Genomic DNA, 56,545 nt, shown 5'->3' with positions numbered 1-56,545 from the left:
GGCCTTGGTCATCTGCACCACGGCGGCCTTGCTCATGCAGTAGGCACCGATCTGCGGCATGACCTTGAGCGCCGCCACCGAGGCGATGTTGATGATGCGCCCGCCGATGTAGGTGCCCGGCGCCGAGCCCTTGGCGCGCGCCAGCATGCGCTTGCCCACCTCTTGCGCGACGAAGAAGGAGCCCTTCACGTTGGTGTCGAAGATGTAGTTGTAGTCGTCGGGGGTGACGTCCTGCAGGCGCTGGGTGGTGCTGACGCCCGAGTTGTTGACCAGGATGTCAATGGGGCCCACTTCGGTTTCGGCGCGCGCCACGGCAGCCTTGATGCTGCCGATCTCGGTCACGTCGAGTTCTACCACGTGCGCATCGCCGCCCTCGCCTTCGATGCGGGCGCGCAGTTCCTTGAGCTTTTCGACCCGGCGGCTGGCCAGCACCACCGCGGCGCCGGCGCGTGCCAGCGTTTTTGCGAACTGCGCGCCCAGCCCGCTGGAAGCGCCGGTAACGAAAGCCACGCGGCCCGAAAGATCGATGCTGTAAGCCATGAAAAGCGGTCCTGTTGAGTCGTTGCCGAGTCGCCGAGGTGACGCCCTGCACTCCACATAAAATGTTTCGCGCCCTCGAAGCGTCCGAGCCTCAAATCATTATCGACGACACCCACATGACCCACGACGAAATCCTCGCCCAGTTCGGCCCCCGCGAATCCATGGAATATGACGTGGTGGTCGTCGGCGGCGGCCCGGCCGGCCTCTCTACCGCCATCCGGCTCAAGCAGCTGGCCGCGCAGCACGAAAAGGAAATTTCGGTGGTGGTGCTCGAAAAGGGCTCCGAGCCCGGGGCACACATTCTCTCGGGCGCCATCATGGACCCGCGCGCGCTGAACGAGCTGCTGCCCGATTGGAAGGAGCAAGGCGCTCCGCTGAACCAGCCCGTCACCGACGACGCGATGGTGTTCCTGGGCGAAAAATCGGGCCTGCGCACGCCTGCTGCCTTTCTGCCGGCCTGCTTCCAGAACCACGGCAACTACATCATCAGCCTGGGAGCCTTCACCAAGTGGCTGGCGCAGCAGGCCGAAAACCTGGGTGTCGAGATCTTCCCGGGCTTTCCGGCGGCCGAGGTGCTCTACAACGAGAACGGCTCGGTGCGCGGCGTGGCCACCGGCAACATGGGCGTGGGCAAGGACGGCGAGCCGACCGAGAACTTCCAGCTGGGCATGGAGCTGCTGGGCAAGTACACGGTGTTTGCCGAAGGCGCGCGCGGCCACCTGGGCCGCCAGCTGATCGCCAGGTTCAAGCTCGACGAAGGCCGGGACCCGCAGACCTACGGCCTGGGCGTGAAGGAAGTGTGGGAGATCGACCCCAAGCGCCATCAGCCGGGCTTTGTGCTGCACACCGCCGGCTGGCCGATGAAGAGCGACACGTATGGCGGCGCGTTCCTCTATCACATGGAAGACAACAAGATTTCCATGGGCTTCATCACGGGCCTGGACTACAGCAACCCGTACCTGAGCCCGTTCGAGGAAATGCAGCGCTGGAAGCTGCACCCCAACATTCGCTGGTACCTTGAAGGCGACGAGGCCAAGGGCATCAAGCCGGCCAAGCGCATCGGGTATGGCGCGCGCGCCATCACGGCGGGCGGGCTGATGTCGCTGCCCAAGACGGTTTTCCCGGGCGGCGCGCTGGTCGGCTGCGAGGCGGGCTACCTGAACGTGAGCCGCATCAAGGGCAGCCATGCCGCCATCAAGACGGGCATGCTGGCCGCCGAAGCCGCTTTCGACGCGGTGCAGGCCGGTCGCCAGCACGACGAGCTCACGGCCTACCCGGCCGCGTTCGAGAAGAGCTGGCTCTACACGGAGCTGAAGAAGGCACGCAACTTCAAGGCCTGGTTCAAGAAGGGGCTGGGCATTGCCACGCTCATGAACGGCATCGAACAATGGCTGCTGAAGGGCAACATTCCGTGGACCCTGCACCGCAACAAGCCCGACCACATGTATCTCAAGCCGGCGGCGGAGTGCAAGCCCATCGTCTACCCGAAGCCGGACGGCAAGCTCACGTTCGACCGGTTGTCGAGCGTGTTCATCAGCAACACCAATCACGAGGAGCAGCAGCCGGCCCACCTGACGCTCAAGGATGCATCGGTTCCGGTGAACATCAACCTCTCGAAGTTCGCGGGTCCTGAAAGCCGCTACTGCCCGGCTGGCGTGTACGAGTTCGTGGGCACCGACGACGGCAAGCAGCGCCTGCAGATCAATGCGCAGAACTGCGTGCACTGCAAGACTTGCGACATCAAGGACCCGACGCAAAACATCGTGTGGGTCACGCCTGAGGGGGGTGGCGGGCCTAACTACGTGGGGATGTAATACAGGCTCTTGCTGACGCTGTTGTTCAGGGCGTGTGCAAAGGCCACCGGGTACTCCCCTCCGCGAATGTCCCCCGGGGCTGCGCCCCTCCTCCTTTTACCGGGACTTCTCGCGCGGTCAAGCACGGGTGGTTCGGGTCGGCTCTTCTGCCAAGCCGTATCGCTTGCGAGGCATTGAGGATCGAGGCGCAACGCAACGAGGAACAGACTGCACATCTACCGACGGTCTTGTTGCACTGGCACGTGGCCGTGCGGACCCAGATACGAACCGCTCAGCGGGGCTCCATTCATTTCTCGTGATGCCTACTGCAACCGACATCACCAAGGAGGAGTCGAGCTTGCCCGCTGCCGGTCTGACCTGTTCATTGCATCTTCGAACTCACGTCTGGCAAACAAATAAACAACAACAAAGGGTATTCGAACGGATGGAGCTACGTCGCCACCACCGCGGCGATGGCGCCTGGTGGCTTGGTACTGACGTGGTGCGCATCGAAGGCCCGGCCCCGTGCGAACACGGCCCACAGAATGCGCGCGTTCTTGTTGGCCAACGCCACCACGGCCTTCTGCCAGCCGCAGCGCTCACGCAAGGCCTGCCCCCAGCGCGAGATCGGATCGTCGCGCCTGTGCGCCGTCAGCACCATCGACTTGGCCCCCTGGATCAGCAGCGTGCGCAGGTACGCGTCGCCGCGCTTGGTGATGCGCCCCAGGTTGGTCTTGCCCCCGCTGGAGTTCTGTCGGGGCGTCAGGCCCAGCCAGGCGCCGAACTGCGCACCGTTCTTGAATTGCTTGAAGTCGCCCACGGTCGCCACCACCGCGGAGGCCGTGACCGGTCCCACGCCCAGCAACTGCTCGGCCTGGCGCACCTGCTCGCTGGCCTTGCCGTGCGCGGCAATGCGCTCGTCGCACCAGCGCAGGTGCGCATCGAGTTCCTGCCACTGCGCATAGGCCCTGTGCAGCGCCAGCCGGGCGAGGCCGCCGAGTTCATTGCCAGCGTCTTCCATCGCATCGGGAAGAACCTGGCGCAGCGCCTCTGGGCTTTGGGCGAACACCAGTCCGAACTCCGCCAGCAGGCCCCGAATGCGGTTGATGCAGGCGGTGCGGTCTGCCTTGACGCCCTCGCGCAGGCGGTGAATGCACAGCATGCTTTGCTGCTCCACGCTCTTGACGGGCACGAAGTGCATGTGCGGGCGCGAGGCGGCCTCGCAGATGGCGGCGGCATCGTTGGCGTCGTTCTTGCCGCTCTTGCCTTGCAGGCGATAGGGCACGACGTGCGCGGCGGCGATGATGCGGGCATCCAGCCCCAGCGCGAGCAGCTTGCGCGCCCAGCAATGCGCACTGGAGCTGGCCTCCATGGCGACCAGGCAGCCCGCGGGCAGTTGCGCGCACCAGGCCAGGAATTTAGTGCGCGGCAATGCGCGCCCCGTGACGCGCACGCCGGCAGCGTCAACCGCAAAGACCTGGATCACGTGCTTTGCCAGATCGATGCCGACTCGGGTAATCTCGTTCATGGGACTTCTCCTTCCAAAGGTTTCAGATTGACTTCGCAAACCAATCTTGGCACTCGATGCCGTGACCAGGAAGCGAGAAGTCCCTTCGCATTCATTTCGCTGCGCAAGGCACCCGATGCCCTGTGCACCTGGGCACGTCCGTGGTGTACCGCTGATCAACGACTGCTCTGTGCAACGCACCCGCTGGCGGGGTGCCTTGCGCAGCGAAACAAAGGAGGAGGCCGCAGGCCGGGGGACATTCGCGGAGAAAGGTACCCCGTCGGCGGGTGCGCACCCCCGCCACCAAAGCGCGCAATTCAGCGCTGACCTTCGCCCCACCCGCCCCCGCCAGGCGTCTCGACCACGAACACGTCCCCAGGTGCCATCTGCACCTGCCCGATGTGGTCCAGCATCTCGACAGAGCCGTCGGCCCGCTCCACGCGGTTGATGCCCACCGCGCCGGCTTCGCCACCCGCTCCGCCGAATGCTCCGTAGAGCCGGCCATTGCTGAGGATCGATGCCGTCATCGGCGCCAGGAAGCGCACGCGCCGCACGCCGCCGTCGCCGCCTCGCCAGCGCCCTGCACCGCCTGAACCGGCGCGCAGGCGATAGCTGTCGAGCCGCACCGGGTAGCGGAACTCCAGCACCTCGGGGTCGGTGAGCCGCGAGTTGGTCATGTGGGTCTGCACCACGCTCGTGCCGTCGAAGCCGGGGCCGGCGCCAGAGCCGCCCGAAATGGTTTCGTAATACTGGTGCTCGCCGTCGCCGAAGGTGAAGTTGTTCATGGTGCACTGGCTTGCCGCCATGACGCCGAGCGCACCGTAGAGCGCGTTGGTTACGCAGCTCGAGGTTTCGACATTGCCCGCCACCACCGCGGCCGGCGGCAGCGGGTTAAGCATGCACCCGCTCGGCACGATCACTTCGATGGGCTTGAGGCAGCCAGCGTTGAGCGGAATGTCGTCGTCTACCAGCGTGCGGAACACATAGAGCACGGCCGCCATGGTGATGGCGCGCGGGGCGTTGAAGTTGTTGGGCAGTTGCCCGCTGGTGCCGGTGAAGTCGACCTTGGCCGAGCGGCGCACGGCATCGACTGTGACGCACACGCAAATCTGCGCGCCGTTATCCAGCGGCAGCGTGAACTCGCCGTTCTTCAGCGCGGTGATGACACGGCGCACCGATTCTTCGGCGTTGTCCTGCACATGGCCCATGTAGGCGGCGACGGTCTCGCGGCCGAACTGCGCCACCATGGCCTGCAGCTCCTGCACGCCCTTCTCGTTGGCGGCGATCTGCGCGCGCAGGTCGGCGAGGTTCTGCTCGATGTTGCGCGACGGATGAGGCCCGCTTCCCAGCAGCGCGCGAAGCTCGGCTTCGCGCAGGCGGCCGCCCTCTACCAGCTTGAAGTTGTCGATCAGCACGCCTTCGTCTTCGATGCTCCTGGAGAATGGCGGCATCGAGCCGGGCGTGATGCCGCCCACGTCGGCGTGGTGGCCGCGCGAGGCGACGTAGAACGAAGGCCGCGCATCGGCTGCTTCCAGGTACACGGGCGTGACCACCGTGATGTCCGGAAGGTGCGTGCCGCCGTGATACGGGTCGTTCAGCACGAAGACGTCGCCGGGCTTCATGCCGGGGTTGCCGTCGATCACGGTCTTGATCGATTCGCTCATCGAGCCCAGGTGCACCGGCATGTGCGGCGCATTGGCGATGAGGTTGCCCTGCACGTCGAACAGCGCGCAAGAAAAGTCGAGCCGCTCCTTGATGTTGACCGAATAGGCGGTGTTCTGCAGCCGCAGGCCCATCTGCTCGGCAATGTTCATGAAGAGGTTGTTGAACACCTCGAGCATCACCGGGTCGGCGCTGGTGCCCATGGCCTGGGTGGCCACGCGCGGCCGCGCGCGGTGCAGCTCGATGCCGGCGGCGGTGGCGCGCGCCTGCCAGCCGGGCTCGACCACCGTGGTGGCGTTGCGGCCCGCGAGGATGGCGGGGCCATCGATGGACGCGCCGGGCTGGAGGGCCGCCTCGTCGAACAGCGCGGCATCGCGCCAGCCGGCGGCTTCTTCGTCGGCCTCGCAGTACATGCGCACTGCCGCCAGCGGATCGGGTGCGTATGAAGCTGCATCGGCCAGGGCGGCCGGCTGTGCGCGGCGCTCGCCGGCACCTACGGCTTCGACCGTCACGGCCTCGATGACGAGTGCCCGTTCCGCCATCAGGAAGGCGAAGCGGCGTCGATAGCCGGCCTCGAACTCCTCACGCATCGCGGCGATGGCGTCGTCAGCCGAACCCTCCATGGGCAGCGCGCACGCCAGCGCCGTGTCGGTGCCGTGGTAGCGAAGCTGCACGCGGTGCATCGCGGCAATGGCTGCATCCGCCACCCCTTGCTCGCGCAGTTCTGCCTTGGCCTGCGCCGCCAGCGAGGACGCCGCCTCGCGTGCCGCCGCCAGCCCCTGCGCATCGAGCTGGCGCTCCAGTGCCAGCTCGCGCATGGCCAGCTGGTCAGCCAGCCCCATGCCGAAGGCCGAGAGCACGCCCGCCAGCGGATGCAGGTAGACGCTGCGCATTCCCAATGCATCGGCCACCAGGCACGCATGCTGCCCGCCGGCACCGCCGAAGCACTGCAGCGTGTACTGCGTGACGTCGTAGCCGCGCGCCACCGAAATGCGCTTGATGGCATTGGCCATGCTGGCCACGGCGATGCGCAGTGCGCCGCTCGCCACCTCTTCCGCGCTCACGGCGCGGCCCGTGGCCTCCGACATGCGGCGCGCCATCGCGTCGAAGCCGCTCCTTGCCGCTGCCAGGTCGAGCGGCTCATCGGCGCTGGACCCGAACACATGCGGGAAGTGCGAAGGCTGGATCTTGCCGAGCAGCACGTTCGCGTCGGTGGTGGTGAGCGGTCCGCCGCGCCGGTAGCTGGCTGGCCCGGGGTTGGCGCCGGCCGACTCCGGCCCTACGCGCAGCCGCGCGCCGTCGAAGGCGATGACCGAGCCGCCGCCCGCTGCCACCGTGTGAATGCTCATCATCGGCGCGCGCATGCGCACGCCGGCCACCTGAGTTTCGAACGAGCGCTCGAACTCGCCGGCATAGTGCGATACGTCGGTGGAAGTGCCGCCCATGTCGAAGCCGATCACGCGCGCATGGCCGGCATCGAGCGCGGTTCGCACCATGCCGACGATGCCGCCCGCGGGGCCCGAAAGAATCGCGTCCTTGCCCTGGAAACGGTCGGCCTGCGTGAGCCCGCCCGAGCTCTGCATGAAGAACAGCGGCACGCCCGGCATCTGCCGCGACACCTGCTCCACGTAGCGCCGGAGAATTGGGCTCAGATAGGCATCGACCACCGTGGTGTCGCCTCGCGGCACCAGCTTCATGAGCGGGCTGGTCTTGTGCGATACCGACACCTGCGCGAAGCCGATGCCGCGCGCAATGCGCTCGGCCGCCGCTTCGTGCGCGGTGAACCGCCAGCCGTGCATGAAGACGATGGCGCAGGCGCGCAGGCCGGCATCGAAGGCTTCCTGCAGTGCCGAACACAGTGCTTCTTCGTCCAGCGGCTGGGCGATGCCGCCGTGTGCGTCCATGCGCTCGTTCGCCTCGATCACGCGCTGGTAGAGCAGCTCGGGCAGCACGATGCGGCGGTCGAACAAGCGCGGCCGCGCCTGCGTGGCGATGCGCAGCGCATCGCGAAAACCCGCCGTGGTGACCAGCACCGTGGGCTCGCCCTTGCGCTCCAGCAGCGCGTTGGTGGCCACCGTGGTGCCCATCTTCACGCACTCGACGCGCTCGGGCGTGACAGCCTCACCGCGCGCGAGCTTCAGCAGGCGGCGGATGCCTTCGACGGCGGCGTCCTCGTACTGCTCGGGGTTCTCGGACAGCAGCTTGAGCGTGTGCAGGCCGCCCTCGGGATCGCGGCCGACCAGGTCGGTGAATGTGCCGCCGCGGTCAATCCAGAACTGCCAGCGTGACGGAAGAAGGGAATGCGTGGTCATGAGAGAAAGGGTCTTCGCAGGAGAAAGAGAAAAGTGCTTCGGATCAGTTCTGACGCAGATCGCGTCCGCGCGTCTCCGGAAGACACAGCGCCACGATTACCACCATGGCGTACGCCACCGCGGCGCAGATGCCGATGGAGGTACCGAGCGAAAGATGCATGCGGTCGCTCAGCACGCCCACCAGGGCCGGAAAGGTGGCGCCGATGCCGCGCCCGAAGTTGTAGCAAAAACCTTGCCCCGAGCCGCGCAGTTCATTGGGAAACAGCTCGGACAGGAAGGCGCCCGCGCCGCTGAAAATTCCGGACATGAAGAAACCGAGCGGAAAGCCGAGCAGCAGCATCAGGCCGTCGGTAATGGGCAGCAGCGTGTACGCATAGACCAGCGACCCCGCCCCGATGGCGAACAGGATGAAAGCGCGGCGGCGGCCCAGGCGGTCCGAGAGATAGGCACCGCACAGGTAGCCGATGAAGGCGCCGACGATGAACATGAACTGGTAGCCGCCCGAACCCAGCACCGTGAGATGGCGTTCGTTCTTCAAAAAGGTCGGCAGCCAGACGCCGATGGCGTAGTAGCCACCCTGCATGCCCGTGAACAGCAGGCTCGCGAGCACGGTGGTGCCCAGCATGCCCGGCTTGAAGATCGCGAGAAAGTTGCCGCTGCGCTCGCCGCGTTCGACGGCCGCGCGGCTTTGCACATAGATCTCCGGGTCGCGGATCGAGCGGCGGATGAACACGATCAGCACCGCCGGCAGCAGCCCCAGCATGAACATCACGCGCCACGAATACTCCGGCGGCAAGAACGAGAACAGCGCCATCGACACCAGCACCGCCGCGCCCCACCCTACCGCCCAACTGCTCTGCACAAGCCCCACCGCCTTGCCCCGGTAGGCCGGCCGGATCATCTCGGCAATGAGCACCGAGCCCACCGCCCATTCGCCGCCAAAGCCCAGGCCCTGTAGCGTGCGCGCAATCAGCAGCTGCTCAGGCGTTTGCGCCAGGCCGCAGGCAAACGTGAAGATTGCGAACACCAGGATGGTGAGCTGCAAAATGCGCACGCGGCCGTACCTGTCGGCCAGGATGCCGGCGCCCCAGCCACCGATGGCGGAAGCCACCAGCGTGGCCGTGCCGATCAGGCCCATCTCGGTCTTGCTCATGCCCCACAGCGACAGCAGGATGGGCGTGACCAGCGGCAGCGTGTAGTAGTCGAATGCATCGACCGCATACCCGCTGAACGAAGCGGTGAGCGTGCGCTTTTCGTTCGGGTTGAGCGTGCGCAGCCAGCTGCCTTCGGCTTGTGCGTCGTCGCCTGTCTGCGCGGCGTCGAGGGTGGTCTTCATCGGTTGTCTCCAGGTATGAAATTTGGGGAAAAGAACGGTGGCCTAGAACGCGGCCAGGCGGTGGTGCAGCAGGTCGGTCACGAGCATCGAGCCCGGCGCATGGGTGATGGCGAACGGCAGCCTGGCGGCGGCCAGAGCGGCCTGCGGCGTGACGCCGCAGGCCCAGAACACGGGCAGTTCGTCGGGCATGACCTCGACCGCATCGCCGTAGTCGGGATCGGCAATCGAGCGGATGCCGATCAGCGCCGGATCGCCGATGTGCACCGGCGCGCCGTGCACGGCCAGAAAGCGCGAGGTGATCTGCACCGCACGGATCGCATCGGCCGCGCGCAGCGGGCGCATCGACACCACCATCGGCCCATGGAAAGGACCGGCCGGCACGGTGGCCACCGAGGTGCGGAACATCGCCACGTTGCGGCCTTGCTCTACATGCCGCAGCACAATGCCTTCGGCCATCAGCGCATGCTCGAAGGTGAAGGAGCAACCGATGACGAAGCTCACCATGTCGTCGCTCCACAGGGCGCGCACGTCGGCGGGCTCATCCACCAGCTCGCCGTTTCGCCACACGCGGTAGCGCGGCAGGTCGGTGCGGATGTCGATGTCTTCGCCGAGCGCGGGCAACGCCGGGTCACCGGCTTCCGACACACCGAGCAGCGGACACGGCTTCGGGTTGGCCTGGCAGAAACGCAGGAAGTCGGCGGCGTGCGCCTTGGGCAGGATCACCAGGTTGCCCTGCACATGGGCACTGGCCAGTCCGCTGGTGTGGCCGGCCAGTGCGCCGCTGCGGCAGGCCTGGCGCACGGCCAGCGCGCTGCTCGCCGCGCCGGATTGTTCTACGAAGGATTGGCGGTTCGACATTTGGCGTTTTCGATGCCCGACGCATCGCTGTGGTGTGATGCGCCGGATTGTGGGAATCCGCGCTCACGAACGCCAACGCAAAGTTTCTCGCTCAGCTCATCGATTTTTTCGATGACTCCATGCGGTGCGAGGCATGCACCACGGCGGAGCCGAGCGCGGCCTCCGGCAGCGGCGACGACGGATCGTCGCGGTAGCTCGCGTAGATGGGCAGCGGCTCCAGCGTCACGTCGCAGGGCAGCACGCGCAGCGGCAAACGCCGCGCCAGCGGCTCGACCACCGCGCGCGGCAGCGCGGCCACACCGAAGCCCGCCTCCACCAGCTGCGCCATCGCCGAGATCGAAGAGATCGCATGCACGCGCGGCGGCGGGCTGCCGGCCTCGCGGAACAGCTCGAGCAGCGCCACGTGCGGCTGCGATCCGCGCTGAAAGGTCAACAGGTCGAGCGAGAGCAGGTCCGGCAGGCGGTAGCGCCGCTTCAGGTGCAGCTCGCGGTGCCCGACGAAGCACATGGGCATCGGCGGCACGGCGCGGGTGCGCACGCCGTCGCCGGCCGCGGGCAGCGCGGCAAACACCAGGTCCTGCTTGCCGCGCTGCAGCTGGTCGACCAGCACCGGCGTGGTTTCGACGGTGAGCTCCAGTTCGAAGTCCGGATGCGTCGCCTGCATGTGCTTGAGCCAGCCGGTGAGCCAGCTGTGCACCACCGATTCGATGGCGCCCACGCGCAGCACGGCCTCGCGCACGGCGCCCGAGCCCATCTCGGCCTTGATGTGCATCTGCATTTCGAGCAGCTTCTGCGCGAAGGCATGAAAGCGCTGCCCCGCTACCGTGAGGCGGAACTGCTTGTCGCGCCGGTCGAGCAGCAGCACGCCCAGCTCACGCTCGAGTGCCGCAATGCGGCTGGAAAGCGCCGATTGGGTGAGGTGCAGCTTCTCGGCCGCACGGGTGACGCTCTTTAGCGCCACGGCCCAGTGAAAGGCTTCAACGAATCGCAGGTTCATCGTTTTCCGATCGTCCGGTTTCTTGTTTGCGCGAGCCGCGAGTGTCGCCTGTAGCGGGTGCTCCGCTGCGCCATGCTCGTTGCCGTGGGCACCGGGCAGCTCGTGGTGCTTGCCAGCTCGCTCGCGGTGTTCGGCGATTCACCCGAGCAGCCGCTGCCGCCGGTGATCGAAGGCCACACCCTGCCGACGCCGCAAACCAGCTACGGCATTGCCTGACGAAACACCCGTGGCCATTGCATCGCCGGCCCGCACCCTCGAACGCATCATCCGCGCCGCGGGGGCAAGCGATGCCGAATGGGGCCCGCGCACGGCGCTGAACCTGCCCTCGCTTTCCACCACTGTGGGCGAAATGGCCGCCGCGCTCGAACGCGTGGCCGGCAAGGCGGCCACCGCCCTGCTCGACCGCACACCCGACCCAGGCATCCGGCGCATCGTGAAAACCTGGCCCGGACGCATCGAAACCGCCCGCGCCAAACGGCTGGGACTCTCGGCGGACGCCGATTTCGAAGTAGTTATTCGTGATTACGTCCGTGAAAATCCCGACGCGGTGAAGCTCCCTGTTACGGCATAGTCGGCGGTTGCCCGCGGAGTTTGCTTTTTTCGCTTTTTCTTCGCGCCTTCTTTTCTCTGGAGACAACACAATGAAATTGACCCGACTGGCCGCCGGCCTGGTTCTGGGCATGGGCATGGCGTGCGCCGCCTTCGCGCAGACCACCATGAAAATCAGTATTTCGACCGCGCAGAACTCGCACCAGGGTGTTGCGATCGACGTCTTTGCCAAGGAAGTCGAAAAGCGCACCGGTGGCCGCTACAAGGTCCAGACCTTCTACAACGGTTCATTGGGCGGTGAGCGCGAGTCGATCGAAGCCGTGCAGCTCGGTACGCAAGAGCTGGCTTTCTCCTCGACCGGCCCGGTGCCCAATTTTGTGCCCGAGACAAAAATCCTCGACGTGCCCTTCCTGTTCCGCGACAAGGCCCATGCGCGCGCCGTGCTCGACGGCCCCATTGGCCAGGATCTGCTGACCAAGTTCGACGCCAAGGGTTTCAAGGCGCTGGCATGGGCCGAGAACGGCTTCCGCCACATGACCAACAGCAAGCGCGACGTGAAGGCGCCGGAAGACCTCAAGGGCCTGAAGATGCGCACCATGGAAAACCCGGTGCACATTGCGGCCTACAAGACCTTCGGCATCGTCACCACGCCGATGGCCTTCCCCGAAGTGTTCACCGCCCTGCAGCAGGGCACTGTCGACGGCCAGGAAAACCCGCTGTCGGTGATCATCTCGGCCAAGTTCGACCAGGTGCAAAAGCACCTTTCGCTCACCGGCCACGTCTACTCGCCGTGCATCTTCGTGATGAACAAGGCAACCTTCGACAAGCTCAGCGCGGCTGACAAGCAGGCCTTCCTCGACGCTGCGAAAGAAGGCACCAAGGCCAATCGCGCACGCGTGGACGAAGACGACGCCAAGGGCGTGGCCGACTTGCGCGCCAAGGGCATGACGGTGATCGACAACATCGACAAGACCAAGTTCGTCACCGCGCTGGGGCCGGTGAATGCCCAGTTCGAAAAGGACTTCGGCAAGGCCAACCTCGACAAGATCCGCGAGTTCAAGTGATTTTCATGATGCTATCTTTTGGATAGCATCGGGCGCCCGCTCAGTTCCGTCTGGCGGGCTTTTTTGTTTTCAACATCACGACTGCAGATGAAAGAAAAATTTCTCGGCATCGAGCGCTGGACCACCGGCTTCTCGATGATTGCCGCCTGCGTGATGCTGGTCATCGCCTCCGGCTTGGGCGTGTTCCAGATCATCACGCGCTTTGTGCTCGAGCAGCCCGCCGAATGGAGCGAGATCCTGATCCGCATGAGCCTGATCTGGATGGTGTTCCTTGGCATTCCAATGGCCTTTCGCCAGGGCGCGATGGTGAGCGTGGACGTGCTCTACCGCTGGAGCCCGCCGCGCGTCAAGCGCGTGCTCGACGCCGTGGTCAGCATCGCGGCATTGGCGTTGATGCTGGTCATTCTGTGGTGGGGCTGGGACTACGCGATGCGCGGCCGCGTGCAGTCGATGGCCGGGCTCGAAAGCGTTTCGATGATGTGGTCGTACCTGGCGCTGCCGGTCGGTTCCGTTTTCTGCCTTTTCGGCATCGTTGGTAATTTTCTCGATCCCAAGCGGCTCGAACTGGAGACCGCGCAATGACCCCCGTGATGGTTGCAACGATGGTGCTGTGTTTTGCACTGTCGGTTTCAGTGGCGGTGTCCATCGGGCTCGCATCGATCCTGGGCATCCAGGTGGCCAACGTCAACATGCTCATCTCCGTGAAGGAGATGTTCAATTCGATCAACAAGTTTCCGCTGGCGGCCATTCCGTTCTTCATCCTGGCCGGCAACCTGATGGAAACCGGCGGCATCTCGCGCCGGCTGGTCGAATTTGCCAAGAGCATCGTGGGCGGCGTGCAGGGCGGCCTGCCCATGACCTGCGTGCTCACCTGCATGATCTTCGCGGCGGTGTCGGGCTCGTCGGTCGCCACCACCTTCGCCATCGGCGCCATCCTGATTCCGGCGCTCATCAAGCACGGCTATCCCACCGCGTATGCGGCCGCGCTGCAGGCCACCAGTGCTGAGCTGGGCGTGATCATCCCCCCCTCCATCCCGATGATTCTGTACGGCGTGAGCGCCGAAGTGTCGATCGGCGAGCTGTTCATTGCGGGTTTCGGCCCCGGCATTCTCATCAGCCTGGCGCTGATGCTGTTCGTCTGGGTGTACTGCAAGTGGAAGGGCTGGGGCAAGAACGACGGCGACGGCCGCATGTCCTTCGGCAAGGCGACCTGGCAGGCCGGCTGGGCGCTGCTGATGCCGGTGATCATCCTGGGCGGCATCTACGGCGGCATCTTCACGCCGACGGAGGCTTCGGCGGTCGCGGTGTTCTATGCGCTGGTGGTCGGCATGGTGATCTACCGGGAGATCAAGCTCCAGGATCTTTACGTCATCCTGCGCAAGTCGGTGCTGTCGTCGGCGGTGATCATGTTCATCATTGCCAATGCGGGCCTGTTCGCCTTCCTGATCACGCGTGCGGGCGTGCCCGACGCCATCGGCCACTGGCTGCAGGAGGTACTGAAGTCGCCCACCATGTTCCTCTTGGGTGTGAACGCTGCGCTGTTCATCATCGGCATGTTCATCGAGACCAGCGCGGCCATCATCGTGCTCGCGCCCATCCTGGCGCCGGTGGCGGTGCACTTCGGTGTCGACCCGGTGCATTTCGGTCTGATCATGGTGGTGAACCTCGCGCTCGGCATGATCACGCCGCCCTTCGGCGTGAACCTGTTCGCGGCTTGCACCGTGGCGCGCATCTCGCTCGACCGGATCGTGAAATACCTGATTCCTTTCGTGCTGGTGATCCTGGCCTGCCTGATGGTGATTACCTACGTGCCGTGGATATCGCTCGCGCTGCGCGACCTGGTGTACGCCAAGTAGCAGGCGACGGATAAAAAGCAGAGAGAAACGGGCAGCCTTCGCGGGCTGCCTTTTTTTATGCGGCAAATGCCCCTGTAAGGCAAACGTTTCACAAAGATGTCACCAGCCGCAACGATGCTGCAGCCTTCGATTCCGAAAGCTGTGGCGCCATGTTTCCCTCCAAGACCGACAAGGCACGCGACGAACTGCAAGGCGGGCAGCGCACGCTGAGCCAGCGCGAGCGCGCATTGCTGCTGATGGCCGACGGCCGGCGTTCGCTGACCGACTTCAGCCCGCTGTTCGCGAGCCGCGACGAAGCCGAAAAGACGGTGCGGGCGCTGATGAACCGCGGGTACCTGCACGACGCGCAGGCCGCCGAGCCCAAAGCCGCCCCACCAGCTTCGGCCAGCCCGATACACACGCCGCTTCCGACTCCTGCGGCGGAGCCCATCCGCGTAGAGACTTCGACCGACAACTTCGACGGCAAGCGCTCCCTGGCCACCACGCGCATGTTCCTGTTCGACATTTGCGAGCGCATGTTCGTGCGGCGCGATCCCAAGTTTGCGCTGCAGATGCGCGATGCGCTGCGCGAAGCCCGCGACCGCGACGCCATGCTGACGATTGCCGCACTGATGCTCAACGAAGTCGAGAAAGCCGCAGGCGCCGAGCGGGCCGAATCGCTGCGCGAGCGTATCGAAAGGTTGCTGCCGCCCGCTTCGCAAACCGTGCACTGAGGCCTTCCGCGATCCACTACACTTCAAAGGGTCAGGAGAGAGCTTCGCCACGCGGGGCCGCCGAAGGCGCAGGGGTTCCCCGAACGCTCAGGCAAAAGGACTGACAAGGCGCTGGCGCATGCCGGCGTTTCCTTGCTGGAGAGAGGCCCCTGCATTTTGACGATGCGGCGGCCCACCGAAGGAGCAAACCCCGATCGTGGGGCGAATCTCTCAGGTAAAGCGGACAGCAGGGGTGGCCCATGGCTCGCGCCATGGAATTCGACTGCCCCTTTGGAGTGCCCCGTGGCCGCTTCCGCTTCATCATCCGACGCCCCATTGCTCAAGACGCCCCTGCACGACCTGCATGTGGAACTGGGTGCCCGCATGGTGCCTTTTGCCGGCTATTCCATGCCGGTGCAATACCCCGCCGGCCTGATGGCCGAGCACAAGCACACGCGCGACGCGGCCGGCCTGTTCGACATTTCCCACATGGGCCAGTTGCGCCTGGTGGGGCCCGATGCCGCCGCCGCATTCGAAACCCTGATGCCCGTCGACGTGATCGACCTCGCCCCCGGCAAGCAGCGCTATGGGCTGCTGCTGAACGACGAAGGCGGCATCCTCGACGACCTGATGTTCTTCAACGAGGGGCACGGCTCGATCTTCGTGATCGTGAACGGCGCCTGCAAGGTGGCCGACCTCGCCCACATCCAGCAGAAGATCGGCGCGCGCTGCGACGTGCAGCCCATGCCCGACCACGCGCTGCTCGCGCTGCAAGGCCCCCAGGCCGCCGCGGCGCTGGCCCGCTTGTCTCCGGGCATCGAGCGCTTTGTGTTCATGACCGGCGGCGCGGTGCAGATCGGCGGCATTCCGGCCTTTGCCACGCGCAGCGGCTACACGGGCGAAGACGGCTTCGAGATTTCGGTGGCCGGCAAGGATGCCGACGCCCTCGCCCGCCTGCTGCTGGCGCAGCCCGAAGTCAAGCCCATTGGCTTGGGCGCCCGCAATTCGCTGCGGCTGGAAGCCGGGCTCTGCCTGTACGGCAACGACATCGACACCACCACCACGCCCGTCGAGGCCTCGCTCAACTGGGCGATCCAGAAGGTGCGCCGCGCGGGCGGTGCGCGCGAAGGCGGTTTTCCGGGTGCGGCCAAGGTGCTGGCGCAATTGGCCGCCGCCACAGCCGGCGCCGCGGGCCGCACGGACCACGACACCCTGAGGCGCAAGCGCGTCGGCCTTGTGGCGCTGGAACGCATTCCAGTGCGCGACGGCACATTGCTGCAATCTTTCGAAGGCCAGGACATCGGCATCGTGACCAGCGGCCTGCTCGGTCCGACGGCCGACCGCCCCGTTGCCATGGGCTACGTGGCTACCGCGTTTTCGGAGCCAGGCACGCGCGTGCAGGCCATCGTGCGCGGCAAGCCGGTGCCGATGGAAGTCTCGACCCTGCCCTTTGTGCCGGCCCGCTACTACCGCGGCTAGGCTCTGCGCTACCCGAATCAGTCATTTTTTCCACGAGGAGTTTTTCACCATGAGCATCAAGTACACCAAGGACCACGAGTGGGTCTCGGCCGAAGGCGACGCGGCCACCGTTGGCATTACCGTTCACGCGCAGGACGCGCTGGGCGACGTGGTCTTTGTCGATCTGCCCGAAGTGGGCAAGACCTTTGCACAAGGTGAAGTGGCCGGGGTCGTCGAATCGGTCAAGGCCGCGGCCGACGTGTTCATGCCCGTGTCGGGCGAGATCACCGAAGTGAACGAAGCGCTGCGCGCCGACCCCTCGCTCGCCAACACCGACCCGCTGGCCGCCGGCTGGTTCTTCAAGGTCAAGCTCAGCGAGCCGTCGCAACTCGATGCGCTGCTCGACGCCGCCAGCTACGACAAGTTCGCGGCCGAATCCTGATCCGCCGGGTTCTTCAGCCGCCCTTCCTCATTCCCCGAGCCTTTACCGCCATGCCGATTCCCGCCCAGCCTTCCCTGCAACAACTAGAGAATGCCGAAGAATTTCTCGCCCGCCACATCGGCATCGATGCGGAAGACGAGGCGCGCATGCTGCCGGTGATCGGCTCGGAAACGCGGGCGGAGCTCATCGACGGCATCGTGCCCGCGGCCATCCGCCGCGCCCGGCCGATGCGGCTGCCCGCGCCGGTGACCGAGGCGGACGCACTGGCCGAACTGAAGGCCATCGCGGCGAAGAACAAGGTGTTCAAGAGCTTCATCGGCCAGGGCTACTACGGCACGCACACGCCGGGCGTCATCTTGCGCAACGTGCTCGAGAACCCCGCCTGGTACACCGCCTACACGCCCTACCAGGCCGAGATTTCGCAGGGCCGCATGGAAGCCCTGCTCAACTTCCAGACCATGGTGTGCGACCTGACGGGCATGGCCATCGCCAACGCCTCGATGCTCGACGAAGCCACAGCCGCCGCCGAGGCAATGACGCTGGCCAAGCGCAGCGTGAAGAGCAAGAGCAACGTGTTCCTGGTGTCGGGCGACTGCCATCCGCAGACCATTGAGGTCATCAAGACGCGCGCCGCGCCGCTGGGCATCGAGGTGAAGGTGAGCACCGTGGCGGAGACGCTGCCGCACCTGATGGCGAGCTGCGAATTCTTCGGCGTGCTCGCGCAGTACCCCGCCACCACCGGCCACGTGCACGACCTGCGCCCGCTCGCGGGCCATGCACACCAGTGCGACGCCGCCTTCTGCGTGGCCGCCGACCTGCTCGCGCTCACCCTGCTCGCGCCCCCGGGCGAATGGGACGCCGACATCGTCTGCGGCACCACGCAGCGCTTCGGCATGCCGCTGTGCAACGGCGGCCCGCACGCCGCCTACCTGGCCTGCCGCGACGAGTTCAAGCGTTCGCTGCCTGGCCGGCTCGTCGGCGTGAGCGTCGACACGCACGGCCAGCCCGCCTACCGCCTTGCGCTGCAAACGCGCGAGCAGCACATTCGCCGTGAGAAGGCCACTTCGAACATCTGCACCGCGCAGGTGCTGCCGGCCGTTGTGGCCAGCATGTACGCCGTGTACCACGGGCCCGACGGCCTGACGCGCATCGCGCAGCGCGTGGCGGCGCTCACCGCCATCCTTGCGCAGGGCCTGGCGCAAATGGGCCGCGAGCCGGTCAACACCACGGCTTTCGATTCGCTGACCATCCGCACGGGCGACGACACGCCGAAGATCATCGAGCGCGCCACCGCAGCGGGCGTCAACCTGCGCCAGCGGCTGCAGCAGCACCTGGGCATTTCGCTCGACGAAACCACCACGCGTGCCGACATCGAAACGCTCTGGGCCCTGTTCGTGCCCGCGGGCATGCCGATGCCGCGTTTCGACGACCTGGCCAACACCGCGCCGCGCCTGCCCGAAGATCTGCGCCGCACCAGCGCCTTTCTGACGCACCCGGTGTTCAACACACACAAGAGCGAGACGGCCATGCTGCGCTACATCCGCAGCCTGTCGGACAAGGACCTGGCGCTCGACCGCAGCATGATCCCGCTCGGCAGCTGCACGATGAAGCTCAATGCGACCAGCGAGATGATCCCCATCACCTGGCCCGAGTTCGCGAACATCCATCCCTTTGCGCCCGCCGAGCAGCAGCAAGGCTATGCGCAGCTCGACGCGCAGCTGCGCGCATGGCTCTGCGAAGCCACCGGCTACGCGGGCATCAGCCTGCAGCCCAATGCCGGCTCGCAGGGCGAGTACGCGGGCCTGCTGGCGATCAAGTCCTTCCATGAGGCCAAGGGCCAGGGCCATCGCAACATCTGCCTGATTCCTTCGTCGGCCCACGGCACCAACCCCGCCAGCGCGCAGATGGTCGGCCTGCAGGTGGTGGTGACGGCCTGCGACGCGCAGGGCAATGTCGACATGGACGACCTGAAGCGCGCCTGCGAGAAGCACAGCGACAAGCTCGCGGCCGTGATGATCACCTACCCGAGCACGCACGGCGTGTTCGAAACCCGCGTGAAGGAGCTCTGCGAACTGGTGCACGAGCACGGCGGCCGCGTGTATGTCGATGGCGCCAACATGAACGCGCTGGTCGGCGTGGCCGCGCCGGGCGAATTCGGCGGCGACGTGAGCCACCTGAATCTGCACAAGACCTTCTGCATTCCGCACGGCGGCGGCGGGCCGGGCGTGGGCCCGGTGTGCGTGGTCGAAGACCTGGTGCCGTACCTGCCCGGCCATGCGACGGCCGGCATCGCATCGAACGGTGTAGGCGCCGTTTCCGCGGCGCCGCTGGGCAATGCGGCCGTGCTGCCGATCAGCTGGATGTACTGCCGCATGATGGGCGCCAAAGGGCTGCAGGCCGCAACCGAAACCGCCATCTTGAGCGCCAACTACATCAGCGCGCGCCTGAAGGACCACTACCCCACGCTGTACGCAAGCCCCAACGGCCACGTGGCGCACGAGTGCATCCTGGACCTGCGCCCGCTCAAGGACACCAGCGGCGTGACCGCGGAAGACGTGGCCAAGCGCCTGATCGACTACGGTTTTCACGCGCCGACGCTGAGCTTTCCGGTGCCGGGCACGCTGATGGTCGAGCCCACCGAAAGCGAGCCGCTGGCCGAACTCGACCGCTTCGTCGACGCGATGATCGCCATTCGCGGTGAGATCCGCCGCGTCGAAGAAGGCGTCTGGCCCAAGGACGACAACCCGCTGAAGCACGCGCCCCACACCGCCGCGAGCCTGCTCGGCACGGAATGGTCGCACCCCTACTCGCGTGAGCTCGGCGCGTTTCCGCTGGCCGAACTCAAGCAGGCCAAGTACTGGCCGCCCATCGGCCGGGTCGACAACGTGTACGGTGACCGCAACCTGTTCTGCAGCTGCGTGCCCGTGGGCGAATACCAGGAAACCGAAGAGGCCTGATCAGGGGGCCTTCTTTCTAGCCTTCGCGCTGATACATCGCCCACTTCACGGTGAGGATGTCCGCCGCGATCTTCGCGGCGTTCACGCCCGCGTAAGGAACGGACGGATCGAATTCGAAGGCTTCCTGGTAGCGCTTGATGTGCGCGTAGTCCCGGTCGAAGGTCATCGGCCCCATGAGGTCGGCGGGGTCGGTGCCGGCGGGCAATGCCAGAAACTTCTCGGGATCGGTGGCACTCTGGTAGAGGTCGACGCTCATCAGGTTCATACGGTTGTCCTCGAAAACTTGAGGACAAATCATCCACGGCATCCGTGGGGTGCGCAATCGGCCCGCGCCTACATGGCGCGCGATCGGCGCGCGATCAGCGTGCGCCTACGGCGCGATGGGTCAGCGCTGCTTCTTCTTCCCCATGTCGCCGGTGGCAATCTGCTCGCGAAAGCCGCGCAGGCTGGCCTTGAGCTTGCGCTCGTTCTCCAGCCCCACCCGCACCATGATCTTCTGGCCGGACGAGAGCGATTCGAGCTGCGGATCGGCGTATTCATAGCGCACCCAGGGCCGCTGCGACGACACGTTGCCCTTGACCTCGACGAGCCGGACCTGCACCGGGCCGGCGGGTTCGGGCGCCTGGAGCAGGTGGTCGATCACGGCAATGAGCCGGTCGTTGAAGTAGCGGCCGGGATAGCCAAGCTCTTCATACGCTTTCTGAAAGAGCGGATAGAGGCGCGCATACGTCTTGGCGGCCTTGGCCGGGTCGACCGACCCCGCAAGCAGCACGATGGGGTTGTAGCGCGCCGCGTTGTTGGCGGCGATGGTCTGGGCCTCGCCCTTGCCTTCGGTGGCAAAGCGCTGCTTGGTGGGCTGCACCGGCCATGCGCTCGCGGGGGCCTGCTCGCGCGACAGGTTGTCGATGGTCGCCACGAAGCGGCGCACCACGCCGTCGAACTGCACGAATTCCGCCACGTTCTGGCTGCCCAGCAGATCGACCAGCGCCGACATCACGCGCGTGTCGGAATCGGCGACCGTAGGCAGGCCCGAGGCGGGCAGCGCGATCGCATCGATGGGGTTCTTGGGCTCCAGCGATTCAGGCAACGGGGCTGGCGGCGGTGCGGGCGCGGGCCCGTCGTTCGGCGCGGTGGCCACGGGCGCCGGCTCGAATGATTGCGGCTGCGGCTGTTGCTGCTGGTACCAACGCCAGCCCAGGAAAGCGGCCGCGATCGCGAGCAGGCCGATGACGATGAAGGTGCCGGCCGAGCTCTCGCGGCGCGGCCTGAATTCGGAGGTGTCGCTGTCGGACATGTCGGCAATATTCCTTTTGCGAGGATTGCAGTGGGAGGCGAACGGCTATGGTGCACCAGTTCTGCGGCCCTCCCCGGTGTCATCCCTCGTCATCCCGTAACGCACTGTGACGCGCCGGCCTAGCGAAAAAAGGCCTCTATGGCCGCGGCTGGGGCGTACCCGCTGAGGTGCTGAGCGCCTGAAGCCACGCCAGCGTGCCTTGCAGTTCGGCCGGTCGAATCTCATGCCCGCCGGGAAAGTCCGCACCCGACAACGCCAGCGGCAAGCCGCGCGCCAGTTCGCGCGTGGCTTGCGCCGCGCTTGGCGCAATCACGTTGTCGGCGCTGCCATGGCTCACCCACAGGGCCTTGCCCTCGAAGGCCTCCGGCGGCGCAATATGCGGCACCACCTGCGGCAGCAGGCGGCTGTGCCACACCATCGCGGCACGCACCTTCGCAGGCTGCGTCAGCAGCAGCGAAAGCGCCATGATGCCGCCCTGGCTGAAACCGCCGACCACCACGCGCTCCGGCGGCACGCCGAGCTGCTGCGATGCCGAGGCGATCATTTCGCCGACGAGAAAGCGGCTTTCGCGCTCCTGCTCTTCATCGATGTGCCGCTCGCCGCCGGGCAGCACCTGGAATTCGAACCACGCATACGCGTCCGGCGACAGCACATAGGGCGCGCGCAGGCTCAGCACATGAAACTGCGGCGGCATGAGCCGCGCGAGGCCGAACAGGTCTTGCTCGTTGCTGCCAACGCCGTGCATCAGCACCAGCAGCCACGGTTCGCGCACGCTGGGGTTGGAAGGCTGCTCGAGAAACTTGAAGGGCAGATGCAGTTGCGGCATGGGTCTGGCGGACGTTCAGGCGGTAAGGTGAAAGCCCTGCGCCAGCGCACGGGTGATCTCGGCGGACGGGAGCTCGCGGCAGCCCATCGCGTTCTGCCCCGACCACAGCGGTGAAAAATCGCCGCGGCCCTGTGCCTCGGCCTTGGCGCGCAGCGGTGCAATGGCTGACGTGGCAAGCGGAAACTCGGGCGCCACCGCGGCGATCGGCCCCAGGTCGCGCATCAGGCGGTTCATGATGCCGCGCGCCGGGCGGCCGGTGAAGAGGTTGGTTAGCGCGGTATGGCGCGCTGCATCGCTCTTCAGCGCCGCGCGGTGCAAGGCGCTGGTGAAGGCTTCGGGCGCGAGCATGTAGGCGGTGCCCACCTGCACGCCGGCGGCGCCCAGCGCCATGGCGGCGGCCACACCCTTCGCATCGGCAATGCCGCCGGCCGCGATGACCGGCACGCGAACCGCGCGCACCACTTGCGGCAGCAATGCAAAGGTGCCGAGCTGCGCCGTGAGGTCGTGCGAGAGAAAGTGCCCGCGATGGCCGCCCGCCTCGAGCCCCTGGGCAATGATGGCATCGACACCCTGCGCCTCCAGCCACAGCGCCTCGGCGACCGTGGTGGCCGAGGCGAGGATCTTCGAACCCCATCCGCGCACTTGCGCCAGCAGCGGCTCGGGCGGCAGCCCGAAATGAAAGCTCACCACCGGCGGACGGAACTCGGCCAGCACCTCGGCCACTTCGGTGCTGAACGGGTTGCGGCCCGGGCCCGTGGGAATGGAAGCCGCATCGATGGCGTGCTCGCGGTAATACGGCGCCAGCGCGTTGCGCCATGTCGCCTCGCGTTCGGCGCTTGGCTGCGGCGATACGTGGCAGAAGAAGTTGACGTTGTAGGGCTTGCCGGTGCCCGCGCGGATGGCGGCTATTTCGGTGCGGATGGCATCGTTGCCCAGCATGGCGCACGGCAGCGAGCCGAGGCCGCCCTCGTTGCTGACCGCAATGGCCATTGCGCTGCCTTGAATGCCCGCCATGGGCGCCTGGATCAACGGGAGTTCGATACCTAGAAGTTGCTGCAGCGTGGTCATGCGGAATTCCTTGTGTTTCGTGCCCAGGCCATTGTCCAACGACTGGAAAACGCCTGCTGCCAAAGGCATGATCGACCGCCGTCCCGACCAGGCGCGGTGAAGCAGCGGCCCCGGCATCCTAGAAAAGGATGATCCACTCGCCGCGTATGTACCGGTACTGGTAGCTGGGCCCCGAAAAGGTGGTGCTGCGGCTGTAGCCGGCATTGAAGCGAAACACCTGCGATCCCCTCACGGGGCTCTGCAGGCTCGCGTCCAGCAATCTCGTGGGCTGGCTCAGGTCGTGGTTGATCTTCTCGTTGCCCAGGCCGGCCGTTACCGCGGCGGTCCAGCCCTGGAAACGCTGCCGCCAGCTGATCGCCAGCATCGATTCGCTGTAGCTCTTCGGATTGAAGTAGGCCCTGTCGACATCCTCGTGGGTGCTGCGGTACGTGCGGTAGCGCGCTTGCAGGGTCAGCCCCAGGTCGAGCGAGGGTTGGTAAATGAAGCGGATGCGCCCGTGGTCCCGACGATTTCCGTCGGAGAAGTACTGCTGCGCCAGCAGCCCCACCAGCGTGACATGGCTTCCCAAGCCTTGGTCGACCGCAACGCCGAGAAACGAAAAGTCGATTCCGCGGTCGAGGGACTTCGGTGTTTCAACCCAGTCGCGCGTGACGAGAAACTCCACCGCCGTGCTTTTTGTCGGCGCTATGCGGTAGCTGCCATCGAGCGTCAACAGCGTATGGCCGCCCTGCTCGAACACGCCGGCCTCCATCTGTCCGCCATTGGCCGTTCTGGTTTCGATTGAACGCGCGAGGAAAGAGACCTTTTTTCCGGCCCTTCGCCAGCTGTCTTGCTGGTACTTGTAGTCGCCGAGCCGGAACCCGAGGTAGCGGTCGGCGTTTTCAAAAGCGGGAAAAAACTCGACCGATACCCGGCGGGATTCGAAGTTGTCGCTGTCGCTGGTCAGCAGGGCTTCCGTCCCGAAAGCCATGCCGGACGTTTTTTTCTCGGCCGCTTCTTCCTGCGCGTGGCAGGAGGCACTCAACACCATGAGGCCTGAAATGGCGGCCGCTGCATATGCCGGCGCCCTGGTCATTTGGTGCCCCAGGCTTTGGGCTTTCTGAACAGTTCGTCCAGATAGCCGAGCACGCTGGCGGGTTGCAAAAGCAAGCTGTACAGCAGCACGTAGACAAAAAACCCTTGAATATTCTTTCGCACGACCAGGCCGGTTTTCTTGAACATCCGGCGCTCGATCGAGAACATCAGGAAACTCAGCGCAAATGCCGCCGGTATCAGCGCCAAAGTCATGGGCCCCACGATCCAGTAATAGCCGAACAAGGCAAATATTATTCCGGGAATGAAGCCGATGGTGAATGCCAGGTCCAGCCACGGGAACAACAGGTTCCAGTGAATGAAAAAGGTCGACAGCCGCATCTTGAAAAGAATGCGGGGGTGTTTGACAAAGGCTTCCGTCATGCCCCGGGCCCAACGCTGGCGCTGCTTGACCAGCTGCTTGAGCGTGCTGGGCACATTGGTGAAGAGGCACGCGTCCTCGCAGTGCCCCACCCTGTACCCGGCATTCAATAGCGCCCATGTGAGCACGATGTCTTCTCCGACGCACTCAGGCCACCCGCCAACCTCGGTCAGCGCGGCTCGGTCGTAGACGGAAAATGCGCCTTGTGCAACCAAGGTCCCCTGGAACAGCGACTGCACGCGCTTGACTGCGGAAATACCGTGAAAGTAGTCCCATTCCTGGCAACGGGTGATCCAGTTCTGCCGCGAGTTTCGAACCAGGATTTTTCCCGCGACGGCGCGCGTATTGGGCGGGTCGGCGCGATAGCGCTCGACAATGCTGGTGAGCGCGCCGCGGTACAAAAAGGAATCCGCATCGACGGTCACGACCAGATCGTGCAGAACCTCCTTGAACCCGATATTCAGGGCGCGTGCCTTGCCACCATTCTTTTTCAGGTCGACAAAGCTGAGCCAGCTATATCGCTCCAAGGCGCGCTGGACCACCTGCGCAGTGCCATCCGCCGACCCGTCATTGATCACGATGACCTGCAACCCGCCCGGGTACTTCTGCTGATCAATGCTGACCAGCGTCTCTTCGATGGAGGCTTCCTCGTTGTACGCGGCAATCAATATGGATAGCGGCGGATAGACCGACAGCGGGCGATGCGGCGGCCGTTTATCCAGAATGAGGCTGATCGCCATGAACGCATTCATGAACCCCGGAATAATGGCAATGCCATACACCAGGAAAATAGCGAAAGCGGTCCCTACATAGCTTTTCAGATCGGCCAGCCACGGGCCGGCGGCCCAAATGGAAAAACCCATCCACGCGATCGCCCCGATCAACGCGATCAAAAATTTGGCTGACACCGGCAGATAAATTGCCGAACGCTTCGCCTCTCGGCCATCTACTTTCATGTGCATCCTCAGGGGTCACAAGAATGTAACGCCGCAGCAATGCATTGAACAGTTTGTTTACATTTTCTGATGCACGTTAACAACTGCGAGAAACCCGGCGGCCGACCTCTTGCGGCGGCGCAGCACGGTCATGCGGTGTGCTCTGAAGCGGACCTGTCTTTGGACTGCCGAAACAGGATGACAAGCCCGGAGATCAGGAAGTACCCAGCGCCGACCGCCGCATAACCGCCAAAGGTCTGCACGGCAGGCGCAGCGCTGCCTTGCTGTGCCACAAAAAATCCTCCGGCCAGTGCAGACTGCGCCCCGCTCAACATCATCACCCACTGCCCTCGATCGCCTTTGCGACGACGGATGGCCGTCGCCAGCTGAAGCAGCCCTGCAACGATGGCCCAGCCCCCGAAGAACGCCAAAATGATCTGGAGCTTGAGCGCGAGCGAGGCCACCACGGCAGCTGTGACCAGTCCGCTTATCCAGGCATTCAGGATCTGGGTGGGATTGGCCTTTGCGCCCCCGGTCATCCGCGCATCCTGCAGGTTTGCGAGCGCATCCCAGGCGGGATAGACGATCAGCAGGCCGCTTGCAAGCGTGGGAGATTCCTTCGCCAGGGTGAACGCCAACGCAACCCATGCGAACGAAAAGGCGGCGCGGATGAAGTAGAGCTTGCGCAGCCACGCGGCTCGCTGGAGAGGAGATTGGTTGGCATTGAGCATGGCATTGGCGGTGAGACCGCAAGATCAGGTTGAAAGTCGGAGCCCCTTCAGCGGGGCCGTTGCAGGAGATTCTGTTTCGACGGCACCAGGCGTGCTATCGGTCGAATGACCGACAGGCCCGCAAGAAAAGCAACTGTGCGATGCTGGGCTTTTGTCTCAGCCATTTCATGTCCGACGACACAACCATTGCCGTTTTCGACGCGGTTCGCGCGCTTGCTTTCATTGGCGACCTGAGCATGGGCCAGCCGACGGACCATTCGCTGCGAACCGCCTACCTCGCCGGACTGATCGCGACGCAGGTCCGCTGCGACCCATCGCAGGTCGAGGCCGCCCGGCACGTCGCGCTGCTGCGCTGGTCGGGGTGCACGGCCAATGCCCAGGAGTTCGCGGACTTCATGGAAGACGACGTGCAAGGTCGAAGCGCCCTTCTTGCATCGCAAAAGCCTCGGAGGGCGCAGCAGCAGCCTCGCAGCGTGCCCATTCCCGACGGCCTGCTCGCCATGGCCAATATCCATTGCGAAATCGCCGGCGACATAGCAAGCACGCTCGGCTTGAGCGCCGACACCGAAGCGGCGCTGCGCACCATCTTCGAAACCTACGACGGCGGCGGCGTGCCCGGCCTTCTGCAAGGCAACGACGTGCCGCTTGCGACGTATGTGGTGGCCCTGGCGAGCGACATCGAGATTTTCAGTCGCCTCTACGGACTCGACGAAGCGCTCGCGCTGGCCCGCGGACGCGCGGACAGCGTGTATCCGGGCTTCCTTGTCGAGGCCAGCGCACCACGTGTCTCGACGTGGATGAAAGCGATGGACAGCGCTCCCCCACCATGGACCGACGTTGCCGACCAGCCAGTTTCGATGCTCCGGCGTGTCGGGCTGGAGCTCGTGGGCGACGTGATCGATCTCAAGCTTCCGTGGATGACGGGTTACTCGCGTCGCGTGGCTCAGCTGGCGCGCGACTGCAGCGTGCGTGCCGGCTTGGACGAGGTCTCATGCCACCGCACGTACAAGGCCGGATTGATCCACGGCATTGGCCGGGCATCGGTGCCCAACGCCATCTGGAACGCGCCTGAACCGCTGCCTGCCTCGTCCCTGGAACGCCTGCGGCTCGTGCCGTACTGGACTTCCCGCGCCGCCGGGCAAATCGATGGGCTCGCGCTCGAAGCAGAAATCGCATCCTTCGCCTTCGAACGGCGCGATGGCTCGGGCCATTTCCGCGGCCGGTCGGGCGCGGCGATGCCGCAGGAAGGGCAAATCGTCGCCGCAGCAGAGCTGTGGGTTTCTCTTCGAACCCGCCGTCCATGGCGAGCGGCATTCACCGAAGCCGAGGCGCTCGAGCGCATGAAAGAAGAAGCCGAAGCGGGCCGCTTCGACCAGGAAGTCGTCGCTGCCTTGCTCGCCAGCGCCCTGTCGCCTGCGCCGGCCAAGCCCGTGGCCGCTGCGGCGCGCGGCGAGCAGTCTCTGTCGGAGCGCGAGCTGGAGGTTTTGCGCTGCATCAGCCGCGGCGACAACACCAAGCAGGTTGCTCGTGCGCTGGGCATCAGCCCGCGCACGGTGCGAACGCATGTCGAACGCCTGTTCCTCAAGCTCGAGTGCTCGACGCGAGCGGCGGCGACGCTGAAGGCGGCGACCAGAGGGCTTATCTGACCGGACTTGGGGCAGCCTGCGACGCGGCAATCGCCTCCTTCACGAAGTCGCCATACTTGCGCAACGGATGCCCGATAGCGGCCTGCAGGCGATCCGCTGCGCCCGCCGCACCGTGCATGCCGAACTTCTGAATTCCGGCCATCATCAGGCGCATGTCGTAGGCAAGCCCGGACGGCCCCTGCCCTGCCATCTGCGCTTCGAACGCGGCCACGTCATCGCCGCCGTAAGCCACTTCGCGGCCTAGTGCGGCGCTCCAGATCTTGGCCACCGACTCTCCTGTCAGCAACTCGGGCCCGACCAGTTCCAGCGTCGTGCGCGGCAGCGGCGCGGGCGCCCCGTCGCGGCGCAGCAGTTCGGCGACCGCGGCATCCGCAATGTCTCGCGCATCGATCATCGCGACGCCGGTGGAGCCTATCGGCATCGGGTAGACGCCGTACCCCTGGATCACCTGCTGGACCATGCGCTCGTTCTGCATGAAGTAGGCGGGCCGAAGAATGGTCGCGGGAATGTCGAGGCTTTCGATCATTCGCTCGACGGTGTGCTTGCCGGTGAAGTGCGGCACGTTGGTGAACTTGTCCGCATGGATGACCGACAGGTAGACGACGCGCTCGATGCCGGCCTCGCGCGCCAGGTTCAGCGCGACCAGGGCTTGCGTCACTTCGTCCGGAGTGACGGCGTTCAGCAGAAACAGTGTGCGCACCGACGACAATGCCGCGCGCAATGAGGGCACGTCGGTCAGGTCGCCGACGACCTCCTTGACGCCTGTCGGAAAGCTTTGCTTTCCGGGTGTGCGAACGAATGCGCTGACTTGGGCGCCGGCGCTGGCCAGGCCTTGGACGACGAGGGAACCGATGGTGCCGGTGGCACCGGTGACGAGAATGCTCATGAAAATCTCCAGGGGTTGAGGTAATGAAGCGAGGTAAAGGGAGCAAGGGGCCGATCAGCGCGAGAAGTCCGCGACCACCTTGCCGATGCGAGAGTCGGTGCGGTTGCGTTCAATGGCCGTGGGGATGTCGGCGAAGCCCACGACCTCACCGAGCTTCGAGGCCAGCGTGCCTTCGGCGATCTCCGCCGCCAGCCGTTCCAGCAGGGCGGTGTCCGGCTTGTTCATGAACCACAGTCCGCGGCGGCCGGGCGGCGTGCGTGCAAGGATGTCGGGCGACGAGATGCCGACGATCGCGCCCTCCTTCTTCAGCACCTGCCAGGAGCGGTCGAGCACCTCGCCGCCGACATAGTCGAGCACGAGGTCGATGTCCCGCGCGATCGACTCGAAGCGTTGGGCCCGGTAGTCGATGACGTGGTCCGCGCCCAGGCTGCGAACGTGGTGGAGGTGCGCGGCCGACGCGGTTGCGAAGACTTCGGCGCCCGCCCGCTTGGCGTACTGCACGGCATAGCCGCCCAGCCCTCCCGCTGCACCGTGGATCAGGATCCGCTAGCCTGCGCCGATCGGGCCTGCGTGGTGCAAGCTCTGCCAGGCTGCAACGGCCGCGACTGGAATGGCGGCCGCATGAACGTCGTCCAGGCCGTGCGGCGTGCGTACCAGGTTCGCCTCGTCGACCGCCACGAAGTCGGCATAGGCACCGAGCCCGCCAAGTGGCCCCATGACGCGGTCGCCCACATGAAAGCGCGAGGCGCCGGGACCGACCGCCTCGACGACACCCGCCAGCTCGATACCCAGCACGGCGGGCAGCTGCAGCGGAAAAGCCTGCTGGACCAGCCCGTCACGAACTTTCCAGTCGATGCCATTCACGCCGGCGGCCCGAACGCGAACCAGAACCGGGCCCTGCCCTGCCAAGGGCCTCGTAATTTCGGCGACCTCTGCGGCACCGCCATAGGCCCGGATCAGCACAGCACGTTGAGTGGTGGTCATTTCAATTCCTCATTTCGAAGTTGCGATGAGGAGAAGATAGGCCGTTGCATCGATAAAACGAAGACCCGAAAATAAAGACACCTCGTCTCAATTTCGAAACACTATGGACCTGAACGCACTGAGCGACTTCGCGCTCGTCGCAACGAACGGCGGCCTCGGAAAAGCAAGCCGCGCCAGCGGCAGATCGAAGGCCACGCTGTCCCGGCGCATTGCGGACCTGGAAGAGCAGCTCGGCGTGCGGCTCATCGAGCGCAGCGCCCGCGGGCTCAAGCTCACGGAAGCTGGACAGTTGTTGATGGACCGCACCGAAGGGCCGATGCACGAGGTGGCCGACGCGATGACTTCCGCACGCGAAGGCTTGTCGGTACCGCGCGGACGCTTGCGCATCGCCTCGCCGGTGCTGTTCTCCCAGCTTGCGATGGGCCGCATTTCGGCCGGGTTCTGCGCGGCCTACCCCGAGGTGACGTGCGAGGTGGTGGCGGACGATCGGCTGGTCGACCTCATCGAAGAGCAATTCGACGCCGCGATCCGCATCAATCCGAGCCCCGACAGCAGCCTGGTGGGCCGGTGCTTCGCCAAGGACCGGCTGGTGGTGGTGGCCGCGCCTTCCGTGCCGGCGCCAAAGCCAGGCAAGGTCAGCGCCGTTCCCGGCATCGTTTCAACCAACTTTCAAGGCGGGAACTGGACGCTCGACGACGGGCGCCTTGTGATCGAGCCGATTCCGAGGCTGAGGCTTTCCTCGTTCCTGATGATCCGCGATGCGGCGGTCGCGGGCGCAGGCGCCGCCCTCATGCCGCAGTCCATCGCATGGAGCCAGCTGACGCGCGGAGAGCTGGTTCAGTGGGGCGTGGTGTCGGGTCCGGAGGTGGCGCTCTGGGTGCTGCATACATCCAGGCGGCTTCCCGCGCCGAAGGTGCGCGCGTTCGTCGACTTCATGTGCGAGCAATATCCGCAGGAATCGCTCGTGCTGAACGGCTAGGAGACCGGTCGGCTCGCGGCGCGGCGCGAGGCCGGCTGCTTCTGCCGCGACACCATTCCCAGGATCGTCTCGAGCAGTTCCTCCTTGGCCTGCGATGCGGAAATCTCGTCCATGGCTGCCGCATACGACAGGGCTTCGGCCGCTCCCAGCATGGCGCGCAGTCCGGCCACGCCGATGTCCTTGCCGGGGGCAAACGGTGCCAGCAGCGCGCGGCACTTCTGCAGAAAGGCCGCTTCCGATTCGCGCTTGAGGCTCTCGAGTTCAGGCGAGCCCGCCAGCGCGGCGCTCACGCCGGGCAACTCGCGCCCCTGCGCGAGCACGCAATCGACATACGAGCCGGCAATCACGGATGCCCGTCCGGCGAGGGTCGGTTCGCTGTTCTCGATCGCGGCATCGATCAGCGCGTTCTGCTGCATGTCGAACTCGCCGTAGAGCGCGGCCAGCAGGCCATTGCGGGTCGCGAAATGGTCATACACCACCGGCTTGGCGATGCCCGCCTGCTCCGCGAGCGATCCGAGAGTCAAGGCGTCGGTGCCCGATTCGCGCACGATGCGCCACGCCACTTCGATGAGCTGGCGGTAGCGGTCCTGCCGCGAGAGGCGGCGGCGCTTGGGCTCATCGGCATCCGTTGATGTGGCGCGTGCCTCTTTAACCCCGTGCTTGGGCATGGTTATGTACCAAAGGTAGGTTATTCAATATACTAAACGTAGGTTGCTACTGTAGCAGCCCTCTTCAACCTCAAGAAGCACGAAAGGAATGTCACGCATGCATGCGCTCATCGTTGTCGCCCACCCCAATCCGGAATCGCTCACCCACCACGTCGGGCGCAAGCTCGCGGAAGGCGTCGCCTTGGCCGACGACGGCCACACGGCGGAAATTGCCGACCTTGCAGCAGAGGGTTTCGACCCGCGCTTTTCCGCGGGCGACCATGCCGCCCACAGGAAGCAGGCGCCGCCCGACACCGACGTGACGCGTGAACAGCAAAGAATCGACCGCGCCGACGCGCTTGTGCTGGTGTATCCGGTGTACTGGTGGTCCTTCCCGGGGCTGCTCAAGGGCTGGATCGACCGCGTATTCGCGAACGGATGGGCCTACGACGAGCGCGACGGCAAGCTCGTCAAGCGCCTCGGCCACTTGCCGGTGCACCTCGTCGCCATTGGCGGCGCCGACCCTGGAACCTACGACCGGCATGGCTACTTCGATGCGATGAAGACGCAGATCGACCATGGCATCTTCGGCTACTGCGGCGCACGCGTGGTGACGTCGGAGTTCCTGCTCGAATCCGACCGGCCGGACCGCACCGTTCAACTGGAAGCCGCGCGCGACCTGGGGCGCGGGCTTTTCTCGGCCGTTGCCGCTTGAGCTGAAAGCCAGGGAGTCCTGGCCATCGCATCAGGCTTCAGGAAGCTTCGCAATCACCTTGATCTCGAACTTGAAGCCATAGAGCCACGTCACGCCTATGCCGGTGAGCGTCGGGTGCGGCGCACTGCCCCAGTACTCCGGCACCACTTTCCAGATCTTTTCGAAATTCGCTTCGGGGTCGACGACGAAGACGGTCGCATCGACCACGTCGTCGAACGTACAGCCCGCGGCCGCCAGGATGGCGTTGAGGTTCTCGAAGGCAAGCCGTACCTGCGCCTCCAGGTCGGGTTCCGGCGAGCCGTCGGGGCGGCTGCCTACCTGGCCTGAAACGAACAGGAAGCCGTTGGACCGGACGGCCGGCGAATAGCGGTTCTTTTCATAGAGCGCCTGGTGCCCGGGCGGAAAAACGACGTCGCGTTGAGCCATGGATTGCTTTCTCTTTTCTCGAATGAGCCGTCGCCGGCCCGTCATCACGATCAAGCGACTTTAGGGATCCGGGCTCATCGGATAAACAGGCAAAGCCAACAATCATTGTTTGGCAAACTCAAACAATCTTCGAACCAGCAGGAACAGACATGGACCGCTTCGATGCGATGCACGCATTCGCGCGCGTGGTGGAAGCAGGCAGCTTTACCAAAGCGGCCGACACGCTGAACATGAGCAAGACCACCGTGACGCAGCTGGTGCAGCAGTTGGAAGCAAGGCTGCGCGTGAAGCTGCTCAACCGCACCACGCGCAAGCTCAGCGTCACGGCCGATGGTGCCGCCTACTACGAGCGCGTGGTGCGCCTGCTGGCCGACATGGACGACGCGGAAACCAGCCTCTCGAGCGCCTCGGCGTTGCCGCGCGGCCACTTGCGGGTGGACGTTCCAAGCCCGCTGGCCCGCATGATCCTGGTGCCGGCACTGCCGGCGTTCCATGCCCGCTACCCCGACATCCAGCTCGACATGGGCGTGAGCGACCGCATGGTGGATGTGATCGGCGACAACGTGGACTGCGTCGTGCGCGGCGGCGAGCTCACCGACAGGTCGCTGATGGCGCGCCGCGTGGGCGACCTGCGGCTGGGCGTCTATGCGGCCCCGCGCTACCTGGAACTTGCCGGCACGCCGCCGCACCCGCGCGAGCTGGAAGACACGCACCACCGCATCGTGGGCTTCTTGTGGTCGCGCAGCGGCAAGACCTTTCCGTACGCCATGCGGCTGGGCGAAGAGCGCATCGAGGTGCAGGGCCGCTATGTGCTGTCGGTGGACGACGGCAATGCCTACCTCGCGGCGGGGCTTGCCGGGCTGGGGATTCTCTGGCTGCCGGACTACATGGCCAAGGGGCACTTGGCGAGCGGCGAGCTGGTGCGGCTTTTCGATGGCTGGCAGCTCGATTCGATGCCGTTGTATGTGGCGTTTCCGCCGAACCGGCATGTCAGCGCCAAGCTGCGCGTGTTCATCGATTGGATCGCCGAGCTGATGGCGCAGCACGCGCCTGTCGAAGCCCGGCGCCAGCTCAGGCCGTGACGACGGTGCTCGGCTGCGCACCCGCGATCTGACGCAGCGCCCGCTCGAACACCTCGACCGGCTGCCCGCCCGAAATCAGGTGGTGATCGTTGATGATGATCGCGGGCACCGAATGGATGCCGGCATCGGTGTACATGCGTTTGCGCTCGCGGGTTTCGTTTGCGTACTCGTCGCTCGCCAGGATTTCGCGCGCACGCGCCGCATCGAGCCCGGCCTCGGTGGCCGCGCGCACCAACACCTCGGGATCCGACGGGTTTTGGCTGTCGGTGAAGTAAGCCTTGAGCAGCAGCTTCTTCAGCGCCGCCTGCTTGGCCGGGCTTTCGAGCTCGGCCCAGTGCAGCAGCCGGTGGGCGTTGAAGGTGTTGTAGACGCGGGGGCGGCCTTCGGGGCTGAACTCGAAGCCCACCTCGGCCCCGCGCTGGCGAATCATCTCGCGCGACTGCGCTTGCTGCTCGCGCGTGGAACCGTATTTCTGGTTCAGGTGCTCGACGGTGTCCTGGCCTTCGGCCGGCATCTGCGGGTTCAGCTCGAAGGGCTGGAAATGCAGCTCGGCCGTGACGTCCGGCGCCAGGCGCCGGAGCGCCGCCTCGAGCGAACCCAGGCCGACGGCGCACCAGGGGCAAGAGACGTCGGAAACAAAATCGATCTTCAGATGGGAGGTCATGGCCGCCATTCTTCATGGCGCCGACTCCCTTGGTGCGCGCAAGGTCTTCAGGCGGTTGCCTTGGCCATGCGTGCGTTCAGCAGCGTCTGTTCGCGCAGCCGGTCGTATTCAGACTTGTCGACCGGAACTGCGTCGCGCTTGCCCAGGTCGTTCATATGCACGCGGTAGGTTTCGCGGGCACTCCAGGCCGAGACAGCGGCAATGGCGCAGATCGCCAGCGTGATGGCACCCACGGTGAGCGGGATGTTGGCGGCACCGGGGGGCGCCACCGCCACGAACAGCGCCGGCAGCAGCGCCGTGATGGCGGTGCCGATGTTCTGCGAAATCGCCATGCCCGAGACGCGGGTGCGCGTGGGGAACATCTCCGGATAGAAGCTCGGGAACACGGCGTTGTAGCCCTGGTAGACCACGCCCCACATCAAGAGCGACAACACGATGGCCAGCGGCACGTTGTGGATGCTGATGGCGTACAGGTAGCCGAACGACAGCAGGCCCGAACCAAGGGCGCCGACGACGATCGGCAGGCGGCGGCCGACCTTGTCCGACAAATTGCCCACGAACGGGATCACGATCACGGCCAGGATGTTGCCCATCACCGGAATCCAGAGGTAGATGTCTTTCTCGAAGTTGATGCCGTAGCCCGGCTGCACCGCATAGGCGGCGCCGAAGATGGTGGCAACCACCGGAATCACGTTCATCAGCGAGCACAGCAGCACGCGCAACATGTCGCCCCAGCTCTCGGTCACGGCCTGGATGACCGGTGCCTTGGGCACGGTTGCGCTCTTCTCCACTTCGGCGAAGGCCGGGGTCTCGTCCACTTCCTTGCGGATGATGTAGCCGGCCACGATGACGATGAAGCTCAGCAGGAACGGAATGCGCCAGCCCCAGGCGTTGAAGGCGTCCTTGTCCATGTAGTGCGCGAGCGGCAGGAACACTGCGGCCGCCATGATCTGGCCGGCCTGCACGCCCTGCAGCGTGAAGCTCGCGAAGAAGCCGCGGCGCCCGAACGGCGCGTGCTCCAGGATCATCGAGCTCGCGCCTGAAATTTCGCCGGCCACCGCAAAGCCTTGGATGAGCCGCAGCACCACCAGCATGGCGGGCGCCCACAGGCCAACCTGGTCATACGTCGGCAGCAGGCCGACGGCAATGGTCGAAAAGCCCATCAGGAACATGCACAGAATCAGCACGGTCTTGCGGCCGTGCGTGTCGCCCCAGTGGCCCAGCAGCAGTGCACCGATCGGCCGCGCAACATAACCCACGCCGTAGGTCGCAAGCGACGCGATGATCGCGATCTGCGGGTCGCCCTTGGGAAAGAATATCTGCGGAAAGATCAGCGCCGCCGCCGTGGCGTAGATGAAGAAGTCGTAGTACTCCAGCGCCGAGCCGATCCAGCCGCTGGCGGTGGCCTTCTTCGACTGGTGCCTGCCTTTCGGCTCTTGGGCCGTGGTGTTTGCCATGGTTTGTCTCCGGGTTGACTAGAAGAAACTTATTCCTGCGCCTGCGATGCCATGCGCGCGGGTGCATTGAGGGCACCGTAGGCGTCGTAGCCCGCGGTGCGCTGTGCCAGTTCGAAGAAGAGCCCGCCTTCGATGCTCTCGGTGTAGATGTGCAGGTAGTCGCCCGCGGGCGATCGATCGAACAGCACGCCCGCCGCACGCATGCGCGCCAAGAGCGCCGGGTCGAGGTCGATGCGCGTCGCCAGGTCGTCGTAGTAGTTGCCCGAAATGGGCACGAAGCGCGTGCCGGCGGTGCGCAGCCGCTCCACGCTTTCGAAGATGTCTTCGCACCGCAAGGCAATGTGGTGCACCGCGCCGCCGCCCGTCACGCTCAGCGTGCGCGCGGTGCGGGTGCGCTGGCTCAGCGACACGTTGAGCACCAGCCGCACGCTCCGCGCCGCATCGGCCACGCCGCGGCTTCGAATGAGCCCGAACGGATCGGCCAGCTCCAGGCTTTCGCCGGGCTCGAGCCCCAGCACCGCGCGTGTGAACAGCACCCAGGTGTCGAGCTGGTCCACCGCCAGGCCAAGGGCCACGTGGTCGATCTGCGTCAGGCCTGCGCCGCCGGCGTCGTCTGCGTCTTCTTCGAGGATGAAATCCGCTTCGTACAGGCCGTTGGCACCCAACGCCTCCGACACGAAGTGGATGAGGTTGCCGCCCGGCGCCACGATGGCCGGCACGCGGAGTTCATTGGGGCCGACGGGGCTGTCGTGGCGTTGCGAGCGCATGGCGGTGGCGCGATCGACCGCTGCGAGAGGGTCGGCGCAGCGCACGCCCAGCGCGCACACCGAGGTGCCGTGCGCGTCGAAGCGGCTGCGCGCGAACGAATCCGGCTGCGCATTGACGATCAGGTTGATCTCGCCCTGGCGGTACAGCACCACGGCCTTCGAGCGATGCCGGCCGACGCGGCGGAAGCCGAGTTGCCCAAGCAGCGCGCCGAGCATGCCGGCCGAGCTTTCGTCGGCCGCGAACTCGATGAACGACAGGCCCGACAGCGCCGGCACGGGCGGCGGATTGAAAAGCTCGACGCGCTGCAGCGGCACAGGCACAGCCGCGGTATCGGCCGCCGCTGCAAGGCGCTGCTGCGCCTCGCTTTCGAGATACAGCAGCGAGCGCATCGCATCCACCGCGGTGCGGCGGTTGGGTGTCTCGCGGAAGATGTCGTTGAAGATCTCGAGCGACAGCGGCCCCGTGTAGCCCGCGCGCAGCACCTGCTCGAAGAACCCGACCACGGCAAGGTCGCCCTGCCCCGGAAACGAACGGTGATGGCGGGCCCACTGCAGCACGTCCATCGAAAGCAACGGCGCGTCGGCCATCTGCAGAAAGAAGATCTTGTCGCCTGGAATGCGGGCGATGCCCGCGGGATCGTCCTTCAGCGAGAGCGTGTGAAAGCTGTCCAGGATCAAGCCGAGGTTCGGATGATCGGCCTCGCGCACGATGTTCCAGGCCTGGCCGTAGAGCGAGGTGAACCGGCCCCAGGCCAAGGCCTCGAAACCCACGCGCAGGTTGCGGCGTGCGGCGCGCTCCGCGAGTTCGTGCAGCTGGGCCGCGGCAAGCGCCGGGTCATCGATGGCGAGCGGCGATGTGTTCGAGCAGCACAGCATCATGGGCGCGCCCATCGCCTCCATCAGGTCGAACTTGCGTTCGGCGCGCTCCAGGCTGCGCCGGAACTGCGCCTCGGGCATGCCCTCGAAATCACGGAACGGCTGGTACAGGTCGATCGACAGGCCAAGGTCGGCGGCAATGCGGCCGAGCTCGCCGGCGCTGCCCTTGAAGTTGACGAAGTCGCTCTCGAACAGTTCGATGCCGCCGAAGCCCGCGGCCGAAACGGCTTCGAGCTTCTGGCGAAGCGTGCCGCTGAGAGAAACGGTGGCAATGGAGCGGTGCATGGGGACCGACTTTAGGAAGTCGGCGCCCTGCCCACAATGCTTCGCGGTCAGCTCTGGTTCGATAATCGAACGCTTGCGTGCAGTATTCGCACGAAATAGGGGTTAGACCTAGGCGAACCCGCTCTGCCCGGTTGCCGGCTTATCAGAGACTGCGCCAGTAATCGATCAGCAGCTGCGTAAATTCGACCGGCCGCTCCACTGCGCTCAGGTGCGCCGCATCGATGGTGGCCAGCCGCGCCCCTGGAATGGCGGCCACCATGGCTTCGGACATGGCCAGGGGCGTGGCCTCGTCCTGCAAGCCGGCAATGACCAGCGTGGGCACCGCGACGCGGCGGTTGCTCTCGCGAAAATCGATGGCGGCCACCGCGTTGCAGCTCTCGATGTAGGCCTGCGCGTCGGTGCGCACCAGCACCTCGTTCAGCGCCTGCGCGGCCGCCTTGCCTTCTTGCGTGGTGACATAGCCGTGCGTCAGCCAGCGCGACACGGCGCCCGGCGCAATGGCCTCCACGCCTTTGGCGGCCACCGTTTCAACGCGTGCGCGCCACGGCGACTGGTCGGGGTAGTGGGCCGACGAATTCGCAATGACCACGCTGCGCAGCAACTCGGGGTGCCGCACCGCCAGCGCCTGCGCCGTCATGCCGCCCATCGAAAGGCCGACGAAGTGCACCGGCTCTCCGCCCGTCTCACGCTGGATGAGCTCGGCCACGTCCTGCGCCAGTGTTTCGATGCGCAGCGCGCCCGGCACCACCTCGGAGCCACCATGGTTGCGGTGGTCGTAGCGGATGACGGTGTGGCCGCGCGCAAGCTGCTCGGCCACGCCGTCCCACATGTGCAGGTCGCAGCCCAGCGCATGGCTCAGCACGACGAAGGGGCCGCTGCCTTCGCGAACGACGTTCAAACGGGTCATGTTGATTCCTTTTCTTTCATCGGGTGTTGAAGACGCGGCAGCCAGAGGAACGCGATGGCCAGCAACCCGCAGCCCGCGAGCAGCATCGGCACGACCATCGGCCAGGCGCCGTTCGAGTAACCGGTGTCGACAAACTGTGCCGCAATTTGCCCGACGCTGAATGCAACCATCATCATGCCGAAGCCCGACCACGACACGGCGCGGCCCGCCAGGTGCGGCAAGTCGCCCACCGCCCCGGCCTGGCCGCAAGGCTGGTGGATGCCGTGGCCAAGGCAATAGACGGCGTGGCCCACAAGCAGCGGCACCGCGCTGTGCGGCGCCAGCCAGCAGCCCAGCGCCTGGATCGTTGCCCCGGCAATGCTCAGGGTAGCGCCAAGCTGAACGGTGTGCACGGGCCCGTATTTGCGCAGCAGGCGCCGGCACGTCGTGGTGCTGAAGATGTAGACCAGCGAACCGCCCGCCGGAATCCAGCCGTACATCGCGGGCGACCAGCCCAGGTAGCCGATGTAGACCATTGGCGACAGCAGCAGAAAGCAGAACAGGCCGCCGTAGGTGGTTGCGGCCACCGAAGCCCAGGCGCGAAAGCTGCGGCTCGCGAACACGGCGCGTGCACTGCCGCGCGGCGCGGAAACGTCGCCCGCCAACGGCCGACGCGTTTCGCCGAACGAACGCCAGCAGAGCGCAAAGAGCACCAGCGCGTAGAGCGACATCGACGCCATCACCCAGCGCCAGCCGGCCCCCTGCACCAGCCACGCGCCCACCAGCGGTGCGAGCAGCCCCACCACGCCCAGCCCGGTGAGCCCGCGCGCCATGACGTGCGGCCCCTCGTGCGCGGGATACAGGTCGCGCACCGCGGCGCGCGCACAAACCAGAATGGCCGCCATCGAAAAGCCCTGCAGCGTGCGCCAGCCCGCAAGCACCGCCACGCTGCCCGCAAAGGCGCCGCCGAGCGCCGCAATCACGTAGCAGCCAAGCCCCGCCAGAAGCACCGGCCGGCGTCCGAAGCGATCGGCCAGCGGCCCGCACAGCAACTGCGCAAAACCGAAGGCCAGCACGAAGAGCGTGAGGCTGGTGCTGGCCGAGCCCAGTTCCTTGGCGATGGCGGGCAACGCCGGCAGGTAGCTGTCGGTGGCCACAGGCTGGGCCGCCAGGAGCAGCGGCAGCAGCAAGCCAAAGCCGACGTCGAAACGGCTCTTGCGAATATCCGTGGGCCCGGTCACTGCGGGGCTGCTGCCAGCAGGCCCTTCTCCCGCAAGATGCCGGTCGCAATGCCGAAGGCATGGTTGGCCACCGGCACGCCGCAGTAGATGGCCGCCATCATGATGACTTCCTTGATGTCCTCCGGCGTCAGGCGCGATTCGGGCGGACCGTCGAGCGCCGCGCGCACGTGCATGGCAAATTCTTCATACGCATGGATGCCCAGCATCATCGACAGCACCATGTAGCGGCGCGTCTTGTCGCCCAGCGCGGGCCGGCCCCAGATGTCGTTCCACGCGTGGCGCGTGATGAGCTCCTGGAACTCGGCGTTGAACTCGTTGCGGTTGGCCAGCGACTTGTCGACCCAGGCATCGCCGAGCACGCGCCGGCGATTGACGAGGCCCGCTTCGTAGTCGCCGGCGGGAGGTGTGCTTTTCGGATCGGTCATCGGGAGATGTCTTTCGCAGTCAGTTGGTCACGCAGCGCCGCCACCTGGCGCAGCGCGGTTTCGCCCGCCGGGCCGGCGAGGGCCGGGCTGAACCATTCGTCCGCCGCTTCGCGCGGCAGCTCCGAGCGCAGGGCATCGATGTTGGCGCGCATGCGCGCCGCGTCGATCTGCAGGCCCGGCAGCGCACCGGCCAGCGCACGCGCGCTGCCGTGCGCGGACATCAGCAGTTGCGGCCATTCGGCCAGCTCGGCCTGCCAGCCGCCGAGAGCGCGCTCGTGTTCCTGCGGCATGGCGGCCAGCAGTGCGGCCACGCGCTGCGGTGCACGCTGCGCCGCAGCCAGCGCCACCATCGAGGCCACGGGGTTGCGCTTGTGCGGCATCGCCGAAGAGCCGCCACGGCCAGGCTCGGTGGGTTCGGCCACCTCGCCGACTTCGTACTGGCCCATGAGCGAGATGTCGCGCGCGATCTTGCCCAGGCTGCCGGTGAGCAGGCCCAGCTCGCAACCGAGCGCGACCCATTCGTCACGCTGCGTGTGCCACGTGGCGCCGGCGTTGCCGAGGCCGAGCTCGTCCGCCACGCGCTGCACCACGGCCGGGCCCTGCCCCTTCATCTGCGAGAGCGTGCCGACGGCTCCGCCGAGCTGCACGTTCAGGGCATGGCGCGCGGCGGTGCGCAAGCGCACGCGGCTGCGCACCAGCGGCGCGGCCCAGCCCGCGCACTTGAGGCCGAAGCTGGTGACCGAGGCCGGCTGCATCAGGGTGCGCGCAAGAATCGGCGTGGCGGCGTGCTGCGCGGCATGCTGGAGCAGCGCATCGATGGCGCGATCGAGGTCTTTCTCGATGAGCGCCATGCTCTCGCGCGTGACCAATGCCATGGCCGTGTCGATCACGTCCTGGCTGGTGCTGCCGAAATGCACGAAGGGCACGGCCTCCGCGTTGAACAGGCCCACGGCCTCTTTCAGTGCCTTGACCAGCGGAATTGCAACGCTGCCCGCGCGGCCGCTGTCGCGCACGATCTTCGCCACGTCGAACAGCTCGACCTTGCAGCTGCCGACAATCGAATGCGCGGCCGATTCAGGCACCAGCCCGACGGCGGCCTGCGCTCGGGTGAGCGCCGCCTCGAAGCGCAGCATGGCGTCGACGAAATTGCGATCGCTGAAGGCTGAAAGTGTTTCGGAAGTGGAAAGAAAGCCTTCGAAAATACTCATGGTGAACGCCTCTTGCATCAAAAAATCGGGCGGGCGAACCGGGATTACACCGCGTTTGCACCCCGCCCGTGGCCCGTAGGCGTTTGCGTCGGTCGCAACTCAGTAGCTGATCTTCGCCTCGGCGCGCAGTTCGTCGGCCGTGGCGGTGCCAAAGCCGAAGAACTCGAGGTACGCGGGAATCATCTCGAACAGCATGTCGGTGCCGACCTGCACCGCGCAACCCTTGTCCAGCGCGGCGCGCAGCAGCGGCGTGTATTCGGACTTCATGACCACCTCGCCGACGAAGGTCGAAGGCGCGATGCGGTCGACGTCGAAAGGCAGCGCATCGCCTTCCTTCATGCCGAGCGGCGTGGCGTTGACGACCACGTCGAAACCGGCCGGGTCGTCCGAGCCCGTGGAAACGGCAAGCGAGGGATAGTGCGTGCGCAGCCGTCCGGCAAGCGCATCGGCCGACGGGGCGTGGGCATCGAAGAGCGCAATCTGCGCGACGCCAGCGGCGGCCAGCGACGCCGCAATGGCCGAACCGACACCGCCGCTTCCCGAGACCAGCACGCGCGCGCCCTCGAGCGCGCAGCCCTTGCGCAGAACGCCGCGCACAAAACCCGCGCCGTCGAACTGGTCGCCCACCAGCTTGCCGTCGGCGCGCTTGAGCACTGCGTTGCAGGCCCCGGCGATCTTCGCGGTCGGCGTGACCTCGTCGACCAGGCCCATCGTCGTGATCTTGTGCGGCATGGTCACCAGCGCACCCCGGATGTTGGTCAGCCGGAACAGCGCGGCAAAGGCCGCGGGGTAGTCCTCTGGCTTCACGCCCATCGGCACCACGACCGCGTCGATGCCCTGCTTCTCGAACCAGGGGTTGTAGATCATCGGCGCCTTGAAGCTCTCGGTGGGAAAGCCCAGGTGCGCGACGAGGGTGGTCTTGCCGGTGATCATGCTGTCCTTCATTCGCCTGTGGTTGAACTTACTTGCGGACCTTTGCGATCTCGGCCATCAGTTCCTTCACCGTCGCCTCGCCCACGGTGGCCGTGTACTTGTCGATCACCGGCTTGACCTTGTCGCGCAACTTGGCCATTTCGGCCGGCGGAAGTTCGGTCACGGTCATGCCGGCCTTCTTGAGCGTGTCGAGCGCGGTATCGGCCGCGGCGCGGGACGCCTCGCGCTGGAACTTGGTGGCTTCGGCAGCGGCGTCGCCGATGATCTTCTTCTCCTCGGCGCTCATGCTGTCCCAGGCCTTCTTGCTGATGAGCAGCGCCTGCGGGTTGTAGATGTGGCGCGTTTGCGTGATGTGCTTCTGCACCTCGGCGAACTTCGACGATGCGATCACGGTGTTGGGGTTCTCCTGGCCGTCGACCGCCTTCTGGTCCAGCGCCGAATACAGCTCGGGGAAGGGCATCGGCGTGGCGTTGGCGCCGAGCGTGTTGAACAGGTCGATGTAGATCGGCGACTGGATCACGCGGATCTTCAGGCCCGCGATGTCCTCGGCCTTGGCGATCGGGCGCTTGCTGTTGGTCAGGTTGCGGAAGCCCAGGTCCCAGTAGCCGAGGCCGTGCAGGTTCTTCTCGTCCAGCTTGGCGAGCATCTTCTGGCCGAAGGGGCCGTCGGTCACCGCGTCGGCTTCCTGCGCGTTGTTGAACAGGAACGGGAAGTCGTAGGCGGCAAATTCCTTCACCTGCGCGGTCAGGATGCCGGCGTTGAGCACCGTCATCTCGATGGTGCCGCCCTGCATGGCCGAAACGGTCTGCAGGTCGCCGCCGAGCGTGCCGCCCGGAAAGAGCTTGACGGTGATCTTCTTGCCCGACTTCTCGGCAACGAGGTCTGCGAACTTCTGCGCACCCTGTGCCTGCGGATGGCCGGTCTGGTTCTGGAACGCGAACTTGAGCGTGCGTTCCTTCACCTGGGCGGCGGCGCCGCCCATGGCAGCGACCGCGACCAGGGCGACCAGCGTCTTGCTGAAAAATTTGTTCATGGTGAAAGTCTCCTCGGGGTTGAAATAAGAAAGCGAATAGCGGGAAGGAAGCTCAGCCGCTCAGCAGCCGGGCCGGCCAGATCACGAGCTGCGGGAACATGACCATCAGGAACATCATTCCGAACTCCGCGAGCGCAAAGGGCCACACGCCGCGCGTGAGCTCATCCATCTTCATGCGCCCGACGCCGGCCACCACGTTGAGCACGGTGCCTACCGGCGGCGTGATCAGGCCGATCGAGTTGTTGATGATGAACAGCACGCCGAAGTAGATCGGGTCGATGCCCGCGGCCTTGACCACCGGCATCAGCACCGGCGTGAGGATCAGGATGGTGGGCGTCATGTCCATTGCGGTGCCCACCGCCATCACCAGCACCATGATCACGATCATCAGCAGCATCGGGCTTGCGATCAGCGGCTCGAGCAGCGCCACCAGCTTGGCCGGCAGGTCGCCCACGGTGATGAGCCAGGCCGAAACCATGGCCGCCGCAACCAGGAACATCACGATCGCGCTGGTCTTGGCGGCCGACACGAACATGGCGTAGAACTGCGACGGCTTGAGCTCGCGGTAGACCACCGTGGCCACGAAGATCGCGTAGACCGCGGCCACCACGGCCGCCTCCGTGGGCGTGAAGATGCCGAAGCGCAAGCCTACGAGGATGATCAGCGGCAGCAGCAGCGCCCAGGTCGCTTCGCGCAGCGCGGTGAGCATCTCGCCTCTGGACTTGCGCGGCGGCGGCAGCACCTTTTCCTTGCGCACCAGCCACCACCACGTGAACCAGAGCGAGGCGCCGATCAAGATGCCCGGGAAGATGCCCGCCAGGAACAGCTTGGAGATCGACACGTTGGCGGCCACACCGAAGATCACGAATCCGATAGAGGGTGGAATGATCGGGCCGATCACGCCGGAGGCCGCGATCAGGCCGCCCGAGCGCGCCTTGTCGTGCCCCGCAGCCACCATCATCGGGATCAGCAGCGCCGAGAGCGCGGCCGCATCGGCCACCGCGGAGCCCGACAGCGCCGAGAGGATGCAGGCCGCGACGATGGCCACATAGCCGAGCCCGCCGCGCACGTGCCCCACCACCGCCAGCGCCAGGTTCACGATGCGCCGCGACAGGCCGCCCTGGTTCATGGCCTCGCCGGCCAACATGAAGAAGGGCACGGCCAGGAGCGGAAAGCTGTCGGCGCCGTTGATCACGTTCTGCGCGAGGATCTGCGCATCGAACAGGTCGAGGTGCCACATCAGCGCAACGCCGCACAGCAGCAGCGAATAGGCGATCGGCACGCCGATGGCCATGGCACCCAGCAGGGCACCGAGGAAGATGGCGATCGTCATGTCAGTTGCCTCGTGCGCCGCTGCCGCCGCGGAGGCCAGCAGAGGCCTCTTCGGCATCGCGCCGCGCGAGCTCGGCGTTGATGCGGTCGATGTCGCCCTGCTCTTCCGACTCATGCACCATGACCAGTTCGGCGTCACTGAGCTTTCCGGTCACTGCACGCCATAGGTCGTACAGCAGGAACACGATGGCCGAGACGCCGAACACCACGCCGACAAAATAGAAGATGCCGACCGAGGCACCGGTGGTAGGTGCGCTCACGTCCCAGTTGATGAGCGTCTGCTGCCAGCTGCCCGTGAGCAGCAGGTACGAGGCGAACAGCATCAACCCGTGCGACAGATACAGGCACAGCTTCTTGCCCCAGGTGGGCAGCTTCGAGATCAGCATGTCGGTGCCCAGGTGGCCGTGCTCGCGCACCGCGACGATGGCACCCAGAAAGGTCATCCAGACGAAGAGCCAGCGCGACACCTCTTCCGACACGGTAATGCCCGAGTTGAAGCCATAGCGCAGAACCACGTTGCCGAACACCATCAGCACCATGATGGCCAGCATCAGCGCCATGAGCCCTTCGAGCCCGCGGCAGTACCACGAGAAGATTCTTGTCATTGTTCTTTTGCCTCTTGTTGAAATTGTTCCGCTCGGCGCCGCGCCGCAAGCACCTTCAGGCGACGTTGTCGGAGCGATAGCGCAGAGGGGCGGCAATCTCCGCATGCATGGCGGGCGGATAGATGATCTCGCGCAGAAAATCCGCGTCCTTGCGCAGGCCCTGCGCCGCCTCGGCATGGCCGAAGTACGCGAAGTAGTGCGGCATCTGCTGGATCAGCATTTCGAAGCCGGCCTGCGCGTTGAGGCCGCGGGCACGCGCGGCGCGCACCAGCGGTGTCGGCTGGTTGCGCAGCAAGATGTCGAACAGCGCGGCGTGGGGCTCCATGCGCGCAACGTCGACCGGCAGGGCGTCGGCTTCTTCCAACCCTTGCGAAGTGGCATTGATGACCAGGTCGTAGCCCTCGGGTGCATTGCTGTCGACCGCCACCACGTTGGCATCGAAGAACGCATCGAGCTTGGCCGCCACGCCGGCCGCCTTGCCGGCCGAGGTGTCGTACAGGGCGATGTGCTCCGCGCCATCGACGGTGCCGCCTTCGGCCAGCGCAACGCCGATGGCCGCCGCGCTCACGCCGGCGCCGAGGATCAGCACCCGCTTGCCGCGGAACGGAATGTTGAAATGATCGAGCGCGCCCAGCAGGCCCTCGCCGTCGAACAGGTCGCCCTCGAGTTCGTTGTTCTCGATGCGGCGCACCACGTTGACCGAGCCCGCCACCCGCCCGAACAGGCCGCACCCATCGAGCAAATCGACCGCCAGCGGCTTGTGCGGCGGCGCAATAACCATGCCGCGCACGTTGCGGGCCAGGAACGCCGACTTGAGGAACACCGCAAAGTCGCGCAGCGGCACCTGCATGGGCACCAGCACCGCGTCGATGCCGAAGCGCTCGAACACGGCGTTGAACATCTTCGGCAGGCGCACGTTGCGCACGGGGTCGCCGGGGATCAGGTACGCCAAAGTGCTGCCGGTGATGGAGGTGGTCATGTCTTGCCTCTTTTGTGCGGCAATCGCTCCAAAGCCATCGCCAGGGCGCACTTTATCCACCTTGGCCCGCAAACCCGTCTCCCTTCGCACCAGAAATGCACGACTATCGTCTTGATGCGTTCGTTCATCGCACAAAAACAGGGTTAATCCCGATGAGAGGGGAGCGCGGCAGCGCCGCCGGCACGGCAAACTCCCGCACCATGAGCACCGATCTCACCGACCTTTCCCCCGCGCCGCCCGGGCTCGACAAGCGCGACTGGATCGCCGGCCTGGAGCGCGGCGTGAACATCATCGAAGCCTTCGACGACGCCCACCCTCGCCTGACCGCCAGCCAGGCCGGCGAGCGCACCGGCATGACCCGCACGGCTGCGCGCCGCTACCTGCTGACGCTGCAGCACATGGGCTATGTGGCCAGCGACGGCAAGCTCTTTTGGCTCACGCCGCGCGTGCTGCGGCTGGGGCAGTCGTACCTCGACTCGGCGCGGCTGCCGCGCATCGTCCAGCCGTTTCTGCAGCGCGTGGCCGCCGGCACGAACGAGATCGCCTACCTCAGCGTGATGGACGGTGACGAGGTCGTCTACATCGCGCGCAACGGCCCCAACCGAAGCATGAGCACGGGCTACGTGCTCGGCGCGCGCGTGCCGGCGCAGGTGACGGCCGCGGGCATGCTGATGCTGGCGCTGCGCGGCGACGCCGAGTTGGCCGAATGGCTCGCCACGCGTGAGCTGCAGGTGTTCACCTCGCACACCATCGCAAGCAAGGAGCGCATGAAGCTCGAGCTGGCGCGCATCCGCGCACAAGGCTGGGCATTGTCGGAGCAGCAGCTCGACCTGAACTCGCGCGGCATTGCGGTGCCGCTGCGCGACCGGCACGGCATGCTGCTGGGCGCGCTCAACATCACCATGCCCATGGGTCACGAAAGCTCCGAAGACGCGGTGGCGCGCGTGCTGCCGGTGCTGCGCGAGACGGCGCAGGCCATGCGCAACCTGATCTGACCGGGCAATTTGCGACCACACTCGTCGGGCAAGATGCTCCCCTCACACAAAAGCAACGGAGACAAATTCATGTCCGACAACTTCCTCCTGAACGACCAACAGTCCACGCGCCGCCAATGGCTGCAAGGCGGCGGCGCGCTGGCGCTTGGCGGGCTGCTGCCTTCGATGACCTCCGCCCAGGCCACCTGGCCCAGCAAGTCGATCCGCTTCGTGGTGCCTTTTGCGCCAGGCGGCAGTTCGGAAATCGTGGCGCGCTCCACAGCCGCCGAACTTTCGCGCACGCTGGGGCAAAGCGTGTTCGTCGACAACAAGCCCGGCGCCGCCGGCAACATTGCCATGAGCGAAGTGGCGCGTGCCACCGACCAGCACACCTTGATCCTCGGGCACATCGGCACGCTCGCGGTCAACCCCTACATCTTTGCCAAGCTGCCCTACGACGCGAACAAGGATTTCAAGCCCGTGAGCCTGCTGGCCAAGGTGCCCAGCCTGTACGTGGTGCACCCCGACGTACCGGCGCAGAACCTGAAGGAGTTCATCGCCTACGCCAAGTCGAAGCCGGGCAAGCTGAGCTACGGGTCGGCGGGCAACGGCAGCGCGGGCCACCTGGCTTTCGAGTACCTCAAGATGACGGCCAACGTCTTCATGCTGCATGTGCCCTACCGCGGCACCGGCCCCATGGTGACCGACCTGCTCTCGGGGCGCCTCGATGCCTCGGCCATCGGGGCGGCGGCCATTCTTCCGTTCATCAAGAGCGGCAAGGTGCGTTGCATTGCCACGGGTTCGGCCAAGCGCCTGCCGCAATTGCCTGACGTGGGCACGGTGGCCGAGCAAGGCTTTCCGGGCTTCGAGATGACGCAGTGGTACGGCATGCTCGCGCCGGCCAGCATCGAGGCCGCGCAACTGGCCAAGCTCTCCGCCGAGACGATGAAGGCCGTGAAATCGCCCGACTCCATGCAGCGGCTGACGGGCGATGCGGCCGAAGCCATCGGCGGCACGCCCGAACAGTTCGCGCAGTTCATTGCGGCCGAACAGGCGCGTTGGCAAAAGGTGATTGCAAGGGCCAACATCAAGCCGGACTGAGCCGCGCCTGGACGGCCTCGCGCTGCGCACTTACGCCGAAGGGCGCGCCAGCGTTGCGAGCTTCTTCTTCGCGCTTTGCAGAAGGCCGACCTTCTCGACGGGCGGTTGAGCCTTCGTATCTCCGAGCGCAATGATTTCGAGCGCGCCCGGTGCCGCCAGCTTCGACGCAAGCGAGTCGCGCGGCGTGAGGCTGTTGAACTTCGCGCTCGAGATGACATGCATCTTCAGATGGCGGTGGATGTTCTTCGACAGCTTCTGGCACGCAGCCTTCATGGCGGATTCATCGGGCATCAGCTGGCCGTGCACGACGAGGAGCTCCAGGGTGCCGTCCTTGTCCTCTTGCAGGATGAAGGCGCGCATGACCGAGTCCTTGAACCTGCTGCGCAGCATGGCGCGGACCGGTTCGGCTGCGGCAAAAGACTTGAGCGCAATGTTGCGCAACTCGTCGTGGAAGATGAACGTGCGGTCGACCGAGATGGTCTCGGCCTCGCCCGCCTTCGGCTTGTTTCGCTTCAGGATGCCGCTGCCGACAAGGTGCTCCAGCGTGCGCCCCGCATCGTCCGGGTCGAGTTTCGAACGCTTGGCCAGCTCACTGGAAGAAAACGGTTGGCCGGGCGCCGCGTAGGCAACCATCAGTAGCTTTTGTACTTCGGGGGCGAAGAGGAAATCTGCGGCACTCATTTTTGCGGTTCGGTTCTCTGCTAACGAACTGCATTATCGAAACTCTCGTCTCGGCCCATCCGAAACCGTCCAAGCGACTTTCTCCGCGGCGTTTTCGAGGCGTATTCCGTCGTGGCGCATGGCGCAGGCCTACAAGGGGGACCGGCTGCGGCCAGTAGAACCGCTGAACACTCACAAGGAACTTCAGCCATGGGCCTCGAACAGACGATCGGCAAGACCGGGCAACCGGATATTGCGCAAGGCTCCAGCCGTTACTGGGCGCCTTGCCTGGGTGTGGCTCTGGTAGCGGTGTCGCTTTTCTATGTCACCTTGAAAGACCTGGTTCAAGAGAGCGCCGCACGCGCGCCCGGGTTGGCACCTGCAGTTATGCCGGCGCATGTCGAGCCCGCCGCCGGCTCGCGGGCGTTGCCGAGTGAAGTGGCCCGCTCGTCCCCTGAACCGGTCATGCCCATGTCCCCTTACGCGCCCGCTTATGCGCCGCTCGCAAACGCGAACTTCGGGCCCCCTGTAGTCGCTCCGGCGGGGGCGCCCGCCAAGGCCGCACCGGCCGTGGTCGAGGTGCACAAGTGCGTCATGCCCGAAGGCGAAGCAAGCTATTCCGATGGACCTTGCCCCGAAGGCGCGCAAGCGAGCACGTTGCGGCTGCCGCGCGGCGTGCACGCATCCGCAAGCTTGTGAGCTGCGCAAGCCCCTAGGCCGCCTTCAGGAACACGTCGTGGTCGGGCGCGAAATTGGCGTGCAACGGCAGCATGGCCCCACCCAGCGCACAGGCCTGCGCGCCCAGCCTGCCCCCATGCAGCTGCGGCGGCCAGAGCCCTTCCCAGTTGCACCGGGCCAGCGCCGCGCGCGTCTGTTCGAGCAGCGCCTGCAGCAGCGAGCGTGACATCGAACCGTCCATCACCACATCGGCCAGGTCGAGCACCGCCGTGCTGCTCACGATGGCATGGGCCAAGGCCAGCGAAGCAGAGCCCAGCCACGCCTGCGTGACCGCGGCATGCGGCGCCTGCAGCGCACGGTCGTCATACGCGGCAGTGGTGTCCAGCCCTTGCGCCTGCAGCCGCTGCTCCAGCTCCCAGAGCGAAGCCTCGGCCATGACCTGCGGCGGCAGCGCGCCACCGGGCCGCACCGATTGCATCGGCAACGAGGCCAATGCTCCCGCATTGCCGTGCGCGCCGGTGTGCAGGTGCGAATCGATGACCAGCCCGCCACCCACGAAGGTGTCGACGAAGATGTACAAGAAGCTCTTCAGGTCGTGACCGCGCCCGCCGACCAGTTCGGCCACGCAGGCGGCCACCGTGTCGCGCGCAAAGCTCACCGGCACATCGGTGCGCGCCCTCACCTCGGCCAGCAGGTCCATCTGGTTCCACTCGTCCGACTGCGCCTTCGACAGGCCCAGCGTGCGGTGCCAGCCGCCAAGCAGGAAAGGCGCGGCCAGCCCCACGCCCACGTTGCGCACAGCCAGCGGCCCGAGCCCGTCGCGCAGGCGATGGATGTGCTCGGCAATGGCGGGCAGCAGCGCCTGCGCATCCGGAAAGTCGTAACCCATGGCATGCCGTTCGCGCACCTGTGCGGCAAAGTCGATCAGCAACCATTCGGCGCCGCGCCGTCCCACCTTGATGCCGATGGCAAAGGCGCCGTCCGGGTTCAGCGCCAGCGGCACCGACGGCTGTCCGATGCGGCCGCGCACGCGGCCCTGCTTCACGATGAGCTGGTCTTCCTCGAGCCGGGCGGTAATGAGCCCGATGGTCTGCGCGCTCAGCCCGGTCAGCCGCGCGAGGTCGGCCTTCGGCAGGCTGGTGTGAACGCGCAGGGCCTGCAGCACCACGCGCTCGTTGAACTGGCGCATGCCCACCTGGTTGGAGCCGCGCGGGCGCAACAGGTCGGGCGGGCGCATGGCGGCTTCTGCATCAGGCATGCGCCTCCGCGGGCAGTTGGTCGGCCGTCATGGCGCCGGTCATCACGGCCACCGTGTCGCTCATGCTGATGTTCTTCGGGTTGAGCACCGCCGCGCGCTTGCCGAGCCGCGCCACGTGGATGCGGTCGGCCACCTCGAACACATGCGGCATGTTGTGGCTGATGAGCACCACGGGCAGGCCGCGGTCGCGCACGCGGCGGATCAGCTCGAGCACCATGTTGCCCTCCTTCACGCCGAGTGCGGCGGTGGGCTCGTCCATGATGACCACATGCCGCGCGAAGGCTGCACTGCGCGCCACGGCCACGCACTGGCGCTGTCCGCCAGAAAGCGTTTCGACCGCCTGCGTCATCGACTGGATGCCGACCTTCAGGTCTGCCATGCGCGCGGCGCTTTCCTGCAGCATCTTTTTCTTGTCGAGCATGCGCAGCACGTTGCCCATGAAGCCCGGGCGGCGCAGCTCGCGGCCGAGAAAGAGGTTTTCGTAGATGGTCATGGCGGGGGCCACGGCCAGGTCCTGGTAAACCGTTTCGATGCCCGCGCGGCGCGCGTCGAGCGGGTTGCGAAAATGCACCGGCGCACCGTCAAGCAGGATCTCGCCTTCGTCCGGCACCACCGCGCCCGAGAGCGCCTTGATGAGCGAAGACTTGCCCGCGCCGTTGTCGCCGATCACCGCGAGGATTTCTCCTTCGCGAAGCTCGAAGTCGACCCCGTCGAGCGCCGTCACCTGGCCGTAGCGCTTGACCAGGCCCTTGGCCTGCATCACGACCTTGGCGGATTGAGGATTGGCCACGGCATTCATCAGCGTGCTCCCCGGCGCGAGAGTTGATCGGCCGCCACCGCAAGAATCACCAGCACGCCCGTTACCAGCACCTGGTAGATCGACGAGACGCCCATGAGCGTCAGCCCGTTGCGGAACACGCCGACGATGAGCACGCCGATGAGCGAGCCCAGCACGATGCCGCGCCCGCCGAACAGGCTGGTGCCGCCGAGCACCACGGCCGTGATCGCGTCGAGGTTCTCGGTCTGCCCCGCGTTCGGGTCGCCCACGCCGGTGCGCGCCACCGACAGCAGCGAGGCAATGCCGTAGAGCACGCCCGCGGCCACGTACACGCCCAGCAGAACCCGCTGCGTGGGAATGCCGACCAGGCGCGTCGCCTCGGCGTTGTTGCCCACCGCATAGATGTGCCGGCCCGCGGCCGTCTCGCGCAATACGAACCATGCGAGCGCATACAGCACCACCATCAGCACAACGCCCCACGCCACCTCGGTGTTGCCGATGGCAAACGTGGTGCCAAGCCCCGTGAGGCCGGCGGGCAGGTCGGTGATGGTCTGTGAGGACGAGTACAGCTGCGTGATCGCGAACGCGATGTTCAGCGTACCCAGCGTCACGATGAACGGCGGCAGCTTGATGCGCGTGACCAGCAAGCCGTTGAGCAGACCGAACAACGTGGTCACGCCAATGCCGCACAAGATGGCCACCGGCACCGGCAGGCCGAGTTCGGTGGCGAACTTGGTCATGATGATGCTGCCCAGCGCCATCACCATGCCGCACGACAGGTCGATGCCCGCTGTGAGAATGATCAGCGTCTGGCCGATGGCGATCACGCCGACCACCATCACCTGCTGCATGATCAGCGAGAGGTTGCCGCCCGTCAGGAAGCGGTCGGACTGCGTCGCAAAGAAGATGCATGCGCCAAGCAGGGCCAGCCACGGCCCCAGGGCGCCCCACGGAATGTGGTGCGTCGGAGATTTCGCCATCAGGTGCTCCGGGCCTTGATTACTTCTTGCCCCAGCACAGCTCGGCGCCGGTCTTGGTGTCCTTGCTGTCGACGCCCGGCACGCTCTTGCCGGCAATGAGGGTCACGCCCGTGTCCACATAGCCCGAGGCCTTCTTGCCCGTCTTGGCAAACTCCACGCCCGCCGCCACGCCCATGGCCGCCATCTTGAGCGGGTACTGCTGCGAAGTGGCCGCGATGATGCCGGCGTTGGTGTCCTTGATGCCCTGGCAACCGCCGTCCACCGAGACGATCATCACGCCCTTCTCCTTGCCCGCGCGCTTCAGTGCGTTGTAGGCACCGGCCGCCGCGGGCTCGTTGATGGTGTAGACCAGGTTCACGTCGGGCGCCCTCTGCAGGCAGTTTTCCATTGCCGTCTGCGCCTTGGCCTGGTCGCCGAAGCTGTCGGCCATGCACACGATTTCAGGTGCCTTCGACAACTCGTTCGACTTGGCGTCGTTCGCCTGCAGGCCGAAGCCCTTCATGAAACCGTTGTGCCGCTGCGCGCCCACCGGGTGGCCCGGCAGCAGGTCGAGCGCGACGATCTTCGCCGGCTTGCCGGCCATCGCGGCCTTGGCGTATTCGCCGATCAGAACGCCGGCCGTGTAGTTGTTGGTGGCAAAGAGCGCATCGGTCGCCTCCGGCGGATCGGCCGGGCTGTCGAGCGCAATCACCATCACGCCCTTGTCGCGCGCCTTCTTGATCGCCGGCACGATGGCCTTGGCGTCGCTCGGCGTGATGAGGATGGTCTTGGCACCCGCGGCAATCATGTTTTCCATGGCCGTGATCTGGCCCGCGTTGTCGCCGTCGGCCTTGCCCGCGCCCGAAAGGAGCTTGGCGCCGAGCTTCTTGGCCTCTTCCTGCGCGCCCTCTTTCATCTTGACGAAGAAGGGATTGGTCTCGGTCTTGGTGACAAGGCCGATGACCGGCTGGTCGGCGGCAAAGGCGGCGGACGAAGCAGCCAGGGACATGGCCGCCAGGGCCAGGATGGAGCGGGAGCTGAGCATGTGTGTGTCTCCGTGGTCAGGCGGCGATGCGCCTGCGGTCTTGGGATCCGGATGCGGGCCGTGGAAGGCGTGTGGCATCCGGGCGCAGGGAGACTATCGAACAGCGAAGGGACTAAATCAAGTGGATTTAGTTATGGGAAACCCGAAGGTTGAACGGTGGATACTTCGCAAGGAAGAAGTGCTCGGCGCGGCCGGGCTTGATCGGGCTGCTTTGCGTGCGGTGAGCGATTGGGCCGGCGCCCGCATTTCGCCGATGCGGCCAAAGAAGCTGTCGGCGGACTCACACCCTGGCCCCGCGCTCCAGCCGTTCGAGCCTAATCACCCGCCAGGCGCACAGGCTGCCCACCACCGCCAGCAAGGCCGCCAGCGCGAACATGGTGCGGTAGCCAAGCTCCTGCGCCACCGCGCCGCCGAGCAGCACGCCCAACACACCACCAAAGCCGTAGCCGATCACCGTGAACAGCGCCTGCCCCCGCCCGCGCAGCCGGCCGGGGAAGCGGCGCGACACCACGGCAATGCAGGTAGTGTGGTGCGCCGCAAAACTCAGCGCATGCAGCCACTGCGCAATGACGAGCGCCGCGATGGAGCCGCCCAGCCCGGCCGTGAGGCCCAGCCGCGCCACGGCGGCAATGCCGCACACCAGCATCCAGCGCGGCATGGGCAAGAGGCCGATGAGCCGCCCCTGCAGAAAGAACCAGACGATCTCGGCCACCACCGAGAGCGCCCACAGCAGGCCGATGACGCTCTTGCCGTAGCCGAGCGAATCGAGGTACAGCGAGAAAAATGCGTACACCGAAAAGTGCGACATCACCTGGAAGAACAGCGCCGCAAAGAACCACCGCACCGCCGGAATGCGCAGCACCGGGCCGATGGGCTCCTTCACCGCATCATGGGCAGCCACCGGCTCGCGGATGTCCGGCAGCTTCATGGTCGCAATCAGCACGACGGCCAACGTGCCCGCCGCCCAGGCCGGAAAGTGCTTCATGCCGAAGCGCTCGAACCACTCGCCTGCAAAGAACACCGTCACCAAAAAGCCAGCCGAGCCGCACAGGCGAATGCGCCCGTAGCGCCCCCAGTCGCCGGCCACGAGCTGCGCCATGGCGGCCTCGGTGAGCGACATCATCGAGCTGGTGTGGGTGAACATCACCAGCAGCACCAGCGCCAGCCACCACGCGCCGCCACTCCACCAGAGCCCGAACGAACTGGCCAGCGCCACCGCGGCACTGAAGCGCAGCAGCATCACGCGGTGGCCGGTGTGGTCGCTGAGCGCGCCCCATGCGTAGGGCGCGAACACGCGGGTGATCGACTGCACGGAAGCCAGCAGGCTGATCGTGAAGATCGGCAGCCCCAGGTCCTGCAGCCACAGCGGCAGGTAGGGGTTGAAGAAACCGATGTGCGCGAAATAGCTGGCCGACAGACCAGCAAACGCCAACAGGTGGCCGCGTCCGGCGGCCACTGGTGGCGGGGCGGACACTAGAGGAAAGACGCCTGCGGCGAGGCAGCTTCGGTCTTGTCGGCTTCGGCCTTTTGCTGCTGCTGCACGTCGCCGCACTGCGCACGGTTGCGCAGCACATGCTCCATGACCACCAGCGCGAGCATGGCTTCGGCGATGGGCGTGGCACGAATGCCGACGCACGGGTCATGGCGGCCCTTGGTGACCACCTCGACCGGGTTGTTGTGAATGTCGATGGACTGGCGCGGGCTGATGATCGAGCTGGTGGGCTTGATCGCGATGCTCACTTCGAGGTCTTGCCCCGAACTGATGCCGCCGAGAATGCCGCCCGCGTTGTTGGTGACAAACCCGGTCGGCGTGATCGAGTCGCCATGCGTGGTGCCGCGCTGGGTGATGCTCTCGAAGCCGGCGCCGATCTCGACCGCCTTCACCGCGTTGATGCCCATCATTGCGTAGGCAATCTCGGCGTCGAGCTTGTCGAACAGCGGCTCGCCAAGGCCGACGGGCACGTTGGTCGCCGTCACGCGGATGCGCGCGCCGCACGAATCGCCGGCCTTGCGCAGGCGATCCATGTACGACTCGAGCTCGCTCACGTCGGCAATCGGCGCGAAGAAGGGGTTGTTGGGCACGTGGTCCCAGTTCTCGAACGGAATGGCAATTTCGCCGATCTGCGTCATGCAGCCGCGAAACACCATGCCGTATTTTTCGGCCAGCCATTTCTTGGCAACCGCGCCGGCCGCCACCATGGGCGCCGTGAGACGCGCCGAAGAACGTCCGCCGCCGCGTGGATCGCGGATGCCGTACTTCTTCCAGTAGGTGAAGTCGGCATGGCCGGGGCGGAACTGCTGGGCGATCTGGCCGTAGTCCTTGCTGCGCTGGTCGGTGTTCTGGATCAGCAGCGCAATCGGGGTGCCGGTGGTCTTGCCTTCGTACACGCCGGAAAGAATCTGCACCGCGTCGGGCTCGTTGCGCTGGGTAACGTGGCGGCTGGTGCCGGGGCGCCGGCGGTCGAGGTCGCCCTGGATGTCGGCCTCGCTCAGTTCCATGCCCGGCGGGCAGCCGTCGATCACGCAGCCGATGGCCGGGCCGTGCGACTCGCCGAAATTGGTGACCGCGAAGAGAGTTCCGAATGTGTTGCCGCTCATGGCTGGGATTATCCCTACAAAGCGGCGGCCACTCAGTCAGTCGTGTTTTCCATGAAGAATTTGGCAACAGGGCCGCAGTCTTATGTTCGATGGCCCATTGCACAACCG

Annotated in this window: 50 protein-coding genes, 2 pseudogenes and 2 riboswitches (1 of these 54 cut by a window edge); of the genes and pseudogenes, 16 read left to right on the top strand and 36 right to left on the bottom strand. The window is 65.9% G+C overall.

The window, feature by feature from the left end; translation table 11 throughout:
• On the bottom strand, positions 1-540 hold the 5' portion of the coding sequence (locus EJI00_RS07240; RefSeq protein ID WP_126746797.1) for an SDR family oxidoreductase. Its footprint begins 243 nt before the window's first position; the window shows 540 of its 783 coding nt (coding positions 1-540); its start codon is at positions 538-540; its stop codon lies beyond the left edge, outside the window.
• Positions 541-656: 116 nt separating this feature from the next.
• Here EJI00_RS07240 and EJI00_RS07235 point away from each other — a divergent pair, with 116 nt between their 5' ends.
• Complete coding sequence (locus EJI00_RS07235; protein WP_126746796.1) at positions 657-2,354, top strand: electron transfer flavoprotein-ubiquinone oxidoreductase; 1,698 nt, start codon at positions 657-659, stop codon at positions 2,352-2,354.
• Between the two features lie 430 nt (positions 2,355-2,784).
• Here EJI00_RS07235 and EJI00_RS07230 read toward each other — a convergent pair whose 3' ends face one another.
• The 5 genes from EJI00_RS07230 to EJI00_RS07210 all read right to left on the bottom strand — a co-directional run bounded on the left by EJI00_RS07230 (position 2,785) and on the right by EJI00_RS07210 (position 11,005).
• Positions 2,785-3,861, bottom strand: a complete 1,077-nt coding sequence (locus tag EJI00_RS07230; protein ID WP_126746795.1) for an IS110 family transposase — start codon at positions 3,859-3,861, stop codon at positions 2,785-2,787.
• Positions 3,862-4,157: 296 nt separating this feature from the next.
• Positions 4,158-7,814: a hydantoinase B/oxoprolinase family protein gene (locus tag EJI00_RS07225; protein ID WP_126746794.1), complete on the bottom strand. Its 3,657-nt coding sequence runs from the start codon at positions 7,812-7,814 to the stop codon at positions 4,158-4,160.
• A gap of 43 nt (positions 7,815-7,857) precedes the next feature.
• Entirely contained in the window at positions 7,858-9,150 is a 1,293-nt protein-coding gene (locus EJI00_RS07220; protein WP_126746793.1) for an MFS transporter, read from the bottom strand.
• Between the two features lie 42 nt (positions 9,151-9,192).
• Positions 9,193-10,008: a putative hydro-lyase gene (locus EJI00_RS07215; protein ID WP_126746792.1), complete on the bottom strand. Its 816-nt coding sequence runs from the start codon at positions 10,006-10,008 to the stop codon at positions 9,193-9,195.
• A gap of 91 nt (positions 10,009-10,099) precedes the next feature.
• Complete coding sequence (locus EJI00_RS07210) at positions 10,100-11,005, bottom strand: LysR family transcriptional regulator (RefSeq protein ID WP_126746791.1); 906 nt, start codon at positions 11,003-11,005, stop codon at positions 10,100-10,102.
• 81 nt (positions 11,006-11,086) lie between these two features.
• Here EJI00_RS07210 and EJI00_RS07205 point away from each other — a divergent pair.
• The 8 genes and pseudogenes from EJI00_RS07205 to gcvP form a co-directional block, all read left to right on the top strand.
• Positions 11,087-11,576: pseudogene (locus tag EJI00_RS07205) on the top strand (hypothetical protein); the annotation flags it as partial.
• 70 nt (positions 11,577-11,646) lie between these two features.
• The gene (locus EJI00_RS07200) at positions 11,647-12,618 is read left to right on the top strand and encodes a TRAP transporter substrate-binding protein (protein WP_126746790.1); all 972 of its coding nucleotides are present in this window, start codon (positions 11,647-11,649) and stop codon (positions 12,616-12,618) included.
• Positions 12,619-12,705: 87 nt separating this feature from the next.
• A complete protein-coding gene (locus EJI00_RS07195) occupies positions 12,706-13,200 on the top strand; it encodes a TRAP transporter small permease (protein WP_126746789.1) in 495 nt (164 codons plus the stop codon).
• Positions 13,197-14,474 carry a TRAP transporter large permease gene (locus EJI00_RS07190; protein WP_126746788.1) on the top strand — a complete coding sequence of 426 codons (1,278 nt, stop codon included), beginning with the start codon at positions 13,197-13,199 and terminating at the stop codon, positions 14,472-14,474. The genes EJI00_RS07195 and EJI00_RS07190 overlap by 4 nt, the downstream gene beginning before the upstream one ends.
• Positions 14,475-14,623: 149 nt before the next feature.
• Positions 14,624-15,187 (top strand): hypothetical protein, encoded by a 564-nt coding sequence (locus EJI00_RS07185; protein WP_126746787.1) that lies wholly within the window; start codon positions 14,624-14,626, stop codon positions 15,185-15,187.
• A 22-nt stretch (positions 15,188-15,209) separates the two neighbouring features.
• Positions 15,210-15,300: riboswitch (glycine riboswitch) on the top strand.
• A gap of 12 nt (positions 15,301-15,312) precedes the next feature.
• Positions 15,313-15,424, top strand: a riboswitch (glycine riboswitch).
• 45 nt (positions 15,425-15,469) lie between these two features.
• The gene (gene gcvT, locus EJI00_RS07180) at positions 15,470-16,645 is read left to right on the top strand and encodes a glycine cleavage system aminomethyltransferase GcvT (RefSeq protein WP_126746786.1); all 1,176 of its coding nucleotides are present in this window, start codon (positions 15,470-15,472) and stop codon (positions 16,643-16,645) included.
• A gap of 49 nt (positions 16,646-16,694) precedes the next feature.
• Positions 16,695-17,066 (top strand): glycine cleavage system protein GcvH, encoded by a 372-nt coding sequence (gene gcvH / locus EJI00_RS07175; RefSeq protein WP_126746785.1) that lies wholly within the window; start codon positions 16,695-16,697, stop codon positions 17,064-17,066.
• A 50-nt stretch (positions 17,067-17,116) separates the two neighbouring features.
• On the top strand, positions 17,117-20,023 hold the full coding sequence (gene gcvP / locus EJI00_RS07170) for an aminomethyl-transferring glycine dehydrogenase (protein WP_126746784.1): 2,907 nt from the start codon (positions 17,117-17,119) through the stop codon (positions 20,021-20,023).
• A gap of 16 nt (positions 20,024-20,039) precedes the next feature.
• Here gcvP and EJI00_RS07165 read toward each other — a convergent pair whose 3' ends face one another.
• The 7 genes from EJI00_RS07165 to EJI00_RS07135 all read right to left on the bottom strand — a co-directional run bounded on the left by EJI00_RS07165 (position 20,040) and on the right by EJI00_RS07135 (position 26,330).
• Positions 20,040-20,288 (bottom strand): hypothetical protein, encoded by a 249-nt coding sequence (locus EJI00_RS07165; RefSeq protein WP_126746783.1) that lies wholly within the window; start codon positions 20,286-20,288, stop codon positions 20,040-20,042.
• 120 nt (positions 20,289-20,408) lie between these two features.
• Positions 20,409-21,317, bottom strand: coding sequence for a DUF3014 domain-containing protein (locus tag EJI00_RS07160; RefSeq protein ID WP_126746782.1), 909 nt, complete (start codon positions 21,315-21,317; stop codon positions 20,409-20,411).
• 136 nt (positions 21,318-21,453) lie between these two features.
• Positions 21,454-22,143 (bottom strand): alpha/beta hydrolase, encoded by a 690-nt coding sequence (locus EJI00_RS07155; protein WP_126746781.1) that lies wholly within the window; start codon positions 22,141-22,143, stop codon positions 21,454-21,456.
• 15 nt (positions 22,144-22,158) lie between these two features.
• Entirely contained in the window at positions 22,159-23,211 is a 1,053-nt protein-coding gene (locus EJI00_RS07150; protein WP_126746780.1) for an NAD(P)H-dependent flavin oxidoreductase, read from the bottom strand.
• Positions 23,212-23,329: 118 nt separating this feature from the next.
• Positions 23,330-24,181: a hypothetical protein gene (locus EJI00_RS07145; protein WP_260590484.1), complete on the bottom strand. Its 852-nt coding sequence runs from the start codon at positions 24,179-24,181 to the stop codon at positions 23,330-23,332.
• Positions 24,182-24,282: 101 nt separating this feature from the next.
• Positions 24,283-25,620 carry a glycosyltransferase gene (locus EJI00_RS07140; RefSeq protein ID WP_126746778.1) on the bottom strand — a complete coding sequence of 446 codons (1,338 nt, stop codon included), beginning with the start codon at positions 25,618-25,620 and terminating at the stop codon, positions 24,283-24,285.
• A gap of 128 nt (positions 25,621-25,748) precedes the next feature.
• Entirely contained in the window at positions 25,749-26,330 is a 582-nt protein-coding gene (locus EJI00_RS07135) for a DUF308 domain-containing protein (protein WP_126746777.1), read from the bottom strand.
• A gap of 59 nt (positions 26,331-26,389) precedes the next feature.
• Between EJI00_RS07135 and EJI00_RS07130 the strand changes: the two genes are divergently transcribed.
• On the top strand, positions 26,390-27,976 hold the full coding sequence (locus EJI00_RS07130) for an HD domain-containing phosphohydrolase (RefSeq protein WP_409514009.1): 1,587 nt from the start codon (positions 26,390-26,392) through the stop codon (positions 27,974-27,976).
• Here the strand turns inward: EJI00_RS07130 and EJI00_RS07125 are convergent.
• Entirely contained in the window at positions 27,969-28,862 is an 894-nt protein-coding gene (locus EJI00_RS07125) for an NmrA/HSCARG family protein (RefSeq protein WP_126746776.1), read from the bottom strand. The two genes, EJI00_RS07130 and EJI00_RS07125, sit on opposite strands and share 8 nt — an antisense overlap.
• A 54-nt stretch (positions 28,863-28,916) precedes the next feature.
• Positions 28,917-29,846, bottom strand: a pseudogene (locus tag EJI00_RS07120) (NADP-dependent oxidoreductase).
• Between the two features lie 103 nt (positions 29,847-29,949).
• On the opposite strand from EJI00_RS07120, the gene EJI00_RS07115 reads away from it, so the two are divergent.
• Complete coding sequence (locus EJI00_RS07115) at positions 29,950-30,825, top strand: LysR family transcriptional regulator (RefSeq protein WP_126746775.1); 876 nt, start codon at positions 29,950-29,952, stop codon at positions 30,823-30,825.
• On the opposite strand, the gene EJI00_RS07110 is transcribed toward EJI00_RS07115, so the two are convergent.
• Entirely contained in the window at positions 30,822-31,493 is a 672-nt protein-coding gene (locus EJI00_RS07110) for a TetR/AcrR family transcriptional regulator (RefSeq protein WP_126746774.1), read from the bottom strand. The two genes, EJI00_RS07115 and EJI00_RS07110, sit on opposite strands and share 4 nt — an antisense overlap.
• 97 nt (positions 31,494-31,590) lie before the next feature.
• On the opposite strand from EJI00_RS07110, the gene EJI00_RS07105 reads away from it, so the two are divergent.
• Positions 31,591-32,187 carry an NAD(P)H-dependent oxidoreductase gene (locus tag EJI00_RS07105; protein ID WP_126746773.1) on the top strand — a complete coding sequence of 199 codons (597 nt, stop codon included), beginning with the start codon at positions 31,591-31,593 and terminating at the stop codon, positions 32,185-32,187.
• 30 nt (positions 32,188-32,217) lie between these two features.
• Here the strand turns inward: EJI00_RS07105 and EJI00_RS07100 are convergent, their stop codons facing one another.
• The gene (locus tag EJI00_RS07100; protein ID WP_126746772.1) at positions 32,218-32,613 is read right to left on the bottom strand and encodes a RidA family protein; all 396 of its coding nucleotides are present in this window, start codon (positions 32,611-32,613) and stop codon (positions 32,218-32,220) included.
• 149 nt (positions 32,614-32,762) lie between these two features.
• Here EJI00_RS07100 and EJI00_RS07095 point away from each other — a divergent pair, with 149 nt between their 5' ends.
• Positions 32,763-33,695 (top strand): LysR family transcriptional regulator, encoded by a 933-nt coding sequence (locus tag EJI00_RS07095; RefSeq protein WP_126746771.1) that lies wholly within the window; start codon positions 32,763-32,765, stop codon positions 33,693-33,695.
• Here EJI00_RS07095 and EJI00_RS07090 read toward each other — a convergent pair.
• From EJI00_RS07090 to EJI00_RS07035, 12 genes are all read right to left on the bottom strand, one after another.
• The gene (locus EJI00_RS07090; protein WP_126746770.1) at positions 33,685-34,368 is read right to left on the bottom strand and encodes a DsbA family oxidoreductase; all 684 of its coding nucleotides are present in this window, start codon (positions 34,366-34,368) and stop codon (positions 33,685-33,687) included. The genes EJI00_RS07095 and EJI00_RS07090 overlap by 11 nt on opposite strands.
• Before the next feature lie 38 nt (positions 34,369-34,406).
• Positions 34,407-35,816 carry an MFS transporter gene (locus EJI00_RS07085; RefSeq protein WP_126746769.1) on the bottom strand — a complete coding sequence of 470 codons (1,410 nt, stop codon included), beginning with the start codon at positions 35,814-35,816 and terminating at the stop codon, positions 34,407-34,409.
• 29 nt (positions 35,817-35,845) lie between these two features.
• The gene (locus EJI00_RS07080; RefSeq protein ID WP_126746768.1) at positions 35,846-37,744 is read right to left on the bottom strand and encodes a bifunctional sugar phosphate isomerase/epimerase/4-hydroxyphenylpyruvate dioxygenase family protein; all 1,899 of its coding nucleotides are present in this window, start codon (positions 37,742-37,744) and stop codon (positions 35,846-35,848) included.
• A gap of 142 nt (positions 37,745-37,886) precedes the next feature.
• Positions 37,887-38,651, bottom strand: coding sequence for an alpha/beta fold hydrolase (locus EJI00_RS07075; protein ID WP_126746767.1), 765 nt, complete (start codon positions 38,649-38,651; stop codon positions 37,887-37,889).
• Entirely contained in the window at positions 38,648-39,871 is a 1,224-nt protein-coding gene (locus EJI00_RS07070) for a multidrug effflux MFS transporter (RefSeq protein WP_126746766.1), read from the bottom strand. Before EJI00_RS07070 ends, EJI00_RS07075 begins: the two co-directional genes overlap by 4 nt.
• A complete protein-coding gene (locus tag EJI00_RS07065; RefSeq protein ID WP_126746765.1) occupies positions 39,868-40,296 on the bottom strand; it encodes a carboxymuconolactone decarboxylase family protein in 429 nt (142 codons plus the stop codon). Before EJI00_RS07065 ends, EJI00_RS07070 begins: the two co-directional genes overlap by 4 nt.
• Positions 40,293-41,504, bottom strand: coding sequence for a 3-carboxy-cis,cis-muconate cycloisomerase (gene pcaB, locus EJI00_RS07060; protein WP_126746764.1), 1,212 nt, complete (start codon positions 41,502-41,504; stop codon positions 40,293-40,295). Before pcaB ends, EJI00_RS07065 begins: the two co-directional genes overlap by 4 nt.
• A gap of 99 nt (positions 41,505-41,603) precedes the next feature.
• On the bottom strand, positions 41,604-42,437 hold the full coding sequence (locus tag EJI00_RS07055) for a shikimate dehydrogenase family protein (RefSeq protein ID WP_126746940.1): 834 nt from the start codon (positions 42,435-42,437) through the stop codon (positions 41,604-41,606).
• 28 nt (positions 42,438-42,465) lie between these two features.
• Positions 42,466-43,470, bottom strand: coding sequence for a TRAP transporter substrate-binding protein (locus EJI00_RS07050; RefSeq protein ID WP_126746763.1), 1,005 nt, complete (start codon positions 43,468-43,470; stop codon positions 42,466-42,468).
• A 52-nt stretch (positions 43,471-43,522) separates the two neighbouring features.
• Entirely contained in the window at positions 43,523-44,803 is a 1,281-nt protein-coding gene (locus EJI00_RS07045) for a TRAP transporter large permease subunit (protein ID WP_126746762.1), read from the bottom strand.
• Between the two features lies 1 nt (position 44,804).
• Entirely contained in the window at positions 44,805-45,407 is a 603-nt protein-coding gene (locus tag EJI00_RS07040; RefSeq protein WP_126746761.1) for a TRAP transporter small permease, read from the bottom strand.
• Between the two features lie 55 nt (positions 45,408-45,462).
• Positions 45,463-46,386 (bottom strand): shikimate dehydrogenase family protein, encoded by a 924-nt coding sequence (locus EJI00_RS07035; RefSeq protein ID WP_126746760.1) that lies wholly within the window; start codon positions 46,384-46,386, stop codon positions 45,463-45,465.
• Between the two features lie 200 nt (positions 46,387-46,586).
• Here EJI00_RS07035 and EJI00_RS07030 point away from each other — a divergent pair, with 200 nt between their 5' ends.
• Positions 46,587-47,381 carry an IclR family transcriptional regulator C-terminal domain-containing protein gene (locus EJI00_RS07030; protein WP_126746759.1) on the top strand — a complete coding sequence of 265 codons (795 nt, stop codon included), beginning with the start codon at positions 46,587-46,589 and terminating at the stop codon, positions 47,379-47,381.
• Between the two features lie 69 nt (positions 47,382-47,450).
• On the top strand, positions 47,451-48,461 hold the full coding sequence (locus tag EJI00_RS07025) for a Bug family tripartite tricarboxylate transporter substrate binding protein (RefSeq protein ID WP_126746758.1): 1,011 nt from the start codon (positions 47,451-47,453) through the stop codon (positions 48,459-48,461).
• Positions 48,462-48,491: 30 nt separating this feature from the next.
• Here the strand turns inward: EJI00_RS07025 and EJI00_RS07020 are convergent, their stop codons facing one another.
• The gene (locus EJI00_RS07020; RefSeq protein WP_126746757.1) at positions 48,492-49,142 is read right to left on the bottom strand and encodes a hypothetical protein; all 651 of its coding nucleotides are present in this window, start codon (positions 49,140-49,142) and stop codon (positions 48,492-48,494) included.
• A gap of 189 nt (positions 49,143-49,331) precedes the next feature.
• Between EJI00_RS07020 and EJI00_RS07015 the strand changes: the two genes are divergently transcribed.
• Complete coding sequence (locus EJI00_RS07015; RefSeq protein ID WP_126746756.1) at positions 49,332-49,820, top strand: hypothetical protein; 489 nt, start codon at positions 49,332-49,334, stop codon at positions 49,818-49,820.
• A gap of 13 nt (positions 49,821-49,833) precedes the next feature.
• On the opposite strand, the gene EJI00_RS07010 is transcribed toward EJI00_RS07015, so the two are convergent.
• The 6 genes from EJI00_RS07010 to aroC form a co-directional block, all read right to left on the bottom strand.
• Entirely contained in the window at positions 49,834-51,057 is a 1,224-nt protein-coding gene (locus tag EJI00_RS07010) for an ROK family protein (protein WP_126746755.1), read from the bottom strand.
• Complete coding sequence (locus tag EJI00_RS07005; RefSeq protein ID WP_126746754.1) at positions 51,050-51,856, bottom strand: ATP-binding cassette domain-containing protein; 807 nt, start codon at positions 51,854-51,856, stop codon at positions 51,050-51,052. Before EJI00_RS07005 ends, EJI00_RS07010 begins: the two co-directional genes overlap by 8 nt.
• Positions 51,856-52,815, bottom strand: coding sequence for an ABC transporter permease (locus EJI00_RS07000; protein ID WP_126746753.1), 960 nt, complete (start codon positions 52,813-52,815; stop codon positions 51,856-51,858). The genes EJI00_RS07005 and EJI00_RS07000 overlap by 1 nt, the downstream gene beginning before the upstream one ends.
• Before the next feature lie 19 nt (positions 52,816-52,834).
• Positions 52,835-53,839, bottom strand: coding sequence for a sugar ABC transporter substrate-binding protein (locus EJI00_RS06995; protein ID WP_126746752.1), 1,005 nt, complete (start codon positions 53,837-53,839; stop codon positions 52,835-52,837).
• A 280-nt stretch (positions 53,840-54,119) separates the two neighbouring features.
• Positions 54,120-55,313 carry an MFS transporter gene (locus tag EJI00_RS06990; protein ID WP_126746751.1) on the bottom strand — a complete coding sequence of 398 codons (1,194 nt, stop codon included), beginning with the start codon at positions 55,311-55,313 and terminating at the stop codon, positions 54,120-54,122.
• The gene (gene aroC / locus EJI00_RS06985; protein ID WP_126746750.1) at positions 55,313-56,437 is read right to left on the bottom strand and encodes a chorismate synthase; all 1,125 of its coding nucleotides are present in this window, start codon (positions 56,435-56,437) and stop codon (positions 55,313-55,315) included. Before aroC ends, EJI00_RS06990 begins: the two co-directional genes overlap by 1 nt.
• Between the last annotated feature and the right edge of the window lie 108 nt (positions 56,438-56,545).

Origin of the sequence: Variovorax sp. DXTD-1, from assembly GCF_003984625.1 — a bacterium.
Taxonomy (GTDB): Bacteria; Pseudomonadota; Gammaproteobacteria; order Burkholderiales; family Burkholderiaceae_C; genus Variovorax.
Note: the sequence above shows the minus strand (reverse complement) of the source record. Positions and strands in the feature narration are given on the sequence as shown.

Coding starts and splice junctions, on each gene's coding strand:
- EJI00_RS07235 (WP_126746796.1), top strand. CDS start 657: ATGACCCACGACGAAATCCTCGCCCAGTTCGGCCCCCGCGAATCCATG.
- EJI00_RS07230 (WP_126746795.1), bottom strand. CDS start 3,861: ATGAACGAGATTACCCGAGTCGGCATCGATCTGGCAAAGCACGTGATC.
- EJI00_RS07225 (WP_126746794.1), bottom strand. CDS start 7,814: ATGACCACGCATTCCCTTCTTCCGTCACGCTGGCAGTTCTGGATTGAC.
- EJI00_RS07220 (WP_126746793.1), bottom strand. CDS start 9,150: ATGAAGACCACCCTCGACGCCGCGCAGACAGGCGACGACGCACAAGCC.
- EJI00_RS07215 (WP_126746792.1), bottom strand. CDS start 10,008: ATGTCGAACCGCCAATCCTTCGTAGAACAATCCGGCGCGGCGAGCAGC.
- EJI00_RS07210 (WP_126746791.1), bottom strand. CDS start 11,005: ATGAACCTGCGATTCGTTGAAGCCTTTCACTGGGCCGTGGCGCTAAAG.
- EJI00_RS07200 (WP_126746790.1), top strand. CDS start 11,647: ATGAAATTGACCCGACTGGCCGCCGGCCTGGTTCTGGGCATGGGCATG.
- EJI00_RS07195 (WP_126746789.1), top strand. CDS start 12,706: ATGAAAGAAAAATTTCTCGGCATCGAGCGCTGGACCACCGGCTTCTCG.
- EJI00_RS07190 (WP_126746788.1), top strand. CDS start 13,197: ATGACCCCCGTGATGGTTGCAACGATGGTGCTGTGTTTTGCACTGTCG.
- EJI00_RS07185 (WP_126746787.1), top strand. CDS start 14,624: ATGTTTCCCTCCAAGACCGACAAGGCACGCGACGAACTGCAAGGCGGG.
- gcvH (WP_126746785.1), top strand. CDS start 16,695: ATGAGCATCAAGTACACCAAGGACCACGAGTGGGTCTCGGCCGAAGGC.
- gcvP (WP_126746784.1), top strand. CDS start 17,117: ATGCCGATTCCCGCCCAGCCTTCCCTGCAACAACTAGAGAATGCCGAA.
- EJI00_RS07165 (WP_126746783.1), bottom strand. CDS start 20,288: ATGAACCTGATGAGCGTCGACCTCTACCAGAGTGCCACCGATCCCGAG.
- EJI00_RS07160 (WP_126746782.1), bottom strand. CDS start 21,317: ATGTCCGACAGCGACACCTCCGAATTCAGGCCGCGCCGCGAGAGCTCG.
- EJI00_RS07155 (WP_126746781.1), bottom strand. CDS start 22,143: ATGCCGCAACTGCATCTGCCCTTCAAGTTTCTCGAGCAGCCTTCCAAC.
- EJI00_RS07150 (WP_126746780.1), bottom strand. CDS start 23,211: ATGACCACGCTGCAGCAACTTCTAGGTATCGAACTCCCGTTGATCCAG.
- EJI00_RS07145 (WP_260590484.1), bottom strand. CDS start 24,181: ATGGCTTTCGGGACGGAAGCCCTGCTGACCAGCGACAGCGACAACTTC.
- EJI00_RS07140 (WP_126746778.1), bottom strand. CDS start 25,620: ATGAAAGTAGATGGCCGAGAGGCGAAGCGTTCGGCAATTTATCTGCCG.
- EJI00_RS07135 (WP_126746777.1), bottom strand. CDS start 26,330: ATGCTCAATGCCAACCAATCTCCTCTCCAGCGAGCCGCGTGGCTGCGC.
- EJI00_RS07125 (WP_126746776.1), bottom strand. CDS start 28,862: ATGAGCATTCTCGTCACCGGTGCCACCGGCACCATCGGTTCCCTCGTC.
- EJI00_RS07115 (WP_126746775.1), top strand. CDS start 29,950: ATGGACCTGAACGCACTGAGCGACTTCGCGCTCGTCGCAACGAACGGC.
- EJI00_RS07110 (WP_126746774.1), bottom strand. CDS start 31,493: ATGCCCAAGCACGGGGTTAAAGAGGCACGCGCCACATCAACGGATGCC.
- EJI00_RS07105 (WP_126746773.1), top strand. CDS start 31,591: ATGCATGCGCTCATCGTTGTCGCCCACCCCAATCCGGAATCGCTCACC.
- EJI00_RS07100 (WP_126746772.1), bottom strand. CDS start 32,613: ATGGCTCAACGCGACGTCGTTTTTCCGCCCGGGCACCAGGCGCTCTAT.
- EJI00_RS07095 (WP_126746771.1), top strand. CDS start 32,763: ATGGACCGCTTCGATGCGATGCACGCATTCGCGCGCGTGGTGGAAGCA.
- EJI00_RS07090 (WP_126746770.1), bottom strand. CDS start 34,368: ATGGCGGCCATGACCTCCCATCTGAAGATCGATTTTGTTTCCGACGTC.
- EJI00_RS07085 (WP_126746769.1), bottom strand. CDS start 35,816: ATGGCAAACACCACGGCCCAAGAGCCGAAAGGCAGGCACCAGTCGAAG.
- EJI00_RS07080 (WP_126746768.1), bottom strand. CDS start 37,744: ATGCACCGCTCCATTGCCACCGTTTCTCTCAGCGGCACGCTTCGCCAG.
- EJI00_RS07075 (WP_126746767.1), bottom strand. CDS start 38,651: ATGACCCGTTTGAACGTCGTTCGCGAAGGCAGCGGCCCCTTCGTCGTG.
- EJI00_RS07065 (WP_126746765.1), bottom strand. CDS start 40,296: ATGACCGATCCGAAAAGCACACCTCCCGCCGGCGACTACGAAGCGGGC.
- pcaB (WP_126746764.1), bottom strand. CDS start 41,504: ATGAGTATTTTCGAAGGCTTTCTTTCCACTTCCGAAACACTTTCAGCC.
- EJI00_RS07055 (WP_126746940.1), bottom strand. CDS start 42,437: ATGATCACCGGCAAGACCACCCTCGTCGCGCACCTGGGCTTTCCCACC.
- EJI00_RS07050 (WP_126746763.1), bottom strand. CDS start 43,470: ATGAACAAATTTTTCAGCAAGACGCTGGTCGCCCTGGTCGCGGTCGCT.
- EJI00_RS07045 (WP_126746762.1), bottom strand. CDS start 44,803: ATGACGATCGCCATCTTCCTCGGTGCCCTGCTGGGTGCCATGGCCATC.
- EJI00_RS07040 (WP_126746761.1), bottom strand. CDS start 45,407: ATGACAAGAATCTTCTCGTGGTACTGCCGCGGGCTCGAAGGGCTCATG.
- EJI00_RS07035 (WP_126746760.1), bottom strand. CDS start 46,386: ATGACCACCTCCATCACCGGCAGCACTTTGGCGTACCTGATCCCCGGC.
- EJI00_RS07030 (WP_126746759.1), top strand. CDS start 46,587: ATGAGCACCGATCTCACCGACCTTTCCCCCGCGCCGCCCGGGCTCGAC.
- EJI00_RS07025 (WP_126746758.1), top strand. CDS start 47,451: ATGTCCGACAACTTCCTCCTGAACGACCAACAGTCCACGCGCCGCCAA.
- EJI00_RS07020 (WP_126746757.1), bottom strand. CDS start 49,142: ATGAGTGCCGCAGATTTCCTCTTCGCCCCCGAAGTACAAAAGCTACTG.
- EJI00_RS07015 (WP_126746756.1), top strand. CDS start 49,332: ATGGGCCTCGAACAGACGATCGGCAAGACCGGGCAACCGGATATTGCG.
- EJI00_RS07010 (WP_126746755.1), bottom strand. CDS start 51,057: ATGCCTGATGCAGAAGCCGCCATGCGCCCGCCCGACCTGTTGCGCCCG.
- EJI00_RS07005 (WP_126746754.1), bottom strand. CDS start 51,856: ATGAATGCCGTGGCCAATCCTCAATCCGCCAAGGTCGTGATGCAGGCC.
- EJI00_RS07000 (WP_126746753.1), bottom strand. CDS start 52,815: ATGGCGAAATCTCCGACGCACCACATTCCGTGGGGCGCCCTGGGGCCG.
- EJI00_RS06995 (WP_126746752.1), bottom strand. CDS start 53,839: ATGCTCAGCTCCCGCTCCATCCTGGCCCTGGCGGCCATGTCCCTGGCT.
- aroC (WP_126746750.1), bottom strand. CDS start 56,437: ATGAGCGGCAACACATTCGGAACTCTCTTCGCGGTCACCAATTTCGGC.